At 58.9% G+C, this 57671-nt stretch carries 51 protein-coding genes (2 of these 51 cut by a window edge); 20 read left to right on the plus strand and 31 right to left on the minus strand.

Annotation, left to right across the window (positions count from 1 at the left end):
• Positions 1-6, minus strand: the 5' portion of a protein-coding gene (locus ACZ5FP_RS21885) for an anti-sigma factor family protein (RefSeq protein WP_464664204.1). The gene continues 798 nt to the left of window position 1, outside the view; 6 of the gene's 804 nt are visible here — the first part of the coding sequence; the start codon lies at positions 4-6; its stop codon lies off the left edge, out of view.
• On the minus strand, positions 3-689 hold the full coding sequence (locus ACZ5FP_RS21890; RefSeq protein WP_464664468.1) for a sigma-70 family RNA polymerase sigma factor: 687 nt from the start codon (positions 687-689) through the stop codon (positions 3-5). Before ACZ5FP_RS21890 ends, ACZ5FP_RS21885 begins: the two co-directional genes overlap by 4 nt.
• A gap of 415 nt (positions 690-1104) precedes the next feature.
• Here ACZ5FP_RS21890 and ACZ5FP_RS21895 point away from each other — a divergent pair, with 415 nt between their 5' ends.
• The 3 genes from ACZ5FP_RS21895 to ACZ5FP_RS21905 all read left to right on the plus strand — a co-directional run bounded on the left by ACZ5FP_RS21895 (position 1105) and on the right by ACZ5FP_RS21905 (position 3046).
• A complete protein-coding gene (locus ACZ5FP_RS21895) occupies positions 1105-2079 on the plus strand; it encodes an MBL fold metallo-hydrolase (RefSeq protein WP_464664206.1) in 975 nt (324 codons plus the stop codon).
• A 75-nt stretch (positions 2080-2154) separates the two neighbouring features.
• Positions 2155-2565 (plus strand): tetratricopeptide repeat protein, encoded by a 411-nt coding sequence (locus tag ACZ5FP_RS21900; protein WP_425350487.1) that lies wholly within the window; start codon positions 2155-2157, stop codon positions 2563-2565.
• A 67-nt stretch (positions 2566-2632) separates the two neighbouring features.
• Positions 2633-3046 (plus strand): DoxX family protein, encoded by a 414-nt coding sequence (locus tag ACZ5FP_RS21905; protein ID WP_464664469.1) that lies wholly within the window; start codon positions 2633-2635, stop codon positions 3044-3046.
• A 121-nt stretch (positions 3047-3167) separates the two neighbouring features.
• Here the strand turns inward: ACZ5FP_RS21905 and ACZ5FP_RS21910 are convergent, their stop codons facing one another.
• From ACZ5FP_RS21910 to ACZ5FP_RS21925, 4 genes are all read right to left on the minus strand, one after another.
• Entirely contained in the window at positions 3168-4235 is a 1068-nt protein-coding gene (locus ACZ5FP_RS21910; protein ID WP_464664208.1) for an alcohol dehydrogenase family protein, read from the minus strand.
• Between the two features lie 32 nt (positions 4236-4267).
• A complete protein-coding gene (locus ACZ5FP_RS21915; RefSeq protein WP_464664210.1) occupies positions 4268-5647 on the minus strand; it encodes an aminotransferase in 1380 nt (459 codons plus the stop codon).
• A gap of 24 nt (positions 5648-5671) precedes the next feature.
• A complete protein-coding gene (locus tag ACZ5FP_RS21920) occupies positions 5672-7165 on the minus strand; it encodes an NAD-dependent succinate-semialdehyde dehydrogenase (protein WP_464664211.1) in 1494 nt (497 codons plus the stop codon).
• A gap of 126 nt (positions 7166-7291) precedes the next feature.
• A complete protein-coding gene (locus tag ACZ5FP_RS21925) occupies positions 7292-7783 on the minus strand; it encodes an Lrp/AsnC family transcriptional regulator (protein ID WP_464664212.1) in 492 nt (163 codons plus the stop codon).
• Between the two features lie 85 nt (positions 7784-7868).
• On the opposite strand from ACZ5FP_RS21925, the gene ehuR reads away from it, so the two are divergent.
• The 10 genes from ehuR (at position 7869) to doeB (ending at position 17488) form a co-directional block, all read left to right on the plus strand.
• The gene (gene ehuR, locus ACZ5FP_RS21930) at positions 7869-9254 is read left to right on the plus strand and encodes a MocR-like ectoine utilization transcription factor EhuR (protein WP_464664214.1); all 1386 of its coding nucleotides are present in this window, start codon (positions 7869-7871) and stop codon (positions 9252-9254) included.
• 123 nt (positions 9255-9377) lie between these two features.
• Positions 9378-10199, plus strand: a complete 822-nt coding sequence (ehuA, locus tag ACZ5FP_RS21935) for an ectoine/hydroxyectoine ABC transporter ATP-binding protein EhuA (RefSeq protein WP_464664216.1) — start codon at positions 9378-9380, stop codon at positions 10197-10199.
• Positions 10200-10251: 52 nt separating this feature from the next.
• Positions 10252-11097: an ectoine/hydroxyectoine ABC transporter substrate-binding protein EhuB gene (gene ehuB, locus ACZ5FP_RS21940; protein WP_374042741.1), complete on the plus strand. Its 846-nt coding sequence runs from the start codon at positions 10252-10254 to the stop codon at positions 11095-11097.
• Between the two features lie 80 nt (positions 11098-11177).
• Positions 11178-11837, plus strand: coding sequence for an ectoine/hydroxyectoine ABC transporter permease subunit EhuC (ehuC, locus tag ACZ5FP_RS21945; protein WP_464664218.1), 660 nt, complete (start codon positions 11178-11180; stop codon positions 11835-11837).
• A gap of 1 nt (position 11838) precedes the next feature.
• Complete coding sequence (gene ehuD, locus ACZ5FP_RS21950) at positions 11839-12501, plus strand: ectoine/hydroxyectoine ABC transporter permease subunit EhuD (protein WP_464664220.1); 663 nt, start codon at positions 11839-11841, stop codon at positions 12499-12501.
• Between the two features lies 1 nt (position 12502).
• A complete protein-coding gene (gene eutA, locus ACZ5FP_RS21955) occupies positions 12503-13282 on the plus strand; it encodes an ectoine utilization protein EutA (RefSeq protein ID WP_464664222.1) in 780 nt (259 codons plus the stop codon).
• Positions 13283-13288: 6 nt separating this feature from the next.
• Positions 13289-14290, plus strand: coding sequence for a hydroxyectoine utilization dehydratase EutB (gene eutB / locus ACZ5FP_RS21960; RefSeq protein ID WP_464664223.1), 1002 nt, complete (start codon positions 13289-13291; stop codon positions 14288-14290).
• Entirely contained in the window at positions 14278-15270 is a 993-nt protein-coding gene (gene eutC / locus ACZ5FP_RS21965) for an ectoine utilization protein EutC (RefSeq protein ID WP_464664225.1), read from the plus strand. The genes eutB and eutC overlap by 13 nt, the downstream gene beginning before the upstream one ends.
• A 23-nt stretch (positions 15271-15293) precedes the next feature.
• Entirely contained in the window at positions 15294-16475 is a 1182-nt protein-coding gene (gene doeA / locus ACZ5FP_RS21970; RefSeq protein ID WP_464664226.1) for an ectoine hydrolase DoeA, read from the plus strand.
• Positions 16476-16480: 5 nt separating this feature from the next.
• Positions 16481-17488, plus strand: coding sequence for a N(2)-acetyl-L-2,4-diaminobutanoate deacetylase DoeB (doeB, locus tag ACZ5FP_RS21975; protein ID WP_464664228.1), 1008 nt, complete (start codon positions 16481-16483; stop codon positions 17486-17488).
• 81 nt (positions 17489-17569) lie between these two features.
• On the opposite strand, the gene ACZ5FP_RS21980 is transcribed toward doeB, so the two are convergent.
• The 4 genes from ACZ5FP_RS21980 to ACZ5FP_RS21995 all read right to left on the minus strand — a co-directional run bounded on the left by ACZ5FP_RS21980 (position 17570) and on the right by ACZ5FP_RS21995 (position 22190).
• Positions 17570-18340 (minus strand): pyrroline-5-carboxylate reductase, encoded by a 771-nt coding sequence (locus tag ACZ5FP_RS21980; RefSeq protein WP_464664230.1) that lies wholly within the window; start codon positions 18338-18340, stop codon positions 17570-17572.
• 272 nt (positions 18341-18612) lie between these two features.
• Positions 18613-19911: an MFS transporter gene (locus ACZ5FP_RS21985; RefSeq protein WP_464664232.1), complete on the minus strand. Its 1299-nt coding sequence runs from the start codon at positions 19909-19911 to the stop codon at positions 18613-18615.
• Positions 19912-19953: 42 nt separating this feature from the next.
• Complete coding sequence (locus tag ACZ5FP_RS21990; protein ID WP_464664234.1) at positions 19954-20889, minus strand: dihydrodipicolinate synthase family protein; 936 nt, start codon at positions 20887-20889, stop codon at positions 19954-19956.
• Positions 20886-22190: an MFS transporter gene (locus tag ACZ5FP_RS21995; protein WP_464664236.1), complete on the minus strand. Its 1305-nt coding sequence runs from the start codon at positions 22188-22190 to the stop codon at positions 20886-20888. Before ACZ5FP_RS21995 ends, ACZ5FP_RS21990 begins: the two co-directional genes overlap by 4 nt.
• A gap of 152 nt (positions 22191-22342) precedes the next feature.
• Between ACZ5FP_RS21995 and ACZ5FP_RS22000 the strand changes: the two genes are divergently transcribed.
• On the plus strand, positions 22343-23029 hold the full coding sequence (locus tag ACZ5FP_RS22000) for a FadR/GntR family transcriptional regulator (protein ID WP_464664238.1): 687 nt from the start codon (positions 22343-22345) through the stop codon (positions 23027-23029).
• 13 nt (positions 23030-23042) lie between these two features.
• On the opposite strand, the gene ACZ5FP_RS22005 is transcribed toward ACZ5FP_RS22000, so the two are convergent.
• From ACZ5FP_RS22005 to ACZ5FP_RS22030, 6 genes are all read right to left on the minus strand, one after another.
• Positions 23043-24755 carry an IlvD/Edd family dehydratase gene (locus ACZ5FP_RS22005; RefSeq protein ID WP_464664240.1) on the minus strand — a complete coding sequence of 571 codons (1713 nt, stop codon included), beginning with the start codon at positions 24753-24755 and terminating at the stop codon, positions 23043-23045.
• Between the two features lie 19 nt (positions 24756-24774).
• Positions 24775-25557 (minus strand): SDR family oxidoreductase, encoded by a 783-nt coding sequence (locus ACZ5FP_RS22010; RefSeq protein WP_464664242.1) that lies wholly within the window; start codon positions 25555-25557, stop codon positions 24775-24777.
• Positions 25554-26468, minus strand: coding sequence for an aldose 1-epimerase (locus ACZ5FP_RS22015; protein ID WP_464664244.1), 915 nt, complete (start codon positions 26466-26468; stop codon positions 25554-25556). The genes ACZ5FP_RS22010 and ACZ5FP_RS22015 overlap by 4 nt, the downstream gene beginning before the upstream one ends.
• Position 26469: 1 nt before the next feature.
• Positions 26470-27420: an L-arabinose ABC transporter permease AraH gene (gene araH, locus ACZ5FP_RS22020; RefSeq protein ID WP_346305398.1), complete on the minus strand. Its 951-nt coding sequence runs from the start codon at positions 27418-27420 to the stop codon at positions 26470-26472.
• Positions 27421-27430: 10 nt separating this feature from the next.
• Positions 27431-28942 carry an L-arabinose ABC transporter ATP-binding protein AraG gene (gene araG, locus ACZ5FP_RS22025; RefSeq protein WP_464664246.1) on the minus strand — a complete coding sequence of 504 codons (1512 nt, stop codon included), beginning with the start codon at positions 28940-28942 and terminating at the stop codon, positions 27431-27433.
• 65 nt (positions 28943-29007) lie between these two features.
• Entirely contained in the window at positions 29008-30000 is a 993-nt protein-coding gene (locus ACZ5FP_RS22030; RefSeq protein ID WP_105735011.1) for an arabinose ABC transporter substrate-binding protein, read from the minus strand.
• 175 nt (positions 30001-30175) lie between these two features.
• On the opposite strand from ACZ5FP_RS22030, the gene ACZ5FP_RS22035 reads away from it, so the two are divergent.
• The 3 genes from ACZ5FP_RS22035 to ACZ5FP_RS22045 all read left to right on the plus strand — a co-directional run bounded on the left by ACZ5FP_RS22035 (position 30176) and on the right by ACZ5FP_RS22045 (position 32749).
• Complete coding sequence (locus tag ACZ5FP_RS22035; protein WP_464664248.1) at positions 30176-30937, plus strand: FadR/GntR family transcriptional regulator; 762 nt, start codon at positions 30176-30178, stop codon at positions 30935-30937.
• A 14-nt stretch (positions 30938-30951) separates the two neighbouring features.
• Positions 30952-32100 carry a galactonate dehydratase gene (gene dgoD / locus ACZ5FP_RS22040; RefSeq protein WP_288194018.1) on the plus strand — a complete coding sequence of 383 codons (1149 nt, stop codon included), beginning with the start codon at positions 30952-30954 and terminating at the stop codon, positions 32098-32100.
• 343 nt (positions 32101-32443) lie between these two features.
• Positions 32444-32749 (plus strand): hypothetical protein, encoded by a 306-nt coding sequence (locus tag ACZ5FP_RS22045; protein WP_464664250.1) that lies wholly within the window; start codon positions 32444-32446, stop codon positions 32747-32749.
• A 490-nt stretch (positions 32750-33239) separates the two neighbouring features.
• Here the strand turns inward: ACZ5FP_RS22045 and repC are convergent, their stop codons facing one another.
• From repC to ACZ5FP_RS22120, 15 genes are all read right to left on the minus strand, one after another.
• Positions 33240-34616: a plasmid replication protein RepC gene (repC, locus tag ACZ5FP_RS22050; RefSeq protein WP_464664252.1), complete on the minus strand. Its 1377-nt coding sequence runs from the start codon at positions 34614-34616 to the stop codon at positions 33240-33242.
• Positions 34617-34774: 158 nt separating this feature from the next.
• On the minus strand, positions 34775-35740 hold the full coding sequence (gene repB / locus ACZ5FP_RS22055) for a plasmid partitioning protein RepB (protein WP_464664254.1): 966 nt from the start codon (positions 35738-35740) through the stop codon (positions 34775-34777).
• An 82-nt stretch (positions 35741-35822) separates the two neighbouring features.
• Positions 35823-37022 carry a plasmid partitioning protein RepA gene (gene repA / locus ACZ5FP_RS22060; RefSeq protein WP_105735049.1) on the minus strand — a complete coding sequence of 400 codons (1200 nt, stop codon included), beginning with the start codon at positions 37020-37022 and terminating at the stop codon, positions 35823-35825.
• A 361-nt stretch (positions 37023-37383) separates the two neighbouring features.
• On the minus strand, positions 37384-39078 hold the full coding sequence (locus tag ACZ5FP_RS22065) for a GGDEF domain-containing protein (RefSeq protein WP_464664256.1): 1695 nt from the start codon (positions 39076-39078) through the stop codon (positions 37384-37386).
• Positions 39079-39544: 466 nt separating this feature from the next.
• The gene (cydX, locus tag ACZ5FP_RS22070; RefSeq protein WP_105735051.1) at positions 39545-39664 is read right to left on the minus strand and encodes a cytochrome bd-I oxidase subunit CydX; all 120 of its coding nucleotides are present in this window, start codon (positions 39662-39664) and stop codon (positions 39545-39547) included.
• 20 nt (positions 39665-39684) lie between these two features.
• On the minus strand, positions 39685-40839 hold the full coding sequence (gene cydB, locus ACZ5FP_RS22075; protein WP_464664258.1) for a cytochrome d ubiquinol oxidase subunit II: 1155 nt from the start codon (positions 40837-40839) through the stop codon (positions 39685-39687).
• Between the two features lie 6 nt (positions 40840-40845).
• Positions 40846-42423, minus strand: coding sequence for a cytochrome ubiquinol oxidase subunit I (locus tag ACZ5FP_RS22080; protein WP_464664260.1), 1578 nt, complete (start codon positions 42421-42423; stop codon positions 40846-40848).
• An 80-nt stretch (positions 42424-42503) separates the two neighbouring features.
• Positions 42504-44195, minus strand: coding sequence for an amino acid ABC transporter ATP-binding/permease protein (locus tag ACZ5FP_RS22085; RefSeq protein ID WP_464664262.1), 1692 nt, complete (start codon positions 44193-44195; stop codon positions 42504-42506).
• Positions 44192-45964: a thiol reductant ABC exporter subunit CydD gene (cydD, locus tag ACZ5FP_RS22090; RefSeq protein ID WP_464664264.1), complete on the minus strand. Its 1773-nt coding sequence runs from the start codon at positions 45962-45964 to the stop codon at positions 44192-44194. The genes ACZ5FP_RS22085 and cydD overlap by 4 nt, the downstream gene beginning before the upstream one ends.
• A 5-nt stretch (positions 45965-45969) precedes the next feature.
• Positions 45970-46542 carry a GbsR/MarR family transcriptional regulator gene (locus ACZ5FP_RS22095; protein ID WP_223615878.1) on the minus strand — a complete coding sequence of 191 codons (573 nt, stop codon included), beginning with the start codon at positions 46540-46542 and terminating at the stop codon, positions 45970-45972.
• A gap of 206 nt (positions 46543-46748) precedes the next feature.
• A complete protein-coding gene (gene efeO, locus ACZ5FP_RS22100) occupies positions 46749-47576 on the minus strand; it encodes an iron uptake system protein EfeO (RefSeq protein ID WP_464664265.1) in 828 nt (275 codons plus the stop codon).
• Positions 47577-47587: 11 nt separating this feature from the next.
• The gene (efeB, locus tag ACZ5FP_RS22105; protein ID WP_464664267.1) at positions 47588-48901 is read right to left on the minus strand and encodes an iron uptake transporter deferrochelatase/peroxidase subunit; all 1314 of its coding nucleotides are present in this window, start codon (positions 48899-48901) and stop codon (positions 47588-47590) included.
• A 16-nt stretch (positions 48902-48917) separates the two neighbouring features.
• On the minus strand, positions 48918-50108 hold the full coding sequence (gene efeO / locus ACZ5FP_RS22110) for an iron uptake system protein EfeO (protein ID WP_464664269.1): 1191 nt from the start codon (positions 50106-50108) through the stop codon (positions 48918-48920).
• A gap of 9 nt (positions 50109-50117) precedes the next feature.
• Positions 50118-50957 carry an iron uptake transporter permease EfeU gene (gene efeU, locus ACZ5FP_RS22115; RefSeq protein ID WP_464664271.1) on the minus strand — a complete coding sequence of 280 codons (840 nt, stop codon included), beginning with the start codon at positions 50955-50957 and terminating at the stop codon, positions 50118-50120.
• Positions 50958-51231: 274 nt separating this feature from the next.
• Positions 51232-54849: a hydantoinase B/oxoprolinase family protein gene (locus ACZ5FP_RS22120; RefSeq protein ID WP_464664273.1), complete on the minus strand. Its 3618-nt coding sequence runs from the start codon at positions 54847-54849 to the stop codon at positions 51232-51234.
• Between the two features lie 120 nt (positions 54850-54969).
• On the opposite strand from ACZ5FP_RS22120, the gene ACZ5FP_RS22125 reads away from it, so the two are divergent.
• The 3 genes in view from ACZ5FP_RS22125 to ACZ5FP_RS22135 are tightly spaced (at most 36 nt apart) and all read left to right on the plus strand, a layout consistent with a single transcriptional unit that may run on beyond the window.
• On the plus strand, positions 54970-55557 hold the full coding sequence (locus ACZ5FP_RS22125; protein WP_105735062.1) for a winged helix DNA-binding protein: 588 nt from the start codon (positions 54970-54972) through the stop codon (positions 55555-55557).
• A gap of 10 nt (positions 55558-55567) precedes the next feature.
• Positions 55568-57400 carry an ABC transporter ATP-binding protein gene (locus ACZ5FP_RS22130; RefSeq protein ID WP_464664275.1) on the plus strand — a complete coding sequence of 611 codons (1833 nt, stop codon included), beginning with the start codon at positions 55568-55570 and terminating at the stop codon, positions 57398-57400.
• Between the two features lie 36 nt (positions 57401-57436).
• Positions 57437-57671, plus strand: partial view of an ABC transporter substrate-binding protein gene (locus ACZ5FP_RS22135; RefSeq protein ID WP_464664277.1) — the 5' portion only. It continues 1301 nt past the right edge of the window; only the first 235 of its 1536 coding nucleotides appear in the window; it begins with the start codon at positions 57437-57439; the stop codon falls past the right edge of the window.

A 57671-nucleotide genomic window follows, 5' to 3' on the forward strand; every position in this document is an offset into this window, starting at 1 on the left:
GCTCATGATGCTGCCGCCTCGTTGCTGGCTTCACCGTGCCAAGCCTTGGCGAATTCCTGCCGGGCACGGGCGAGCCGTGACATGACCGTCCCGATGGGCAGTTCTGTGATGTCAGCAATCTGCTGATACGAAAGCTGTTCGAGTTCGCGCAACACCAATATTTCACGCAACGCATCGGGGAGCGAATATATGACCACACGGACATGTTCGGATTCCGTCTTGCGGATCAAAGCGGTCTCGGGCGTATCCTCTTCGGAGGCGATGTTCTCGCCGATAGAGGGTGACGCGCCGTCACTATTGTCCGTCAGAGTCATTTCAAAGCGAGACTTGCGGCGATTTTCCTGCAGCCAGACATGGTAGCAGTTCCTGACAATGGCAAAGACCCAGGATCGCGCGTCACCGCCGCGATACCCGTCAAAGCTGCGATAGGCGCGCAGGAAGGCATCCTGAACAATATCCTGCGCGGCGTCTCCGTCACGGCTCAGAAAACGGGCAAAATTGTAAGCGGCGTCCAAATGCGGAATGATCAGCCGGTTAAATCGCGCTGCAGTATCGGCCGCGGGGCGCACCCTTTCCGAGGCGACGCCATGACCCGCCAGCCCTGCCATATGCACAATGAGGCCCGGCAATCCGCCGCCTTGTCCGCCTGGGGTGCGCCGCGACAGCACATTTGCCAGAAATGCGCGCATACCCGCCACCCGCAACCGCCAGGCAAGCGCCGCATGGGTGGAATTTGGAACAAGCATGGATATGGTTGCCGGGTGCATTTGTGTCATGGTGTTCCCAAGCGGCACGGTCGCCGCGCTTGAATCCTCTCCGAAATTCCACAAGCCGTTTGTTACCTAGATCGAACGCAACGTCAGAATATTCCCGAAACCCGCACATTATTTCGCCGCTGGCGCAGAATGCTCATCTTACACCGTTTTACGGTGCCTTGCGCAGCTCCTGTTCGTCAGAATTGCTCCAACATTTTCAATGCCTTACATAAAAACCTACGGCCAATGCGAATAAACCCCTGCTGATCTCAATCTATTTCATCAGCGGAGGTACTGATCGAACCATGTTCTCCGTTTGGCTAGAGCTTTCCATTGAAGGAGAATTCCAATGTTCGACATTACACGTCGCGCCGTTCTCGGGTCCGCGGCCGCTGCGGCGGCCTTCGGGCTTTCCAGGCAACTCGAATTTATCCCGCCGGCATGGGCTGAAACGCCAATCGAACCGTCCGTGGGCTTCTACAAATACAAGGTCGGATCTGTCGAGATCACGGCCGTCTATGACGGCATCTGGCGCAAACCCCATGACCCGGCATTCATCAAAAATGCTTCTGTCGACGAGACCAAGCAGGCCTTGGCAAAGGCGGGCCTGACCACTGAATTCATGCCCATTCCGCTGACTGTCGTCGTGCTGAAAATCGGTGACCGGCTGGTGATGATGGATGCGGGCTCCGGCGTTGGCCAATGGCAGGCGAATGCCACCCATCTGCCGGCAAACATGCAGGCGGCCGGAATAGATCATACAAAGATCGATACCGTCATCATCTCGCACTTCCACCCCGATCATGTGTGGGGGCTGATGGAGAAGGAGACGAATGCCCCGGTATTTCCAAATGCCGAACTGGTCGTGAACGAGACCGAATACAATTGGTGGACCGAACCGGGACGCGTTGACAAGCTGGCGGAGGGCCGCAAACCGGCCGGCAAGCGTATTGCCCAGGTTTTCCCGACATGGAAGAACTGGCATCTGGTCAAGGATGGCGCGGAAGTCGCCCCCGGCATACACCTGATTGCGGCACCCGGTCATACACCCGGACACTCCGCTTTCCTTGTCGCCTCCGGCAGTGAGCAATTGCTTGTCTCGGCCGACACGATGTACGTGCCCGCCCTGCTTGCGCCCCACCCGGAATGGCAAGGCAGCTACGATCAGGATGGCCCGACCGCCATTACCACCCGCCGCAAGCTCATCGATCGTGTGATCGCCGACAAGATACAGATCTGCGGTTCACACTTTCCGTTCCCCGGCTCGGGCACCTTCATCAAGGACGGCAACGCTTATGGCTTCACGGCCACCGTTCAAGCTTAGAAACACAAAGGAGATAGGATCATGATCAAGACTGCATTCATCGGCTTTGTGAGCCTTGTCACGGCTGCAACCCTTATGCCCGGCACCGTTGTCGCCCCGGCCTACGCCGTCGATAATATGGAGACGGCAGGCGCTCCGGATCTGACATCCGCGCGCGCAAAAATTGCAGCAAAGAACTATGCCGGGGCGCTGGAGGAGCTGCGTGGGCTGGCCGAAGACAGCCCACAGGCCGACGTCTACAACCTTCTCGGCTACACACTGCGCAAGACAGGTGATTTCGAGACATCCCTGACCTATTATACAAAAGCCTTGGAACTCCAGCCTGATCACAAGGCCGCCCGTGAATATTTGGGCGAGCTCTATGTCGAGACCGGCAAAATGGACAAGGCAAACGAGCAGGTGGCATCGCTGACACGGCTCTGTCCGAATGGCTGTGAAGAGCTTGAAGACCTGCAAAAATTCATTGCCTCAAACGGCACCAAATAACGCTAAGGCAGGCGGCTCACCGCCGCCTGCCTTTTTCGCCAGCCCAAAGGGAGAAAACGTCGTGAACATGATGGAAAAAGGCACGCATCTCGCCGATATTTTGATGCTGTCCAGCCGGCTGTTGCTGGCCTGGATATTTCTGCACGAGGGTTTTACGCTGGCCGCAAACCTGGATGGGACAATTGCAGTCATGGCAAAGCTCGGCGTGAACGCACCGCTTGCCCTGGCCACCATCGCCCTTCAGATCTGCGCTGGCATCTCCATCGCTTTTGGCTGTTACGCCCGCCTTGGCGCTTTGGCACTGGGGATATTCTGCCTGCTGACCGCGCTGCTATTCCACACCAATTTCGCCAACCAGAACGAGCTGCTGCATTTCGAAAAGGACCTCGCCATTGCGGGCGGCATGTTTGCCCTTGTCGTTGGCGGCGCCGGGAATCTGTCGCTTGACAAACTAATGCGGCCGCACCCGATGAAGCCCTGACGGTGTCTTGGATCGGTCATCGAGTTCAGTGCACCGTGACGCGCCTGCCGGCAAAGATCGAGCGCGCAGCAGCCATGGCAAACCAGCCGAGTAACGCTGGGCGACGCCATTTTACCCTTACTCAAGCCAGCTCGTATTTCGCATCGGGTACGACGACGAGTTTACCGACAAATGCCTTCGCCATGAAATCACTCTGTGCGCGGTGGAATTCGGAGAGCGGGTATACACCACCGACAAGCGGTTTGATCTTGCCTTCCTCGATATAGCGGACGATGCGGCGGAAATCGCCGCGTGTGCCTTGGGACGATCCGTGTAATTGCAGCTGTTTCAGATACATGGTCCGAAGGTCGAGTTGTACCACAGGTCCGCCGATGGCACCGGCCGTCGTATAGCGGCCTTCAGGCCGCAGGATGCGCAGAAGATCATTGAACAGGGGGCCACCGACAAGATCGGCAACCACATCGATGGGCTTGCCGTTGAGAACGCGGCCCACGGCAGTGACAAGATCACTGTCGCCGCGAGTGATCACTGCCTCGGCGCCGATATCGAGCAGCGCCTGCTCCTTGCCGGCGCCAACCACGGCATAGGGAATGGCACCGCGCGCCCGCGCCAATTGAACGATGCCCGAGCCAACACCGCCCGAAGCACCCGTGACAAGAACCCGTTCACCGGATTTCAATCCGGCTCGTTCAAGCATCTGTTCGCCGGTCAGATAAGCACAGCAGAAGGTCGCCAGTTCGATATCGCTCAGATCGGTGTTGACCACATGGGCATTTTCATCGGGCACCGCGACATATTCCGCGTAGCCGCCATCGCGGCCATGACCGATATAATCAATATCGGCAAGGCTGTCGTCTTCACGGTTATAGATGGAAAAATCCACCATGACGCGCTCGCCGATACGACTATCGGCAACACCTGCGCCTACGGCTACGACATGGCCGACAATATCCGTGCCCTGGATGCGCGGAAAGGTGAGTGTCGGGTCCTGCCGCCGCCAGCTGGAAACCGCGCTCGCATCATTCTCCATACCATAAGCGCCCTGGCGCACCCACACATCTGTGTTGTTCATGCCGCAGGCGGAGATTTCGATCAGAACCTCGCCTGCCGCCGGTTGCACCACCGGCACATCGGTCCGGTACACCAGCTTGTCGAGATCGCCGTGCCCGGTCAGCAACACGGCTGACATTGTTCGTGAAACCGTATCCATCATCCTGGACCTCAGAGCGCTTTTGCAACGGCATCGACAGCCGCAACGGCCGCTTTGACGACAATATCCGCCTCGTCCCGCGTCAGACACAATGGAGGGGCAAATCCGAGGATATCGCCCTGCGGCATGGCCCGCCCGATCACACCGCGTTCCGCCAGTGCTGCAGCAATTTGCGGGCCGACCTTCTGCGATGCGTCAAAGAACACCCTGTCGTCCCGGTCTTTGACGAATTCAACCGCAGCCAGCATGCCGTCACCACGCACCTCACCGACGATGGGATGATGTCCCAGTGCTTCGGCAAGTGCGTTGCGGAAATAGGCTCCTGTCTCTCCTGCATTGGTCACGAGATCCAGCGTGTCGATCAATTCCAGATTGGCAACGCCGGCAGCAGCACAGATCGGATGAGCCGAATAGGTCCATCCATGACCGAGTGATCCGAGTTTGTCCGAGCCCTGCACCAGAACCTGCCAGACCTTGTCTCCGACGATGACGCCGGAGAGCGGCGCATAGGCCGAGGTCAGGCCCTTGGCAATCGTGATCAGATCAGGCTTGATGCCATAATGATCGGAACCGAACATGGTGCCCAGACGGCCAAAGCCCGTCACAACCTCATCGGCGACCAGAAGCACATCATATGTGTTGAGAACGGCCTGTATTTTCTTCCAATACCCGGCAGGCGGCGGCACGATGCCGCCGGTGCCAAGGATCGGTTCGCCGATGAATGCCGCCACGGTCTCGGGCCCTTCCGCAAGGATCATTTCCTCCAGTTTGTCGGCACAATGCTGGGAGAACTGCTCTTCGCTCATCGAGCGGTCTTCCCGGCGGAAATAATACGGCGCTTCCGTGTGCAGGATCGGTGCCCGGGGCAGGTCGAAGGCATTGTGGAAGAGGTCGAGACCCGTCAGGCTTCCCGTCATGACGCCTGAGCCGTGATAACCGCGCCAGCGGGAAATGATCTTCTTCTTGTCCGGCCGTCCAAGCACATTGTTGTAGTACCAGATCAGCTTGATGTTGGTTTCGTTGGCATCGGACCCGGAAAGACCGAAATAAACCCGGCTCATCCCTTCCGGCGCCCGGTCGATGATCATCTTGGCCAGCTTGATAGAGACTTCGGTGCCATGGCCGACATAGGCATGATAGTAGGCGAGCTCTTTGGCCTGCTGCGCAATCGCGTCGGCTATTTCCTGCCGCCCGTACCCGACATTGACGCAGTAGAGCCCAGCAAAGGCATCAAGGCTTTTCCTGCCGTTCACGTCAAAAATATGTACGCCTTCGCCGCCCTTTATCACCCGCGTCGAGCTTTCGCCGCGGGCATGGGTGCCCATATGGGTGGAGGGATGGAAAAAGTGGTCGCGGTCCCAGGCGTTCAGCTCGTTCGAACGGTCCAACATGTCTATTGCTCCTGCTTTTTTGCCTCAGCTTGCTTCGAGGCAGAGATATTTGAGTTCGGTGAAGGCTTCGATGCCGTGGCGCGATCCTTCCCGTCCGAGACCGGATTGCTTCACGCCGCCAAAGGGGATGGGTGCACCGGTGATTTTCACCCGGTTGATCGCAACCATGCCGTATTCGAGCGCCCGGCCCAGACGCAGCATGCGCTGGCCGTCGCGGGTAACGACATAGGCCACAAGACCATATTCCGTATCATTGGCACGGCGGATGACCTCATCCTCATCATCAAACACGGTCACAGCGGCCACTGGTCCGAATGTTTCCTCGCGCATGATCAGCGCGGTGTCGGGAACATTGGTCAGCAGCGTTGGCTGAAAAAACAGAGGTCCCGCTGCGTGACGCTTGCCGCCGGCAAGGCACTTGGCACCGCGACCAAGCGCGTCCTGCACCTGTTCTTCGACCTTCTGCACGGCCTTTTCATGCATCAACGGGCCGATTTCCGCACCTTGCGTCAGACCGGATGCCACTTTCAACGCCTCAATTTTCCGGGCAAAGGCAGCAACAAAAACGTCATGCACCGACCGCTCCACATAAATGCGATTGGCCGCCAGACAGTCCTGGCCGGAAGTGGCAAACTTTGCGCCGATCGCAATTTCCACGGCGCGATCAATATCGCTATCGGCAAAGATAATCAGGGGCGCGTGTCCACCCAGTTCCATGACGAGATTCTTCATTGTCGGTGCGCACTGCGCTGCAATCAGACGTCCGACCTCGGTCGAGCCCGTGAAACTCAAGGCTCGCACACGCGGATCGGCACAAAGCGCCTCGACGATAGGTGCTGCCTTACCGGTGATGATATTGAAAACACCGGCTGGCACCCCGGCCCGCTCCGCCAGTTCCGCCAGGGCAAGGGCTGACAACGGCGTCTCGGATGAGGGATGCGCCACAACGGTGCAACCGGCCGCAAGAGCAGCAGCTGCCTTGCGGGTCAGCATGGCAGACGGGAAATTCCACGGGGTAACGATGCCGACAACGCCAATCGCTTCACGGCTGACCATCATCTGCGCACCGAGCAGGTGGCTGGTCACGCCTTCCGCGTTCAGCCGCTTCCCCTCTTCTGCGTAGAACTCGATGAAGGATGCGGCGTATTCGATCTCTCCGCGCGACTCATCCAGCGGCTTGCCTTGCTCGAGCGTCATGATCAGCGCGAGATCTTCCTTTGCCGCCAGAACAAGATTGCACCATTTACGCAAAACGGCAGCACGCTGTTGCGGCAGCAACGAGCGCCATGAACGGAACGCGCGTGACGCCGCATCGATGGCAAGAGACGTTTCCTGCGGACCGAGAGCGGCGACCCATGCCACCGGCATTCCCGATGCCGGGTCACGCACCTCGAATGTCTGCCCGCCTTTGGCTGAGCTCCAATGGCCATCAATATAGGCAAGATCGCGCAACGTCCTGCGGTCCTGCAGGCGGTCAAGTCCATCGTGGCGTTCGGGTCGTGCGAAATGGGCAGACATCGGGCTCTCCCTGAGAATATCCAGTGATGCTCGCCCATCCCGTCAGGAGAGAGTGACTGTAATGCGCCGCCCGCAGAGAGAGATTGTCTGATTAAGCCCCCTGATTTGGAGAGATGGACCGGAGTGTCAGCCTTCCAGCTGGATCAGGTCATGCACAGGCAAAGCCGTTTCCTCTTTCACCGTCTTGGTGATGATATAGGAAAAATACCGGTCGATACCGAGCTCCCGCTGTAACAGATCATCAATCAGCCGCTGATAGGCATCGATGTCCCGGGCGACAATTTTCAGAATGTAATCGACGCCGCCGCCAACCGACCAGCACGAGGTCACCTCAGGCAAAAGCTTGATCGCCCGCTCAAACCGCTCGAAATCCGTCTGCCTGTGCGATGCAAGAGTGACTTCCACCAGAATGCTGGCAACCGGCACAACCAGACGAAGAGACAGGCGCGCATGGTAGCCTGTGATAATCCCCGCCTTTTCCAGCCGGCGAAGCCTTGTCCAGCACGGCGTCGGAGAGATACCAGCACGTTCGGCAAGGGCGAGTTTGGTGATCCGTCCGTCCCTTTGGATAGCGTCGAGAATACGGATGTCGATTGCGTCAAGCCTTGGTGCGCCCATCACTGTTCCAGTTCAAAGAGTGGATTGATCATGGCCTTGTGTTTTTCTCATTGTCAATTGACCTGATTTCAATCAATCTAAAATCATGACATTATGGCGACCCGATATCAGTTCACTCACCCGCCCCGCCTACCTCTCCTTGGCGGACCAGATTGCGCGCGCCATCGGTGACGGCACGCTGGAAGCAGGCGCACGCCTGCCGACCCACCGGAAGATGGCAGAGGATCTGCACCTGTCCGTGCAGACGGTCAGCCGCGCCTATGAGGAACTCATTCGCCGCGGCATGCTTTCTGGCGAAACAGGGCGCGGCAGTTTCGTCAAGGCGCAGCGCCGCGAAATCGATCAACCCTATCTGCCGGAACGGCTCGGCGAAGTGATTGACCTTTCGATTCTCAAGCCTGTCTGCGAGAAAATGCATCATGAGCGTTTGAAGAAGGCGCTGGGCTGGTTGTCCGAAACCCTGCCGGCAAGTTCGGCCCTGTCGTTCCGCCCGAACGTGGTTTTTCCGCGCCACCGCACCACTGCAGTCAAATGGCTGCGCGCGTGCGGCCTTGATGTCCCTGCCTCGAATATCAGCATTACCAACGGCGCGACCGCTGCGATGACAGTCGCGATCATGAGCGTTGCGCCTGTCGGTTCAACGATTGCGACCGAGGCCACCGGGCACCACACACTGGTGCCACTCGCCTCCTATCTGGGTCTCACGCTCAAAGGCATCGCCATTGACGATCAAGGCATCATCCCCGAGGCGTTGGACGCCGCGTGCAAGGAATCCAGCATTCGCGCGCTATTTGTACAGCCGGCAGCGATCAATCCGTATGCGACGGTGATGGGATCGGTTCGCCGCGCCCAGATTGTCGAGGTTGCACGCAAGCGCGATATTGCCATCGTCGAAAGCGACATACTCGGCCCCTTGGTTGAGGATCGCCCGCCGCCGATTGCCGCACTGGCTCCCGAGCGGACCCTCTATTTCACCAGCTTTACCAAGACTGTCGTCCCCGGTTTGCGCATCGGCTATCTCGCGGCACCCGACCGTTACGTCGCCGCCGTCACCAACCGTCACCTCGTTTCCAACTGGATGGCAACGCCAATGGTCGCAGAGATCGCCACACGCTGGGTTGAGGACGGCACGGCCATGGAACTGGTCGAATGGCAGCGCGAAGCTCTGCGGCGCAGACATGAAATTGCATCTCAGGTGCTTTCGGGCACATTTTTTCGCTCGCATCCGCAAAGCCTTCACATCTGGCTGCCACTGACTGACGGGCGAACGGAAGAGACCTTCGTCGCTCAGGCGCGTCTGCAGAATGTGGCCATTGCACCCGGTGCATCATTCCGCATTTCGCAGGAAGACTGGATGCCGGCCGTGCGCATATCCCTCGGCTCCACCACGGAAGAAGAATTGCTGCGCGGCCTCACGGTCGTCGGAAGTCTGCTGCAGGGTGATCCCGAACACCTGCTGCTCGCCATTTAGTCAAAGCGCGCAATTTCATGGCAATAAAACTTATATTGTCATGATTTAATTTTTATAATTGACATGATTTGATAAGTCTCTCATCGTTTAGGCATAGCCGGTCTCAACCAGAGGGAGAGACGCATGCCGCCAATCAACGACACAAGAACAGCGACCACGGCTCAGCCGCCGATCATCGAGATCGACGGCATCAGCAAGAGCTTCGGCGCGTTCAAGGTTCTTGATCAGTTGTCATTCAATGTCGCGCCGGGTGAGAAGCTGGCACTTATAGGACCGTCCGGTTCCGGCAAGACCACGATCCTGCGTATTCTCATGACACTGGAAGGCATCGACAGCGGCGATATTCGCGTTGCAGGCGAAAATCTCTACCGGATGCAGAAGAATGGCGGCCTGCAACCGGCTGACGAAAATCATTTGCACAAAATGCGCGCCCAGATTGGCATGGTGTTCCAGCTCTTCAATCTGTTCCCCCACAAATGCGTTCTCGATAACGTGACGCTGGCACCGATGCTGACGAAAAACACGCCGCGCAGGCAGGCCGAAGAGCAGGCCATGCAATTGCTTGAGATGGTCGGGCTTGCCGACAAGGCCAAATCCATGCCTTCGCAGCTGTCGGGCGGGCAGAAACAGCGCGTTGCCATTGCCCGTGCCTTGGCGCTGCAACCCAAGATCATGCTTTTTGACGAAGTGACATCAGCACTGGATCCTGAACTGGTCGAGGAAGTGCTCAACGTCCTGTGGCGTCTGTCCGAGGAAACGGACATGACCATGCTGCTCGTCACCCACGAAATGGGGTTTGCTCACGAATTTGCCGATCGGGTCCTGTTCTTTGACCGGGGCAAGATCATTGAGGATGGCGAACCCGACGAAATTTTCCGCCATCCCAAACAGGAACGCACGCAGGCATTCCTGAAAAAGATCATCGCCGCCGGTCACAGGGTTTGACCGGAGCGACACCTGCACACCTTAAAACAAAGAAAACTGAGGAGTTGGGAACATGTTGAACTTGAAAACAATGAGTGCGTCGATCGGAGCGATCGCACTGTCCGCCATGGCACTTTCCATGCCTGCAAAAGCGGATGAAGCGCTCGATAAACTGAAAGCGCAGGGCTTTGCCCGCATTGCCATTGCCAATGAACCACCTTTCACTGCGGTCAAGCCGGATGGCACCGTGTCCGGCGCGGGCCCTGATGTCGCCCGGGCCGTCTTCAAGAAGCTCGGCGTCGCCGACGTGGTCGCATCCATTTCCGAGTACGGCGCCATGATCCCGGGCCTTCAGGCAGGACGTCATGATGTGGTGACAGCCGGCTTGTTCATGAAACCGGAGCGGTGCAAGGCCGTTGCCTATTCCGAGCCGATCCTGTGCGATGCCGAAGCTTTTCTGGTCAAGAAGGGTAACCCCAAGGGCTTCAAGAGCTACAAGGATATCGCCGTGGATGCGAAAGCGACGATCGGCGCACCCGGTGGCGGCACGGAAGAGCGGCTGGCGCTGGAAGCCGGTGTGCCGCGCGACCGCGTGATCGTTGTCCCCGATGGCCAGAGCGGCATCAAGATGCTGCAGGACGGGCGTATCGATGTGTACTCGCTGCCGGTTCTTTCGATCAACGATCTGGTCAAGAAGGCCAATGATCCGAATGTCGAAGTCTTCGCTCCCGTCGTCAATGCGCCGGTCTATTGCGATGGCGCTGCCTTCCGCAAAGACCAGACCACCCTGCGTGACGAGTTCGACAAGGTCCTCGCCGAGATGAAGACATCGGGTGAGTTTGCAAGAATTGTCGAACCCTACGGCTTCTCCGCCAAGGCTGCCATGTCAACCACGCGCGACAAGCTTTGCGCCGGCTGACACACACCCTGTCACGATCACTCCGGTGTTGAAACCGGAGTGATCACCCGCAATTTCCGTCACGAATGAGAGCATGACCGATGGGCCAGTGGGCCGGATACTTACAGCTGATTCTTGAGGGGGCGCTGATTACGATCAAGCTGACCCTGATGGGGTCCGTGCTTGCGCTGATCATGGCCTTTATCGCCGGGCTCGGCCGGATATCGCGCTTCAGGGCTGTGCGCGCACTGGCCACCACCTACATCGAATTCTTTCGCGGCACATCCATCTTTGTTCAGCTTTTCTGGGCCTATTTCGTGCTACCGCTGCTCGGCTTCTCGCTCACACCGCTGCAGGCAGGTGTTCTGGCGCTGGGTCTCAACGTGGGAGCCTATGGCGCCGAAGTCGTGCGCGGCGCGATCAAATCCATCGGCCGGGAACAGTACGAGGCGTGCATTGCGCTGAACTTCAGCCGCTGGCAGAGCTTGCGCCATATCATTCTGCCGCAGGCCTTCGTGCTGATGCTGCCAACTTTTGGCAACAATGCGATCGAGCTTTTGAAGGCCTCCGCTGTGGTGTCACTGATTTCACTTTCGGACATGACGTTCCAGGCGCAGGTCGTGCGCGCGCAGACAGGCAGCACATTGATGCCATTCCTGACCATTCTCGTTCTCTACTTCCTTATGTCGTCGGTCATCTCCGCCTCGATCCGCGGACTGGAGCGTTATCTGACCCGCGGCCTTGACGGTGTGAGGTCCTGAGATGGAGTGGGATTGGGCCTTTGTTGTCGAAATTCTTCCGACCATGATCGAGGGCGTGAAGATCACCATTCTGGCAACCCTTCTGGGATCGGCGCTTGCTGCCATTATCGGCCTAGGCTTGGCTATCCTGCGCCGCTCGAAGAATGTCTTTGTCTCGAAACCGGTTGGCTTTGTCGCCGACTTCATCCGCGGTACGCCGTTGCTCGTGCAGTTGTACTTCATCTTCTACGTGCTGCCCGATGCGGGCATTACCCTTTCACCGCTGGTCGCCGGCGTCATCGGTCTTGGCCTGCATTACGGCACCTATACGGCGGAGGTCTATCGCGGTGGCATTGACAATGTGGCGCGCGGCCAGTGGGAAGCTGCCCGCGCCTGCAATCTCTCGGCGTTCCAGACCTGGACCCGGATCATTCTGCCGCAAGCCCTGCCGCCGATGATCCCCGCACTCGCCAACTACTTCATCGCCATGTTCAAGGAAACGCCGCTGCTTTCCGCCATCACCGTGCTTGAGCTGATGAACCAGGCGCGCAGCATCGCCAATTACAACTATCGCTACATTGAGCCGATCACGCTGGTAGGCGCGTTCTTCCTGGTGATCAGTCTTGTGTCCGTCATTGCCCTGCGCTGGCTCGAACACCGCTATGGGCAGATCGAGGAGAGATAATATGGGTATTCCGATCAAGGTCACCCAGACGATGACGCCGCTTGGCTTCGATGACCGCCCCATTGCCAAGCGCATCGGTCTCGTGATCCTGGCCACGGATCACACGACGGAACCGGACTTTCAGCGCATAGTCGCCAGCGACACGATCGGGCTCTATACGGCGCGCATCCCCTATGCCAATCCGACGACACCGGAGAATCTGCGTCGCATGCAGCCCGGACTGACGGTTGGCGCCGGATTGATCCTGCCCGACGAGGATCTCGACGCGATCTGCTATTCCTGCACCTCCGCATCGGTGGTTATCGGCGACGATGCGGTCGAGGCCGCGATCAAGGCCGCCAAGCCGGGCGTGCCGGTCATTACTCCGCCGCTCGCCGCCGTTCAGGGTCTCAATGCCTTCGGCGCCCGCCGGATCAGTGTGCTTACGCCCTATACAGTCGAGACAAGTACCCCGATGCTGGCTTATTTCCAGACCAAGGGTTTCGATATTGCCCGCTTCACCTGTTTTGGTCTTGAAGACGACCGGGAAATGGCACGCATTAAGCCCGCATCGCTCGTAGCCGCAGCAACTGAAGCCACGGCGCCGGATTGCGATGCCCTGTTCATATCCTGCACCGCATTGCGCGCCGCCATCGCCGCCCCGCAGATCGAAGCAGTGATCGGCAAACCCGTGGTCACAAGTAACCTCGCCACGGCATGGGCAACAGTGCGTCTGTGCGGCGAAAATCAGCCACGACCGGAACTGGGACAGTTGATGACCCGTCCCATGGCTGCCTGGTAAATCAGCATGACCCGAACATTCGTCACCCTGACCGAGATCAAGGCAGCCCGCGCCGTGATTGCACCGCACATCCTGCGTACCCCCACGGTTCCCTCGGCAAGCCTGACCGAACGAATGGGACCGCCCGTCCATCTCAAACTGGAACACCGGCAGATCACCGGAGCATTCAAGCTGCGGGGCGCCCTCAACGCCTTGAACAGCCTGTCACCGGATGAACGACAGCGCGGTGTCGTCACCGCGTCAACCGGCAATCACGGCCACGCCCTCGCCTATGCTTCAGGGCTCCAAAGCATTCGCTCCGTTATCTGCATGTCGAACCTTGTGCCTCGCAACAAGGTGGATGAGATCCGCAAGCTCGGCGCGGAAATCCGGATTGTCGGCACGTCGCAGGATGAGGCCCAGGAAGAGGTCGAGAAGATCGTCGCAAGGGACGGCCTCGTCATGGTTCCGCCCTTTGACGACCCCGCTATCGTTGCCGGTCAGGGAACGATTGGACTTGAGATCGTCGAGGACGTGCCGGACGTGGAAACCGTTCTCGTCCCGCTTTCCGGCGGCGGGCTCATCGCCGGGATTGCTGCGGCAATCAAAGGCTTGAAGCCAAAAACCAGGATCATCGGCATTTCCATGCAGAACGGCGCGGCAATGGCGGCCAGCCTGAAAGCCGGTCATCCCGTCAGCGTTGTGGAACAGCAAAGCCTGGCGGATTCCCTCGGCGGCGGCATCGGCCTCAGCAATAGCGTAACCTTCGGGATGGTGCGCGCGCTCGTCGATGAGGTCGTGCTGCTTTCTGAAGAAGAAATAGCGGCGGGCATCGTCCACGCCTACGCGCAGGAGCGGGAAATCATCGAAGGCGCGGCTGCCGTCGGTATCGGAGCGCTTCTTGCGGGCAAGATCCGGTTGCAGGGACCGGTGATCGCCCTGCTGTCCGGCCGCAATATCGACATGAACCAGCACCGCCGCATTGTCGCCGGATATCACGCCGGGGAGGCCGTGCCATGTCCCGCATGACCATTCTCACCGAAGCCGAACTGCGCCGCATCGTTTCTCTCGATCTGGATGCGGTTGCATGCGTCGAAGCTGCCTTTGCAGCCCTTGCTACGAAGGCTGTTGCCATGCCGCCGATCCTGCGGCTCGACATCCCCGAACATCGCGGCGAAGTGGATGTCAAAACCGCCTATGTGCCTGGTATCGATGCCTTTGCGATCAAGATCAGCCCCGGCTTTTTCAACAATCCCCAGATCGGCCTTCCCAGCGTCAACGGCATGATGGTGCTGTTCTCCAGCAAGACGGGACTGGTCGAAGCCTTGCTGCTCGACAACGGCTATCTGACGGATGTCCGCACAGCGGCTGCCGGAGCAGTGGCAGCGAAATATCTCGCCCGCAAGGACGCAAGCATTGCAACGATCTTCGGTGCGGGTGTGCAGGCACAACTGCAGCTCAAGGCACTGACACTGGTTCGGCCCATTGGCGAAGCGCGCCTGTGGGCGCGTGATCCGCAAAAAGCCGAAGCGACCGCAGCCAATATACGGGCAGAGCTTGGCATCCGGATCTTCGTTGAAAGCGATCCGTCGAAAGCCGTCGCAGGGAGTCATATCATCGTCACGACAACGCCATCCGAGAAGCCATTGCTTCGGGCGGAGTGGCTGGAACCCGGTCAGCATGTGACCGCAATGGGGTCCGATGCCGAGCACAAGAACGAAATTGATCCGGCCATTATCCGGTTTGCCGATCTCTATGTGGCCGACAGTCTGAAACAGACGCGGCGGCTGGGCGAGCTCCATCACGCCATAGCCGCAGGCCTTATTCCCGAGAACCAGGCATTTCCGGAACTCGGTGCCATCATTGCCGGCACCAGCGCCGGCCGGCAATCGGACCATGCGATCACCATTGCGGATCTGACCGGTACCGGCGTCCAAGACACCGCCATTGCCACGCTTGCCCGTGACCGTGCCCAAAGGGCCGGTGCCGGTACGGCGTTTGAAAGTTGATATTCGAAAGTGAGGAAACCAGAATGATCGAGCCCAATCTGAAGTTCAGCCGCGACGAGTTTGCGCAGAGGCTGGCAAAAACCCGCAAGTCCATGGAGAAAAAGGGCATCGACGTACTGATCTGCAGCGATCCCTCCAACATGGCATGGCTGACGGGTTATGATGGCTGGTCCTTTTACGTGCATCAGGCAGTGATCATCCCGCCGGAAGGCGAACCTATCTGGTACGGCCGCGGGCAGGATGCGAATGGCGCGAAGCGCACCGCCTATCTCAAGCCCGACAATATCGTCGGCTATCCCGATCACTACGTTCAATCCACAGAGCGTCATCCGATGGATTTTCTGTCAAAACTTCTGGACGAGCGCGGATGGAGCAAGAAGACCATCGGCGTCGAGATGGACAATTACTGGTTCACGGCAGCAGCCTTCGCCTCGCTGCAAAAACATTTGCCCAATGCCCGGTTTGTTGATGGAACCGCACTCGTCAACTGGCAGCGCGCCGTGAAAAGCAAGACAGAGCTCGACTATATGCGCAAGGCCGCACGCATTGTCGAACTCATGCACCAGCGGATCGTCGACAAAATCGAAGTCGGCATGCGCAAATGCGATCTCGTTGCCGAAATCTACGATGCCGGCATTCGCGGCACCAATGCATTCGGCGGCGACTATCCGGCCATCGTGCCGCTGCTTCCATCCGGAGCGGATGCATCTGCCCCCCATCTGACCTGGGATGACCAGCCCATGAAGAGCGGCGAAGGCACGTTCTTCGAAATCGCCGGTTGCTTCAACCGCTATCACGTACCGCTGTCCCGAACGGTTTTCCTGGGCAAACCAACCCAGGCATTTCTGGATGCGGAAAAGGCGACGCTTGAGGGGATGGAAACAGGGCTTGCCGCCGCCAAACCCGGCAATACCTGCGAAGACATTGCCAACGCCTTTTTCGGCGTGCTCAGGAAATACGGCATCGTCAAGGACAACCGCACCGGTTACCCCATCGGGATTTCCTATCCGCCGGATTGGGGCGAACGCACCATGAGCCTGCGCCCCGGGGACAAAACCGTGCTGGAACCGGGTATGACATTCCATTTCATGACCGGTCTCTGGCTCGAAACCATGGGTCTCGAGATCACCGAAAGCATCCTGATCACGGACACCGGTGTCGAATGTCTTGCCAACGTGCCCCGGCAGCTTTTTGTGAAGAATTGATACCCATGACATCAGCTAATATTCTAGCGCCATCCCCCATCACGCCGACCGTCGATTTTGACAGGGACGGCGTACAGCATGGCTTCCTGCGTCTGCCTTACAGCAGGGATGATTCCGCTTGGGGGTCGGTCATGATTCCCATTGCGGTCATCCGCAATGGCAAGGGTCCGACAGCGCTTTTGACCGGCGGGAACCACGGCGACGAATACGAAGGACCAATCGCTCTCTCGGATCTGGCGCGCACGCTCGATCCGAAAGAGGTCGACGGCACTGTGATCATCGTCCCCGCCATGAACTATCCGGCCTTCCGCGCCGGGACGCGCACTTCACCGATTGACAAGGGCAACATGAACCGCAGTTTCCCGGGGCGGCCCGACGGGACCGTCACGCAGAGGATCGCCGACTATTTCACGCGGGAACTGTTGCCCCGCGCTGATGTGGTTCTGGATTTTCATTCGGGCGGCAAGACACTCGATTTCCTGCCGTTCGCCGCTGCTCATGTCCTGCCTGACAAGGCCCAGGAAGCGCGTGGTTTCGATGCGGTCAAGGCGTTCTCGGCGCCCTGGTCCATGCGGATGCTGGAGATCGATGCGGTCGGTATGTACGACACCACGGTCGAAGAACTGGGCAAGACCTTCGTTACAACCGAACTTGGCGGGGGCGGCACCGCCAGCGCCGAAACAATCCGCATTGCCAAGCGCGGCGTCAGCAATTTTCTCCGGCATACCGGTATTTTGAGCGGTGATGTCGAGCTGCATGAAACACGGTGGATCGACATGCCCTCGGCAGACTGTTTCTCGTTCGCCGAAGATACCGGCATGATCGAAACGATGGCCGATCTGGGCGATCCGGTCGCGGCGGGTCAGATCATCGCCCGTATCTATCCCATCGGCCGAACCGGAGCAGCACCAGCGGAGATCAAGGCCCAACTTTCGGGGGTTCTTGCCGCCCGGCATTTTCCCGGATTGGTCAATGCCGGAGACTGTGCCGCAGTGATTGCCGTCACCGAATAGGTGACCTGCCATCGTGGTACATCGTGCGGTGATTCCGTACGCTGCAACGCCACTTTGCCTATGGCAGCTGTTCTGCACACATTATCGCTGCTCTATGCGTTTGAGTACGGATTCAAGAGCCAGCGTCAGAGCCTTTGTGCCGCCGTTCTCGGTAAACTCCGTGAAGACCTGCTCATTCAGACCGCCCTTTGTCGAAAAATCGGACGCCATCGCCTCGAACGATCGCTCCTCCGATGCGCCCGTTGCGTGGGACAGGCCCCCAAACAGCTGCCTTAAATAGGTGCTCGCTTGGTCATAGGACATTCCTTCCGCTTCAAGCCAGCGGGCGCTTGTTTCCAACAGGCCGAAATATGTACCCATCAACGCACTCGCTGCGCCAAAAAGATCGTACTGCTTGAGATCTTTTGCCTGGACTGCGGTTCCCAACGACGAAAACAGACCAGCTATCTGGTCATGAGGTGGATATATGGCTGTGGCTCCCTGTAGATCAGCCACGAAAGGAAGAGGAATTGCCCGGGTAATCGTGACGGGCGCGTCAATCCACCTGGCAAGCGCTTCGATTTGGACGGCGGCAATAAAGCTCACCACATGTTGATGGCCGCGAAATCTGAGTTCCCCGATCACTTCCTCGGCAATTTGCGGTCTTACCGCAAGAAACACGATGTCGGTGCTGTCAACCACATCCTGGTTGTCTTTTCCGACGCGCACGATCGGAAACATCCCGTCAAGTCGGGAAGCGACGCTTGAACTGCGAGGCGAGACAACAAGGGTTTCGACATCGGATCTTGATTTCATTAGGCCAGTCACGACCGCCTCAGTTATCGCACCGGATCCGATGAATCCCAGTCTCATGAGCTTCCCTCTCATTCGCATTGCGTTATCGCGTCCACAGTGGTCAATCAAATGGAACCCGCTATGGCGAGCATTGACAGACTAATGGTCTCTCGGAGGTGGGTCCAGCCACATCCATCCGCGACAACAGCACATTGCCTCCAAGCAGAGCAGGAATTGTTGGTTTGTCCGTGCTGCGGCTGCCTGAAGTTGATGTGTTGACGCCGTCGACTGAACCTTTCTCCAATCTTCGATGACCAACCGGGGGAGTCCAACCAGGGTCTGAACCCGCTTCATGAAATTTTCCCGCTTTCTTGTGACTGCTCTTCACCCCGAGAAATCAGCCGCTCGACGATGAATACAAGGCATCCCGCCACCGTCAAACATGCCGCGAGAAAGAACATCGGTGCAATCGTGCTGCCCGTCGCATCCTTTATCCATGGCACGACGTTTTGGGCAATGAACCCGCCCAGATTGCCCACCGAATTGATTGCGGCCAACCCCGCTGCCGCGCCGGCGCCTCTGAGAAATCGCGAGGGCATGCTCCAGAACACGGGTTGCCCGGCGAATATTCCGCCGGCGGCAAGGCAAAGAAACGCAAACTGCAGCGTCTGATTGGAAATCACGGCAGATAAAACCAGGCAGATCGCGCCAAAAAAGGCTGGTATGACGATGTAAGGCGTCTGCCAGCGTGCCCGCGCCGCCATATGCGGCACCACATAAAGCGCTGCTGACACCACCACCCAGGGAATGATGTTCAGAAAACCGTTGGCAACATTGCCGATGCCGAAGCTTTTCAGAACGGTTGGCAACCAATAGCTCAAACCATAGGCCGAGAGCGGAAAGCCGATGAAACATACCGACATGAGCAGGACACGCGGGTCAAGGAGCGCCTTGAATGCATGGCCGCCTTCCGCCCCGAGATTTGAATTCTCGTCGTCGATGCGCTTTTTCAGCCAATCCTTTTCCTCTGCTGTCAGGAATGTTGCCTTTTCCGGCCGGTCGTCCAGATAGAACCACGTCACGATCCCGGCAATCACCGCAGGAATGCCGGTAACAAGAAATACCCATTCCCAGCCTTTGAGGCCAAGAAGGCCATCCATGGCCAACAACGATCCGCCAAGCGGCGCTCCGATCGCATTGGCCACGGCGCTGAATATCATGAAGAGACCGACCATTGCGCCGCGATAACGCGCTGGATACCACAGCGTCATGAGATAAAGCACGCCGGGGAAAAAGCCGGCCTCACACACACCCAGCAGAAAACGAAGGACGTAAAACATGCCGGCGCTCTGCGTGAATGCCAGCGCTATGGTCACCAGGCCCCACGAGACGAGAATTCGGGCGAACCATCGGCTCGCACCGAATTTTTCCAGAAACAGGTTGCTTGGGACTTCAAAGATGAAATAGCCGATAAAAAACAGCGACGCTCCAAGCCCATAGGCATATTCGCTCATGCCGAGAGCATCGACCATCTGCAGTTTGGCAAAGCTGACATTCTGCCGATCGATATAGGCGATCAGATAGAGGATGCCGAGGAACGGCATCAAGCGCCACGATATCTTGCTTATCAACTGTTTTTCTACGACCATGATATTCTCCAAGAGGTATTGTGGGTGAAGCAGCCGAATCCATCAGGCCGGCTGTTGCTGGGCGTCTGTTGCTGGCGTTTGTCCGAACCGGCCGAGGCGCCGGGCGTGAAGCTGCACCAGCCGCTCACCGAAGGCGGTGGGACGCATCGCCGGAGCTCGATCGAAAACCTCGATGCCAGCCCGTGCGGCGAAGAGGCGTTTGCCGTAACACATCAGATGTTCGATTCCCTGCATGACAAACGCCACGGCGGGCAGCATCTGCGCATAGGTATCTTCCGCCGATGCCAGATCGCCGGACCTGTAATCCTTATAGGCCCGTACGGCATAATCGATGATGTCCGGCGCAAGGATATAGCCGGCGCAGCCTCCATTGAGCCCATCGATCAGTTCAAGTCCGCCGCGGCCATTGAACACCGGAACGCTGCTGCCTATCGCCTGAATGAGGGTTTCGACATCCACAGCCGATGCCTCGGCTTTCAGCAGGCGGATATTGGGGTGACGGGTGGTAAGAGCCGTCATATCCGCTGCCCCGAGGCCGCGGCCCAGAAATGCCGGCGCATTCTGTATGGCGACGGGCAATGATGTGGCATCGGCCACCCTTCCGAAAAAGGCGATGTATTCCTGTGCATAGAAGCTTCCGGCAATGGGCGGCTGGAGGATAACCCAGTTCGCCCCCACCCGTTCGGCATGGCGCACCTGCGCGATCTGTTCGGCAACAGACGTGCCGAAGATCGTAAAGGCCAGCGGCAGGCGTCCGGCATTGTCCTCGGCCAGCCAATCCATGACAGTCCGCCTCTCATGTTCGGTCAATTTGGCGACTTCCGTCGCGAGCCCAAGCGCAGCGATACCCTGCACGCCGGTCGAAATGGCAATCTCGGTCTGCTTGCGCATGGCTTGGCGATCGAGTTTTTCGTCCCGGTTGAAGAAGGCATACAAAATGGCGTGGATGCCGGAAAAATCATTGGATGTAGCGTTCAAAATTGTTTCCCCAGAATAGGCAATAGCAGATTGGAACGAGCGCGGCGTGCAAGGGCAATGCCCAATATTCCACCGATGACAAGCGCAGCAGCAACAAGGCCCAAGGCCACATTATAGTTGCCTGTTGCCTGCCGGATGCTGCCTATAACCGGTGGCAGTGCAAGACCGGCGACATTCGCAAGAGCGTTGATCAACGCGATGGAGACAGCAGCGGCAACGCCGGATACATATTCCGTGGTGACAGCCCAGAATATCGGAATGACCGCCCAGTTCAGTCCAACGGAAAGAACGAGCAAGGCGTAGCGGACATAGATGTCACCGGAAAAGACTGCCGCGATGATCGCAACGCCTGACGCGACAAGGGGAAGGCCGAGATGCAGAGCTCTTTCGCCAGTCGCATCGGAATGCCGGCCATTGAGAAACATGAAAATGCAGGCTGCAACAAATGGCACTGCTGAAAGCAGACTGACGATCAGATTGTTACTGCCCGACAGATCTTTGACGATCAAAGGCATGAAAAGTGTCAACCCGATTGTGCCGAAGGCCTGCAGCAGCCAGAACACCGCCAGCAACCAGATGTGCATGTCAGCAAACGCTGCAACCCACGAGGTCTTGTGCGATACAACCGCCGCCTGTTCGCTCTGGATCGCCTGTTCCAGACCGCTCTGCTGCTCCGGCGTCAGCCAGCGTGCATCGGCGGGCCGGTCCGGCAGGAACCTGAGGACCAGGAAACCCAACAGGATGGCCGGTACGCCTTCGATGAGGAAAACCCACCGCCAGCCCGAAACGCCCAGTACACCGTGGGCATTCAACAGCAATCCTGAAAGAGGCAAGCCGATAACGGAAGCAAGAGCAGCGCCGATATAGAAGAACGACATGGCATGGGCGCGATCCCTCGATGGATACCATCTGGCAAGGTAGTAGATGATCCCCGGTGTAAATCCGGCTTCCGCTGCGCCCAGCAGAAGACGCATGCCGTAAAGCTGGTAAGCGCTCGTTACCAGAGCCATGCCTGCGGCGATGATTCCCCATGTCACCATGATGCGGGCGATCCACCGGCGTGCGCCAAATCGCGTCAGCGCGATATTGCTGGGAATTTCGAAGACGATGTAGGTGGCAAAGAACAGACCAGCCGCAATCCCGTACATGCGCTCTGTCAGTTGCAACTCCGCGTTCATCCCCAATGCCGCTACGGAGATGTTCGACCGGTCGATATAGGCGACCAGATAAAGCAGCATCACAAAGGGCAAAATGCGTCGGTTGACGCGCCTGATCGCGTCGGACGTGTTGTAAGCAGTCATTTATTCCTCCCCAGAGCCGCTCTCCCAAGCGGCCTATCAAACATCATACGTTTAACATATGATGTTTGATAGGCAAGAAACTTTTTTGGAGTTCCACCCCGATTGTGTATGGGTGATGAAGCACGCAACAATTGGTCGATGAGGTAAAAGCCATGAGAATCCGGAAGCCGAACCGAACCCGGATTGTAGTGGCGGCGCTCGGGGCCCGCATCGCAAGCGGCGAGTTTGCGCCCGGGGCACTCCTGCCCTCGGAAACGGTGCTTGAGCAAGAATACGAGGTCAGCCGTACCGTCATTCGCGAAGCCACCAAGATCCTGTCGGCCAAAGGCCTCGTGACCGTGCGCCAGCGACATGGAACCCATGTCAACCCGCGTGAGCAGTGGATGTGGATGGATGGCGAGCTCATCAGCTGGCTGGCAAACGGCAAAGCCGCCAAGAGCGATCTTCTGGCATTCGCCGAGGCACGGCAGATCATCGAGCCCGGCGCTGCAGCTCTTGCCGCTTTGCGGGCAACGCAGAAACAGCGTGCGGAGATCGTCGCGGCCTATGAACGGATGAAGACAGGCCACGCATCACCGCAGGAGGCTATACTCGCGGATAAGCAGTTCCATCTTGCCATTCTGGACGCAACGCACAACCCTGTTCTGCAGAGCCTGCGCCAGACGATCGAATCCATTCTGGACGCCATTTTCCCCCATACGGTTGGCACATTCACCCACAACCTCGACAATCACGGCGAGGTTGCCGATGCGATAGCGCGCGGCGATCCCGGAGCCGCACGCTCCAATATGGAGAAGGTCCTGCAGCATACCACGGGGTTTCTGCAGTCCGTCGGTTGAAGCGAGCAAAGCTTCAATGGCTCTCACGCGGTATCCCGGCACCGCGACAGCCCACCAGAAAATCAAGGTCAGCCCCGCGGTCAGCCTGCAGAACACGCTCTGTATAAAGGTGCTGGTACCCACCTTCCATTGCCGGGACAGGAGCCTGCCAGGACTGACGGCGCAATTCCAGCTCAGCGCCAGACACGTCCAGATGAAGTTTGCGCGCTTCGACGTCGAGTTCGATGAAGTCGCCGTTGCGCACCAGGGCCAGCGGACCGCCGACGGCAGCTTCCGGTGCGACGTGGAGGACAACCGTCCCGAATGCCGTCCCTGACATACGGGCATCGGAGATACGCACCATGTCGCGCACGCCCTTCTGCAGCAGCTTCTGCGGCAGAGCCATATTGCCGACCTCGGCCATTCCGGGATACCCCTTGGGACCGCAATTCTTCAGCACCATGATGCAGGTTTCGTCAATATCCAGCGCCGGATCGTCAATGACGGCCTTGTAATGGTCGATGTCTTCAAAAACCACGGCACGCCCGCGATGGCGCATGAGTTCAGGCGATGCAGCGGAGGGCTTTATGATCGCGCCCGAGGGCGCAAGATTGCCGCGCAACACAGCTATACCGCCTTGCGCCGTCAAAGCTTTTTCCGTCGGACGGATAACTTCCGGATCGAAATTCTCCGCCTGCGCAATGTTTTCGCCCACGGTTTTGCCGGTGACGGTCATTGCATCAAGCTCGATCAGGGCAGCTATCTCTTTCATGACGGCCGGAAGACCGCCAGCGTAACAGAAATCCTCCATCAGGAAACGCCCCGATGGCATGAGATCAAGGATGGTGGGAATGTCGCGCCCGAACCTGTCCCAATCGTCGAGCGATAATTCGCAACCGATCCGTCCGGCAATGGCCAGCAGATGAACGACGGCATTGGTCGAGCCCCCGATAGCCCCGTTTATCCGGATGGCATTGGCAAAGGCTTCGCGCTTCAAGATCGCCGAAAGCCGCAGATCTTCATGCACCATCTCAACGATGCGGCGCCCGGTCATGCGGGCAAGGCGTGCGCGATGCGCATCGACCGCCGGATAGGCGGCATTTCCCGGCAGGGCAATTCCCAATGCCTCAACCATCGATGCCATTGTCGACGCGGTGCCCATGGTCATGCAATGGCCTGGCGACCGGGACATGGCACTTTCAGCATTGGCAAACTCCTGTTCGCTCATGACGCCTGCCCGGACATCCTCCGAGAATTTCCACACATCCGTTCCCGAGCCGATCTGCTTTCCCTTGAAGCGGCCGTTCAGCATGGGGCCGCCCGATATCACGATGGACGGCAGGTCGCAGGATGCGGCGCCCATGACCAGGGATGGCGTGGTCTTGTCGCAGCCTGCCATGAGGACCACGCCGTCCATGGGATTGCCCCGGATTGATTCCTCGACGTCCATCGACGCCAGATTGCGAAACAGCATCGCCGTTGGCCGCAGATTGGATTCGCCGCAGGAGAAGACGGGGAATTCCAGCGGCAACCCGCCCGCCTCCAGCACGCCCGCCTTGATATGTTCGACGAGACCGCGGAAATGCGCATTGCACGGCGTAAATTCAGAAAATGTATTGCAGATGCCGATCACCGGACGGCCATCAAAGGCATCATCCGGCAGCCCACCATTTTTCATCCAGCTGCGATGGATGAATGCATCCTTGCCGTTGCCGCCAAACCAATGCTGGGATCGTCTCTTCGTCATGATAAATGCTCTGTCTTTGCTAATTGTTCGGGTGTTGCTGCTGGCTGAGACCGCCGTCCACGACAAGGCAGGCGGCGTTCATGAACGGGCACTCATCGGAAATCATGAACACAGCCGCCCGCGCGATCTCCTGCGGGGAGGCGATGCGCCCGCCCGGATGAAGGGCGAGTGTCCTGGCGCGCGCTGCAGCCGGGTCTTCAAAGCTGTTCCAGTAGTCGAGCACCTTCTGCGTTTCCACATAGCCGGGTGCCAGCGCGTTCACCCGCACCCCTTTGCCCGCATATTCGAGTGCAAGCGATTTGGTCAGGCCAAGCAGGGCATGTTTGGCGACCGGATAGGGAAAGGTCTGCGGTATGATCGTAAAGCTGTGTGTCGAGGCGATGTTGAGGATGACGCCGCTACCCTGCTCCAGCATCGATGGCAGTACAGCCTTGCTGCAGTTCCACGCGCCTTTGACATTGACATCAAAGTTGCGATTCCACTGCTCTTCCGTGGTTTCGAGAGGGGTGGAGAACACATTGATGCCGGCATTGTTGATCAGTGCGTTGATCGCGCCGATTTCCGTATTCGCCTGATTGACGGCGGCAAGAACAGCCGCAGCATCGCTGATATCAGCTATGGCAAATCCAACGGAAATTGACCTTGCCCGCAATTCATCCACCGCGCTTTCCAGCAATGCACGGTCCCGATCGATGAGAAAAAGCCGGGCACCTTCCGCCAGGCACGCCTCGGTGATTGCCAGACCAATCCCCTGCGCGGCGCCTGTGATGACTATCCTTTTTCCGGCAAGTCGGTTCGTCATGGCACTTCACTCCCGTCAAGAATTGTCAGTGATAGTCTGCCGCTTATTTCCTCCCCCGGAGCCAGCAATGCGAGCCCCATGGGATCGGTTTCGACAGAGGCCAGCGCATTTGGCGTATGACTCATCGGCTCGAAGCAGAAGAAACTGCGGTCAGTGTCTGGCGCAAAGAGCATGAACCGCGCGAAGACTTCCGTGGCTTCCACGCTGAGAGAAAGATTGTGCTCCGGCCATGCAATGGTGGCCTTGCCGTCCCAACCCTCGAATGCATTGTTGATCCAGCGATCCGGTAGCGGTGTCGAACATGCAAAAACCATATCCTCAGGCGGCGCTTCAAGGGTATGTGGAAGATGCGATGGCGCCTCCGTCCACCAACGGACTGCCGATGCCTTCAAGGTCGTTTTGGGCGTTCGCGGAAAAAAGGGATGAAATCCAATACCGAACGGTAGCGTCTCATCGCCGCTATTGGTTATGGAAAGCTGCATGTCAAGCGTGGTGCCCGTGAGCCGGATTGTTTGCATTGCCCTGTAAGCATAAGGGGAATTTTCATCCGCCTTCCTGCTGAATTCCATTGTCACCGCTTCAACCGATGCCTCCAGCACATTCCAGTCGCCAAGCCAACAGTCGCCATGGAGATAAAGGCTTTCCTGCGTATTCGGAACGAATGATCGACGCTTGCCGCCAAAGTGGAAACCGTTGCCGGCGACCCGGTTGCCGATTGGAGCAAGTGGAAAACATGCCGCCCGTTGCACCGTGAATTCCTGTTCCGTCCCGGTGTAGGGGCGCAGAAAGAAACGGCCATCCGACGTCTTGCCATCCACCACCGCACCGCCCTTAGAGGCGACGCGGACAGTCATATGCGCATTGTGCAGGACCAGAAAATCCGCTGGAACTGACTGTTTCCCGGATGGCATTTTATCGCCTGATGAATGCGCTGGACCGCAGATTGTCGAGCATCACCGCCAACAGCAGGATGAGGCCGCGCACGATATACTGATAGAAGGCGGGAATGTTCATGAGGTTCATGACGTTCTCCGCAATGCCCATAATCATCACGCCCACAATGACACCCGCCATCGTGGCTCGTCCGCCCGCAAGCGATACGCCGCCGAGAACACAGGCGGATATGACTGAAAGTTCAAGGCCGACGGCGGCATTGGGTTGACCCGATGTAATACGGGACGCGAGCAGTATCCCCGCCACGGCACAGACCACCCCTTGCAAGGCAAAAATCCAGATTCTGGTCTTGTCGACATTGACGCCGGCAAGGCGCGACGCCTCTGGATTGCCGCCAATGGCCAGGGTATTCTTGCCGAAGACCGTGCGGTTCAAGACAAAGCCAAAGACCACGAAGAGGCCAGCAAGTATCCAGACCGGCGTCGGGATGCCGAACAATTTCGAGAGCGCCAACTGATAGAAACCCGGATCATTGATGCCTATGGCGCGCCCATCCGACGATATCAGGGCAAGGCCACGCACAATTTGCATGGTCGCCAGTGTGGTGATGAGCGCGTTGATCCTGAACTTTGCAATGACGAAGCCGTTGACGAACCCGACGAACGCACCGCACAGAAGTGCTGCACCGATCCCTACCAGTATTGATCCGGTGGTGTTCGACGCCATGACAGCCACCATCCCGGTGAAAGCGGCCGTCGAGCCGACTGACAGATCGAAGTCCCGCGCTGCGAGACAAAACATCATGGTGCAGGCGACAATCCCCACCGTAACCACCGACTGCAGCAGGCCAAGCATATTGCGTTCGGTCAGGAAATTGGGAACCAGCAATGCCACGATCGTGAAGGCCACGATGAAGATCAGGACGATGCCCTGGTCCCCCAGCAAAATCTTCTTCAACTGATTGGTCATGCCTGTGTCCTCAATACGCAATTTCTGTTGGCTGCTTCACATCCGGAAGCGCCGCTGCCAGGATCGCATTTTCTTCAAACTGGTCACGGTTCAACCCGGCCGCGATTTTCCCGGCACACATGACCAGGATACGGTCACAGATACCCATCACCTCGGGCAGTTCACTCGAAACCACGACGATGCCCATCCCGCTTTCGGCAAGCTCGTAGAGAATCTCGTAGATTTCGGACTTGGCGCCGACGTCGATGCCACGCGTCGGTTCATCGACGATCAAGATCTTCACACCCTGCTCCGCCAGCCAGCGGCCCAATATGACTTTCTGCTGATTGCCGCCGGAGAGATTGACGATGTCCTGCTTGCGCGACGGGGTGCGTACCTTCAGGCGCTTGATGAAGGTTTCCGCAACCTCCACCTCCCTCTTCCGGTCGAGCAATCCGTACGAACTGTAATGGCGGCGCGAGGAAACATTGATGTTTTCTTCGATCGAGCGCCCCTGGAGAATACCGTCATGCTTGCGGTCCTCCGAGCACAGAACAATGCCCGACCGGATCGCCTGACGCGGACTCCCGGCTTTCACCTGTGCACCGTCGATTGAGGTTGCACCGGAAAACTGCGGATCGGCTCCGAAGACCAGTCGCATCAGTTCGGAACGGCCCGCACCGATAAGGCCAAAGAAGCCGACAATCTCGCCGGCGCGCACATCAAAGCTCGCAGGCTCCGGCAGGCGTTCTCCGGAAACATTCTCCACCTTCAGACGCACGGCGCCCGCTTTGCGGCCGCGCCAGCCCCAGATATCGTTGATTTCCCGCCCGACCATTTCGGCTACGATCTGATCACGCGTTACACCTTGCAACGTCTCATGGTGTGCTGCGAGCTTGCCGTCGCGCAAAACCGTCAAACTGTCGCAAAGCCTGAAAACCTCATCCAGCCGATGCGAAACATAGAGGATAACCTTGCCTTCGGCCCGCAAGCGGTCAATCAGCGTGAAAAGAATTTCACTTTCGCGGGAAGAAAGCGAAGAGGTCGGCTCATCAAGGGCAATCACCCGTGCATCGAGCATCACTGCCTTGGCGATTTCCACCATCTGCCGTTCACCGATGGACAGCGTCTTTACCTTCTGGCGCGGATCGATATCGATTCCTGCATTCTTCAATTTTTCGGTGACATCGGCGAACATTTTCGCGGAGGCAACTACACCCGCCTTTGCCGGGAACCGGCCGAGATACAGGTTTTCCGCCACGGTCAACTCGGGCACGAGCTGCAGCTCCTGGTGGATAACGATCACACCATGTTCGAACGCATCTCTTGAAGAGCCATACGCCTGAACGTCGCCGTCAATGCGTATTTCGCCCTCGTTCGCATGCTGGTCTCCGGACAGAATTCGGATGAGGGTTGATTTACCGGCTCCGTTCTCACCCATCAATCCATGCACGGCACCCTTGCGTACATCGAAACTGATGCCGGACAGCGCTTTCACGCCGGGATAGGTTTTCGTAAGATTTGAGAACTGTAAAAACGACACGTGGCTTCCCCTCCAGCTTGGCGGCGGAACAAACCGCCGCCAGGGATTTCAATATACGGCGAGGATTACTCGATACCGAGTTCCTTGCGCACCTGCTGGAAAGTATCCCGCTTGGCGAGAGCGCCCGATGTCAGGGTAAGCTTTTCCGGCTGCTTGCCGTTCGCCACCCACTCATACATGTTGGTGGCGGTCTCATAGCCATGACGCTTGGGGGAAATGATAACAGTCCCGACAAAACCGGTAGCAGTCGGCTTCTTGAACTCGTTGATCGCCGAGTCCGCGCCGCCTATGCCGACGCCGATCACACCGTCTGCCGGAATGCCCACACTCTCCGTCGCGCGCACAGCACCGAGCACCGCCTCGTCATTGAGGCCGAAAGCGACCCACTTCTTGATACCGGCATGCGCATTCAACACCACGGTTGCAGCATTCAGAGCAGCTTCGGTATCCGTCTTTGCCTGTGGGGCCGGAAAGATATTCTCAGCCTTGAAGCCGTTTGCCTTCAGCACCGAAATGGCACCCTCGACACGGTCAACGGCCGTCGGCAGCTGATCGTAGGAAACGCGAATGGCCCCCACTTCCTCCGGCTTCCAGCCGCGCGCCTTCATCTCGTCAACGATGCCCTGCCCGACGGCTTCACCGATCTTGGTGGCTGAGATGCCCATATGCGGCACATCCTCAAGCGGTTTGCCGGCGGCATCGACCAAACGGTCGTCGACGGTCATCATCTTGAGATTGTTCGCAGCCGCCTTGGCCACAATGCCCGGTCCGAGCTTCACGTCGGGCGTGCAGACGACAAAGCCCTGAGCGCCTTGCGCGCCAAGATTGTCGATTGCCGACATCAGCTTCTCGCCATCCTCAGCGCCGATCTTGACGAGAGTAAATCCCTTCTCCTTGGCTGCCTGGTCGGCAAATTTCCACTCATCCTGGAACCAGGGCTCCTCCGGCTGTTTCACGATGAATCCGATTTTGGCATCCTGCGCACTGGCAGGAACCATGGACACGACAGACATCGTTGCGAGTGCGCCGGCGAGAATCGCCGTCTTGATTAAATTCATTGTCATTCCTCCCAAAAGCACGATCCCGTTTTCCGATCGTGATGGTACAATTAATCATTTTTATCATACTCGTCAATTGCTCTGGTATGATAAATAGTCTATTGCTCAAGGGATTGGAATTCTCGATACGATGATCGATAAGGCTGTGACGCCGTCGCGTCACAGAGGGGAAGAAATGATGAGCCAAGCCACTGATCCGTCGACTGCAGGCGCGCAGAAAATACGCCGCCCCCGCGTGATGCCGGATGTGGTGCGCGCGCTTGCACGTGACATATTTGCCGGCCGTTATCCAAGCGGCAGCCTTTTGCCGCGGGAAAGCGACCTCGGCGACGCCTATGGCGTTAGCCGGACGGTTATCCGGGAGGCGCTGAAGGTTTTGGCCGCCAAGGGGCTGGTCAGCAGCCGTCCGCGCATCGGAACAACCGTATGTGATCCGGATAACTGGAACATCATCGACCCCCAGGTTCTGGAATGGCACGCGCCGCACCTCCTGGACGACCGCCTGTTTGACGCCATCCTTGAAACACGCCGCGCCATAGAACCGCTGGTTGCGGAACTTGCAGCGAACAGGGCCACGCTGCAGGAAATCGCCGATCTCGAACTTGCCTGGCAGGGCATGGCCGACGCTGCGAACGACGTGGAACAGTTCTCGCGTTCAGACATAGCGTTCCACCAGATTCTGTATGCGGCGAGCCACAACCCGGTGTTCCGTCAGATTGGCGGACTGATCGACGCGGCACTGAAATTCGTTCTCGAAACGACCGCCACCACTTCCAACGATCAGAGAAGCGAAGCGATCAAGGCGCACCGCGCCATGGTCGAAGCATTGCGGATGCGCGAGGCTGCCGCTGCACGCAAGGCCGCCAGTGACATCCTGGACCTCGCCGCACGCGATCTTGCCGCGGCAAAATCCCTCAATGCAGGCAAAACCGTTTAAAGGTCAGACAGACGATGAAAATCACCGCACTCAAGACATTCATTGTTCCCCCGCGCTGGCTCTTTCTGAAAATTGAAACCGACGAGGGTGTCAGCGGCTGGGGCGAACCCGTTGTCGAAGGCCGGGCACACACGGTTGAAACCGCGATCACGGAACTTGCCGATTATCTGATCGGCAAGGACCCGCGTCTGATCGAGGATCACTGGACGGTGATGTATCGCGGCGCCTTCTATCGCGGCGGCCCCATCCTGATGAGTGCGATCGCCGGTGTCGATCAGGCGCTTTGGGACATCAAGGGCAAAGCACTGGGCGTGCCTGTCCATGCGCTTCTCGGCGGCAAACTCCGCGACCGGATCAAGGTATATTCCTGGATCGGCGGTGACCGGCCAGCTGACATCGCCGCCGGCGCCCTTGACGTCACCAGCCGCGGCTTCACCGCACTCAAGATGAACGGCACGGAAGAATTGCAGATCGTCGACAGCCACGACAAGATCGATGCCGTCATCGAACGCGTCGCGACTGTTCGCCAGGCAGTCGGACCGAACATCGGCATTGCAGTCGATTTTCACGGCCGTGTCCACCGGCCGATGGCGCGGGCCCTGGTCAAGGAACTCGATCCCTATCGCCTGATGTTCATCGAAGAACCGGTGCTGAGCGAGAATCGTGAGGCGCTCAAGGAAATTGCCGCTTTTTCATCAGCGCCGATTGCACTCGGCGAGCGCCTTTATAGCCGCTGGGATTTCAAGAGCGTTCTTGAGCAAGGGGCCGTTGATATCATCCAGCCCGACCTGTCTCACGCGGGCGGCATTACGGAATGCCGCAAGATCGCGGCCATGGCCGAAGCCTACGACGTGGCGCTGGCACCCCATTGCCCGCTTGGCCCGATCGCACTGGCAGCTTGCCTGCAGCTTGATGCTGTCAGTTACAACGCCTTCATCCAGGAACAAAGCCTCGGCATCCACTACAACAGTACCAATGATTTGCTCGACTACGCCAAGGACAAATCCGTCTTTCACTACGAGGATGGTTATGTGGCAATTCCGGAAGGTCCCGGCCTCGGCATTGAAATCAATGAGGAATACGTCATCGAACGCGCCAAGGAAGGACACCGCTGGCGCAACCCGATCTGGCGGCACAAGGACGGCTCTTTCGCCGAATGGTGATGTTCAAGGGCCGTCATTTTGATCGATCATTCTGCGATCCATCGCCGGACAATTCTGGTCAGTCCTAAATTGCATGAACGGTTCAATCGCAGGACGCGCATTCTTACCTCAACTGGAATTTCGACGAGACATATCCCATGTAAAGACCCTCGGTTTTGGTGTGGTCGCGGCGGAAACAAACGTCTCGTATATTTGCTCGGCATTCTCACATCGGTCGTCGCGCACTTGTTATCAAACGGTGGCTTGCAGTGGAATGCGCACGTTCGCTGTCAAATAATTTGAGTTGACCGTTTTCGATGACGAGGCAACACTTGCAATCCACCGCAAGGCAGGAGGAAAAACGATGAATGAGCCTGACCGCTGGCGCAACATGGCAGCCGCGCCAAGAGACGGACGGCGGATTCTCGTCACGATTCGCCCATCCGAACAGGGGCCGGCGGAAGTCGACCTTGCCTATTGGTCGAAGGGTGATCAGTTCGGCACAGAAGGCTGGCGTGCTTCCGATTCCTCGCCTGGCCGCCTCGTCGAATATGCCGAGCCGGAATTGAAATGCTGGATGCCGATGCCCACTGCTAATCTTGATGGCAGTTCCATGCCGTCACCATGGGAAGGCGACGACGCGCGAGAGCTCGACGGGACAGGGATTTAGCAACTCGCGCCGATATGTTGCGAGGACTCAATATGGACTCTCAAAATCCTGCTGAGGCACCAGCTTTTGTATTCGCGGCAGTCTACTATTCATTGTTTTTGTTATATTAATTATCCTATTCCGTATCTAATACGAAGATAGCTTCGGCAGTATGGACTGATAATCTTCTCTTAACCATGATGCCGAATGCGATATGCGCCTGATGGGCTGCGTTATAAGGCTCATTTCGCTCTGCGGCCGTCCATCGTCTCACTATACGCCATTTTCCTGCATTTGCTTCGCTGTACAGCATTGCTTTTAATGGGTTTTCTGGTGTCCCCTGCCCTATCCACCTTGTCTCGCCGCTCCTCCGCTCACCGGTGTTTTCGTCTTATCGGCATATACAACTGTTCGTTTTCTCGCGTCTTGCGTGTTTGTACACATTGGATTTGCTGGGGTTTTCCGGGTGGTTTCGCCCGCGAAACGGTGTGGTTGGCGCGCCGCATTGGTGTCATTCCAGCTGCCCCTTGACCAGCCTGACATGGGTGCCATTGGCCCTGAGCTGGGCGAGCAGCATCGGCCAGACGGAGAATTCGCCCTTGGCCGCCTTGTCGGTGAGGGAGCGGAGGTAACCGCCCGCCGAATTGATCTGATCGGCCCTTTGCAGGATGCAGGCCATGGCAATGGCGGCGTTTTCCTGGCCGAGCACCGCACAGGCCTCCTCATAGGCGGATGGGCTGACGCCGAGCATGGAGCGCACGACAATGGCCGCGCCCATCAGTTCGGACCAGCTGGCAAGGCCGTTCCTGGCATAGGCCGCTATATCCGGACAGGCCTGGCGCACCAGTCCGAGCGGAACCGCTTTGGCCTCGAAGGCTTCCGCGCCCAGCCCGGAAAGATCGACGCTGCGGCCGGACATATCTGCCGGCAGCCCGGCGGCCTCCGGCATCCTTCGGTCCGGGCCCGGGTTTTCCGCTGCCTGGTTTTCCCCCTGCTCTTGCTGCGGTTCGCTCGGCAGATCCCCGTTGTGGTTGTGCGCGTCGGCTTGGCCTTGGTTTTTTCTAAAGCCAGGTTCAAAATCAGAAGTGGATTGGGTATTTGAATTTTGTTTGTGGCGCTCAGAATGAGACTCTTTGGCGCTTGTTTGTGTCGAATTCAGCTTATCCTGCAACAACTTGGAGATCTCCAGCTGGATGCATTCCAGGCCATCGACAACCGGCTCCAGATCGCGGATCGTCGCCTGGCGCGGAATGTCATCGATCACACCGCGAAACGCCGTGTGGTGGCCGTTCCAGTCGATGTCAGGCATTTCCTCAAAGCCGAGCTCAATCAGCTTGACGATGTCGCGGCGCAACAGCGTCACCTTCTCCTTCATCAGCTTCAGCTGCAGCCGCTCGGCCCGCACCGTCTGCGCCATGGTGTCGAACTCCTGCGCCCGCACCACCAATGGCGCCAGCGAGAAGCCAAAGGCCTCGCCGCCCTCCCCTGCCCCCGCTGCCCGGGTTTTGCGCGCATAGCGCTTGCCGTTGGGGCTGTCCTTGCGGAAAATCAGGCCGGTTTCCACCAGCGCGCTCAAATGCCGGCGCAGGGTTGCCGGCGCCATGCCGTGCGCGCGCAGCGACAATTGCACATTGGACGGAAACACCACCAGCCCGCCCGCCTCGCTGAGCGCGTTCTGCGGATAGAACGTCAGCAGCGCGTTCAAAACCACCAGCGCCCGGTCGGAAATCCCGATCAGCGCCCGCGCCTCGCACAAGGAGCGAAACAGCTTCCATTTGTCGACTGAAGCCTCTGGATCGACGTCGCTCGCCTGCGCCTGCGTTGCCAGCATGCCAAGCGACAGCGATCGCCGCCCGAACGGCGTCGTGAATGCATTCCCCGACTGCATCGTCTTCTACCTTTCCATAGGCAAAAGAAATCCATCCGCCCAAACGACGCCAAAATGTCTTGACACTGATTCCCGGAAATGCGATTCTCGATCCTGCTAGAGATATGAGAGAAGCCTTCCAAGACAGAGATGTTTAGGTGGGCTTTTTTCTTGTGCGGTTAATCTCCTGTTTTTCCTACTGTTTCCGATTCCCTGAAGGCTCGATAGAGTTCGTCAAGGTTATCGGCAATATATGCACCGAAACGAGAAGCATTTCTGGCCTTCAACGCCAGTGTAAAGCTCTTTCCCGTATCTTTGATCTCTGCGTTAAGCGATTTATCCTTGGCCGCCCAGGTCTTCGTCCTGGAAGCGCTAGCTTTCGGTGCCGGCCGCTTCGCATTGTTCAGGCTATCGAACAGGCGCGCAAACCGATCATCGCTGTTCACGGCAGCAAAATCCGCAGAGTGAATGAACTCGGCCGCCTTCGCCTGATTTCCCGGCTGTTCCAGAAATTTGGAAAGCTGCCACCAGCGATCCCGCCCCGTTGCCTTGGCCGAGCCGATGGCAAGAACGATAGTCTCTGGTATGTGCGACGAAACCGACTGCATCTTGGAAAACGTCGTCGGATCAAGTGCCAGCGCCGATTTGATGACGGCATGATCATAGCCAAGATCGCCCAGCCGCTTTGCAAACAGCGTCCGCTCGATAAAGGAGAGGTTTTGCCGCGCCGCGTTTTCCTGCCCCTGCGCAATGACGTGATCCTGATCCGCCATCGGCTTGACCACGGCGCGTACGAGCTTGCCGAGATGCCGTGCGACCTTAACCCGGCGATGACCGAAAACGATCTGGTAGCGACCGGATACGGAAGGGTGCGGGCGAACGAGAATGGGCGAATCCTGCCCCCTCTCCGCAATGGCAGCCCGCAGCTCCTGAAAAGCCTGATCGTCGTCATCGATGCGATCGGTGACAAACGAACCGTCGATCAGTTCCGGATCTAGTTCAACGACACTGCCCTTGGCCAGTTCTTCGAACGAGCTCTTGATGGAGCGCGATGCGCCAGTCACCACATAGGACAAAGCGTCGTTGCGTTCCGTCTGCGCGGGCGCCGGGTTCATCACGCTGCTGAAAATATCCTTCCGGGCCATCTAGATGCATCCATTCCCAGTCATGCGGTTGATTTTTCTTGCTAAAATCAATGTTTTTACGGCAGTAAATCGTAGGTTCATGTCATCGGCCCCACGCACGATGCACGAGCGAGGCGATCTCGGCATTGACAGCGTCAAGTGACTCGATCGCCCGCTCATAGGTTGAGCGTGTGAAACTGTTCTTCTCCACTTCGTAGAGTGTCTGCTTGGTCAGGCCGGCATCCGATACCGCCGTGGATTTCAGCATGGCATTGGCCAATATCTCTTCAGCCAGCATGGACTGCATGAAGCCCACCATCTGGGCCTGCGGAATATCCGTCGGTTCATAGCGGGTAATCAGGTAGCGGAACCAATCGAGTTCCACTTTCGCTCCCGCCTGTTTCACGGTCTTCAGGATACCGCCCAGCATGAGCAGGAACTGGGACATGGACATCAGATCCAGCATCTGCGGGTGCACGGTGATCAAAACCGCCGTGGCGGCCGACATTGCCGTCAGCGTGAGATAGCCGAGTTGCGGCGGGCAATCGACGACAACCACGTCATAACGGTCATCGACACTCTCCAGCGCGCTGGCGATACGGGTAAAGAACTGCCGGCCTTCGCGCGATGCCTTGTCCTGCATCGCCAGCGGGGTATCGTACTCATACTCCTGCAGTTCGAGATTGGCCGGAATGATATCGAGCCCGGGGAAATTGGTCGGCAGGATCACATCGGCAATCGGCTTGCGCTGATCGTCATAGCGGATGGATTCATACAGTGACAGATTCCGGTCCAGTTCAGGCTGGAAACCGTGCAGGGCGGAAAGGGACGCCTGCGGATCAAGATCGATCGCCAGAACCCGGTGGCCCGTCAGCGCCAGATACTGCGCGAGATGCGCCGATGTCGTGGTCTTGCCGGAGCCGCCCTTGAAATTGACGACAGCGATCACCTGCAGCTTGTCGCCGGGCTTGCGGTGCGGCACATATTTTTTAACCTCGGTCCGGCCGTTGCGGTCGAGATAATGGCGCAGCTCCAGCATCTGCTCCGCCGTATAGGAACGCCGCCCGGATGCAGCCTGCGCCGGCACGGGCCCCTTGCCTTCCAGGTGCAGCCGCTTGAGATTATTCTGCGTCACACCAAGATAGTGCGCCACTTCCGCCATGGAGAACTGCCGCAATGTCTTCTTGGCATTCGGCGGAAACTTTTCCATCCGAAGCTGATTCAAGCGGCGTGAAATCTCTGCACCCTGGTCGAGGATCTTGTCATCAAACTCAAACTTGGGCAGAGGTAGAGCGAAATTCATCGGAGACAAAACCTCTAATAGCGCTTTTTCAAAGCAAATCTTCTAAGAAGCGCCATTAAGCTCCGATTCGAACAAACCATCAAGAAATTTTAGGTTAACAGAAACTTAACAACAGTTTTGTCATGCAATACATGCGGAGCTTTGAATCCCGATGCATATCCCGCGGCGCTGGCGCACTCTGCGTCACAACGTGAGTAACCCGCTGTTTTACCTACAAAAACACGGAGAATTTACTGCAGTAAATACGCCTCTGAACCGGACACCCGACGCAATCGGGGCAATCCATCTTTCAGCCTGGCGCCGCTTCACCATTGGAGCCCACGCGACTTATCCGATGATTTATCAGCAAGCACGCCCGGAATCATGCGTTTTCAGCGTCTGTCTGGTCATCGGCGGCGAATCGAACGCGATTCCTGCCCTCCGACTTGGCGCGGTAGAGCGCGACGTCCGCGGCCTTGATGAGTTTCGGCCATCCGGCAGAGCCCAAGACGCCGCTGGCGACGCCGAAACTTGCGGTCATATTCAAACAAACACCGTCTGGCAGCCGAATCTCGTGTCGCTGCAGGGCGAGCCGGATGCGGCGAGCGCGCATGACGACGTCCGCAAGCTGGTCACCCGTCGAGAGAACGGCAAACTCCTCGCCGCCGAACCGGGCGATGACATCCGCCGACCGGACCATCGAGCGCAGCAGGGCCGATACGTCCTTGAGCACATGGTCTCCGGCCTGATGGCCATAGGTATCGTTGACGAGCTTGAAGTAATCGATGTCCAGAAGAATAAGACAGGCCGTCTCCGGCTGCTCATCCTTGTTTGCTGCGCTCTGGCCGATCAGGTCGAGCGTGCGTCGATTGAAGAGACCGGTCAAGCCGTCGGTTTCCGCCTGCTCCTTCAATTTGTCGGTCAAGATAGCCCGCTCATGCAGCTTACCGCGCAAAACCTGCAGCGCATCGAAAAGCCGGCGCATTTCCCCGGCATAATGCTGCCTGTCGCCAAGTTTGACCGGCACGTCGTGGGCCAGGCCGATAACCTCTTCGCGCGCCTGCAGGAGCGGTGACAGGACGGACCGGTGCACCATATGAACAAGGCTCGCAAGAATGGCCAGTATCGCCGATGTTATGGCGACAACCATGATCAAGGTGCTTAAGGCATGATCACGCGTGTGCATGAGTTCGTCGATCTTGACGTTCAGAAACTCGCTGCGCAGGCTCTCCAGCGGTTGAAGCGTTTTTACAAAGCGGTCTGTGAACTGCTCCGCCGTCATGGAATATTGCCCGGAGACCCGGCCTTCCGCGACAAGAGCATCGACCATGCCCAGACCCTCGCCGAAAAACACACGCTCGATTTCCTCGCGCTTGCCTGCAAGACGGGCATCGCTGCGGAAGAGGGCGTCCTGCACGCCAATCAGGCGCCAGAGCTCATTGAGCCGCCCGCGCGTCCGGCTGCTGTCAATCAGGTGCTTGCGCTCCAGAGGATGATGCGTCGCTATAGGCGCCATGATCTGGGACGCGATGCGACCGCCGTACTCCCGGAGATCGCTCAGCATGTGGCCGGTCATCACCGATGCGGCAATGGCGTCATCGGACCCGACAAGCTCATTGACATTCCAGGCCACGATTGCTTGGAAATCGTCGACAACCGCAAACATGCCTTCAATCGCCTGTTGGACGTCGTCTGTAGTGCGCTGGTCAAATGGCATCGCAGCGACCCGATCGACATCCATTCTGGCGCGTTTGAGATCAACACCCGTCTGCTCAAGCAGCCGGAGAGGGATGGGGTGGTTTAGGGTTCCGGGCTCAGGTGTTTGAGGGGCTGCCGCTGCGGCAAGAGCCGCATCACTTGCCGCACGAAACTGGATAAGCCGCTGGGTTACATCAGGTGTCAGAGGATCGGCGCTCCCCATGACCGTGTTCGACGGGCCGCGTTCCGCCGACAGGCGATTGGCGGCGTCCAGAACCAGACGAAAGCGTTCCACCCGATCAAGATTAAGCCGTGCGAGCCGGTAATCCCCATAGGAAGGCAATATGATACTCGCCGCGAGAATAGTGGTACAGGCCACGGCCATGCCTATCCCGGTCCAAAGCTTCCGATACAGGCTGGCGCCTGCATTGTTTCGCGGTGCATTTCGGGGTGGTTCAGTGGGGCTGGACTCTGGCAGGGCGGGACGTCTCCCAAAACGGGCCGGACGAAAAGAAGTCAATCAATATTATCCTATCGCAATAGTTCCCACCAGTGGCTGAGGCGCCACCTGCAAGACTGTCCTTCGTCCCTTCTGAAGTCCGCGTTTTCTGACAAACGCTTGGTCTTGTCGCTCAATCGTATGGCTGGTTTAAGGGAAGATATCAATAGGCAAGCACACGCATAGGTTGATATTGATGCGCACTTTTTAGTTGTATTCTTTCAAGAGACACCGGGAAAGCCCTGGCCTGCAGTCAAATACTGGGCGGCAAATGAGACACATTTGCCGCCCAGCACGCCGGCGATAAAACCCTCCGGCAATCAATTCCAAAAATGGATATCCGTTGCTATTTCTTGCCGCCCGCCTTGCGGCTGGCATCGTCCTCGACCAGTTCATACCACATGGCATTGAGAACGGCGAAAGCAGCAGCAAACGGCAATCCGAGCAGCCAGGCAAAATACCACATTCTTCTACTCCTTCTTCGTCCTAGTAAGCGTGACCGCTCTTGTTGGTGATTGTCTTGTCATCCACCTTCCCCCACAGCACGTGATAAACCCAGCTTGTGTAGAGAACGATCAGCGGCACGAAAATGACCGTCACCACGAGCATGATGAACAGGGTCAGGTGGCTTGACGACGCATCCCAGACTGTCAGGCTCGATCGCGGATCAAGCGACGATGGCAGAATGAAGGGAAACATCGACAGGCCCACGGTCGAGATAATGCCGAAAATCGACAGTGCACTTGCCAGAATGGTGGTGATTTCCCGCTTGAAACGGAAACCCAGCATGGCGACAAGAGCGCCCACGAAGCCGAGGAGGGGGGCAACCAGCATCCATGCATGTGTGTTGAAATTGGCAAACCAGGCGTTCTTGTCCGACACCACAGTCTTCAGCAGCGGATTGGATGGCCCCGTTGGATCGACGACGCTGGAAATGCGATACCCGTCCAAACCGGTCCAAAGGATAAGTCCCGCGACGGCAAACAGAAGCACGGTGACCGGCGCCGCGATCCCGCCAAATCTGCGGGCGCGCTCGGCGATGATCCCCGTCGTCTTCAATTGCAGCCACGCACTGCCGTGCATGACCAGCATGGCGACCGAAAGAAGCCCGCAGAGAAGCGCGAACGGGTTCAGCAGCCCAAAGAACGACCCTTCATAGAAAATGCGCAGATCGCCGTCAAAACGGAAGGGAACACCCTGCAGCACGTTGCCGAGCGCCACGCCGAAGATAAGTGACGGCACGAAGCCGCCGACAAACAGGGCCCAGTCCCAGGCAGCCCGCCAGGTGGCGCTCTCGCGCTTCGACCGATATTTGAACGCAACAGGCCGGATGATCAGCGCCGCCAGGATAACGAACATGGCGAGATAAAAACCGGAGAAGGAGACCGCATAGAGTGGCGGCCAGGCGGCAAATATCGCGCCGCCGCCAACAATGAGCCAGACCTGATTGCCTTCCCAGATCGGACCGATCGTGTTGATGGCGATACGGCGCTCCATGTCGGTGCGGGCCACAAAGGGCAACAACGTACCGATGCCGAGATCAAAGCCGTCGGTGACGGCAAATCCGATCAGCAACACGCCGAGCAGCACCCACCAGATCAACCTTAAAGTGTCGTAGTCGAGAAATTGATGCAGGATCATGATTGTTTACTCCGCAGGCACGATATGGGGGGAAATCAGGACGGCTTCTGGCTCGTTGTCCAGTTCCGGCCCCTTGCGAATGGCACGAAGCATCAGGCCCATCTCGATTACGAACAGGATTGTGTAGATCGTCACGAACCCGGCAATCGTGATCAGCAGGGACATCACGCCCAGATTGGAAACGGCTGCCGCCGTTGGCAGGACGCCCTCGATGATCCAGGGCTGGCGGCCGAATTCCGCGACGATCCATCCCATCTCCGCTGCAACCCAGGGGAGGGGGATCGCCAGGACTGCAATGCGCAACAGCCATGGGTATGTATCGAGTTGCCGCCGGACCGACAGCACGAAGAACGTCCCGGTCAACAGGATGAAGAACATGCCGAGACCGACCATGATGCGGAACGACCAGAAGAGTGTTGGAACGTGCGGGACCGTATCCAGCGCGGCCTTTTCGATCTGGGCATCGGTTGCCTGGCGCGGATCGTCGACATAGCGCTTGAGAAGCAGGGCGTAACCGAGATCGGCCCCGTTGTCTTCAAACTTGGCCCGTACGTCCGGTGCGATCGCATTGGTGCTGCCGGCAGCGCGAATCTGTTGCAGCGCGTCATAAGCCAGGAGCCCCTGTTTGATCCGCACCTCCGCATGCTTGACCAGATCCTCGATTCCGGGAATTTCCGTGGTCAGCGACCGCGTTCCGATGAGCCCCATCACCCAGGGAATACGAACCGCGTAATGGGTTTCGCGGCTCTGCTGATCGGGAAAGCCGAATGCCGTGAAGGCAGCCGGAGCAGGCTCGGTCTCCCACATCGCCTCAATCGAGGCGAGTTTCATTTTCTGGTGTTCGGTGGAGAGATAGCCGCTCTCATCGCCAAGCACGACGACAGAAAGGGCCGCGGCCAGTCCGAAGGATGCCGCCACCGTCATCGACCGCTTGGCCAGCGCCGTGTGACGCCCCTTCAGGACATACCAGGCGGAAACACCCAGGACAAAGATGGAAGCCGTTACGTAACCGGCGGAAACCGTGTGAACGAATTTCGCCTGGGCGACCGGATTGAACAAAACTGCAAAGAAATCAGTGACTTCCATGCGCATCGTCTGGGGATTGAACGCTGACCCCACCGGATTTTGCATCCAGCCATTGGCGATCAATATCCACAAGGCGGAGAAGTTCGAGCCGATTGCGACCAGCCAGGTTGCCGTGAGGTGTCCCACTTTGGACAGCTTATCCCAGCCGAAGAAGAACAACCCGACAAAGGTCGCTTCCAGAAAGAATGCCATGAGGCCTTCAATGGCCAGTGGCGCGCCGAAGATATCGCCGACATACTGGCTGTAGTAACTCCAGTTCATGCCGAACTGGAATTCCATGACAATGCCGGTGGCGACACCGAGCGCAAAATTGATACCGAACAATGTGCCCCAGAACTTGGTCATCTGGCGCCATATGACGCGGCCGGTCATGACGTAGACTGTCTCCATGATTGCAAGCAATACGGAGAGGCCAAGCGTCAATGGTACGAAGAGAAAGTGATAAAGCGCGGTTATCGCAAATTGCAGGCGCGAAAGCGCTACGATGTCGAGTTCCATCTGCTCATGCCGGGCTTACGCCCGACCCCCTGTTGATCAGCGCCGCGAAGGGCGGACGCCGAGTGATTGAGACTGCGTCCTCAGTCCGGCCGCAGTGCTGCAAGTGCGGCGTCGAATTCTGGTTCGCCGCGGTGTAAAGAGGCAACGATCTGCCCCTGTTTCATGATGAGGAGACGGTCGGCCATTTCAGCCTCCCGCCGTATATGTGTGGCGACAAGGACCGCGTGACCGGTCATCTCGTGCCTCAGCCGCTGCAGGACATCCCGCGCTGTCTCGCCGTCCAGCCCTTCGGTCGGTTCGTCCAGCAGCCAGAGCGTCGCGTTGCGCAGAAGCAGCCGTGCTAATGCAAGACGGCGCAACTGTCCGCCCGAAAGCCCCAACCCGCCTTCGCCAAGCCGGGTATCGAGCCGGGCCGGTAATTTTTCCACATGGCTTGCCAGCCCGGCTACCACAAGCACCTGCCAAAGGCGGTCATCCCCGGCGTCTGGGTCCGCAAGCCTAAGATTCTCGCGCAGACTATCCTGAAAGAGTTCCGTCCGTTGTGTCAGGCGTGCCGAAGGGACATAGGCGGCATGGCCATTCACAGGCTGCAATTCACCGGCAATCAGGGCCAGCAATGTCGATTTTCCCGCACCGCTGGCGCCAACCAGCGCAATGCGCTCGCCCTTCGCCAATGACAGCGAGACATCCGTGAGTGCGGGATGAGCTGCGCCCTGATGAACGGCCGTGGCTTTCTCAAGCGCTACCGCCAGACCTACGGGAGGAGGGGAGGGGAGGGCAGGCGAGGGGACAGCGGCAAGATTGCCGCCGATGCGCCGCGCCGCAAGAATGGTGCGGCCAAGTTCAACTGCGCCGCGCCGCAGCCCGGCAAAGGGTTCAAGCGCTGCCAGGGCCATGAGAATGGCCAGGGCCGCAACCGGCGCCCCGATCAGACCCGACTGTGCCAGAATGGCAACGGCCAACAGCGTACCGGCGAGAAGCACGGCGGAGGCGATGCCGAAACCTGCGGTGACCGCCATTTCAACCCGGTTGAGCTTGTCATCCGCATTCACCAGACGATCATCGGCGGCTTGGATGGCAGCGCATTGCGCCGCCACCCGGCTGGCCATGATAAGGTCCGTCTGCCCCGCGACAAGATCGATCACACGCGAGCGAAGCGCTTCCATCGCATGGGCCCGGCGGCGCGCCGCATCCAGCGAAAAGCGCCCCGCCAGAAAGGGTATCGCCAGCCCTGTTGCGAGAAGCCAGGCAGCCACGCCCAGGCCAAACAGCGGATGCATCAGCCCGAAGACCACGCTCACAGCCAGCGCGGAACACAGCGCGACGGCGCCCGGCACCACAATCCGCAGATAGAGCGAATCCAGGGCGTCAATGTCGGCCGTCAGCCGGAACAGCAGCTTTGACGGCCGGCGGAGCAGCAGATGGGCCGCCTCGGGTCTGGCCCATCCGCGAAACAAGGTCTCGCGCAGACCGGCGAGAACACCGAGCGTGGCGTCATGGGTGGTCAACCGCTCGCCGTAGCGCGCAGCGGTACGGGCAAGGGCCAGAAAACGGATACCTGCCGACGGGGCGAAGACATCGAACGTGAAAGCCGTTGCCGACGACAATCCGGCAATGGCCGTGGCGGTAATGAACCAGCCCGACAAGCCAAGCAGGGCAATACCGGCAAGCACTGTCGCCGCCGCCAAAAGCGTACCCGCCAGCAGCATGAACCGCCGCTCTGCCAGGAAAAGCCGCAGCACAGGCCGGAAATCGCGTCGGAATGACATCACGCATCACTCCTTGTGAAAGCGGTCCGAAGATCGATGATGCGATCTGCCCGTGCGGCGAGAGCCGGATCATGCGTTGCAATGACCAATGTCTTGCCCTGCGCCAACGCAAACAATCTGTCGGCAATATCATTTGCCGTCTCATCATCGAGGTGTGCAGTTGGCTCATCCGCAAGAATCAGGTGCGCATGGGAATTTGCGGCAGCGCGCGCCAGGGCGAGACGCAGCGCTTCACCGCCGGAAAGACCCGAACCGCCTTCGCCGATGGACGATTTTCCACGGGCATTGGCGACCGTGTCCAGGGCGGCATTGTGCAGCGCCGCTGCTACCGCATCCGCATCGACCTCCGGCCGGCCCAGCGAGACATTCGCGCCGACAGTCCCGGCAAAGATATGCGGTTTCTGGCCGACCCAGGCGATGCACCGCCGCTGTGCCGCAGCATTTGCAGCCATGGATTTGCCGGCAACCAATATGTCGCCGCCATCAAGCGGTGCCAGGCCTGCAATCAGGGCCAGCAAGGTCGATTTTCCCGATCCGCTCGGTCCAAGCAGGGCCACGCTTTCACCCGGAGCGATATCGAGGCTGAACCGCTCGAAAACCGGCCGCCCGTCTCCGGCATAACGGAACGTGGCATCACGGATATGAACGGAGGGTGTTCCGATCTGCGCAGGGAATGCAGTCCGGTCATCATGGGGCTTGTCGCGGTCATGCGGCAGGTCCACGCCCTTGACGGCAAGTTTCCGCAGCGCCTCCAGCGAAGCTTCGCCTGCAGCACGGTCATGCCAGACCGCCGAAAGCTCGCGCAACGGCTCAAAGAAAGCGGGAGCGAGCAGCAGGATGAACAGCCCTTCGCTCAAGGAGAGCCTGCCGCTCCAGGTTCCGAAGTCGAGTTGCCCGAGGAGATGAAACCCGACATAGACGGCCACCATCGCAACGCCAAGCGCGGCAAAAAGCTCGAGGACAGCCGACGACAAAAAGGCGATGCGCAGGACTGCCATCGTGCGGGACCGCAACGACTCCGCATCGGCCCTGAGGCGCTTTGCCGTCACATCCACCGCATCGAGCACGCGAATCGTCGCCAGTCCGCGCAGGCGGTCGAGCAGAAACGCATTCATTCCGCCAACTTCGACCAATTGCGCCTCGCTCGCCGCCTTGGCGCGCCAGCCGATCAGCGCCATGAACACGGGAATGAGCGGTGCGGCAACGAGCAGAACGATGGCAACAGCCCAGGACAGGGAAAGGACGCAGACGAGGATTGCAAGCGGGACCAGCGTTGCCTTGAACCGGGCCGGACGAAACCGCGCGAGGTAAGGCACCACGGCTTCGGCTTGCTCGGCCAGGATACTTGCAGCCTCCCCGGAGGCAATCCGGCCGGGATCAAGCGGCGAGCGATGGGCAAGGGCGAGAACGGCGTCCCGGCGCAGTCCGGTAAGCGTGGAGCGCGCACCATGGAAAGCGAGCCGGTTACCCGCGGCGTCGATGAATGCGCGCACGACGCCGATTGCAAGAACGCCAGCGGCAAGCCAGACGACACCCGATAAACCGTTGCCCGCAGCGATCCGGCCGACGGCGATGCTGAGCAGGGCCGCCTGCGGCAGCCACAGGAGCGCGGCAACAGCCTGCACAAGGGCTGCGGACCGTCCTCCGGGCAAACGGCCTGATGTTTCCGTCCCGATATTATCCGGCTCAGTGGTTTTTGCGCGCACCTGGCCGTTTGCGGCCGAATCTCCTGCCCGCAAAGCTACCGGGGAACTGAGTGCATCGACTGACATGACATCTATGCCTTGTCCGGACTGCGTTTGGTGCGGCCGAGCGAGACGATCTTGTCTTTCGCCTCGAGCAATCGCGTTACCTTGGCGCCAAGCGTCAACAGAGTTGCAAGGCGGTCAGTTTCGAGCTTCTTCACATCATCGTACCAAGTTGTGAGGCGCTCGATAAGCCCATGCATTTCCGCCATGCGTTCCTGTGCATGCCGCTCGGCATCGCTCGCCGGCTGCTGCATGAGTATTTCGCGCAAGACGGAGAGTGTCGGATCGACTTCGCGCTTCTTTCGTTCCTCCGCCAGCGTGCGCAAAATCTGCCAGACATCGTCCGGAGTTGTGAAGAAGTCCCGCCGGTCATCCGGCAGGTGTTTCAGCAGGACAAGATTCCAAGCCTGCAGCTCGCGCAAGCTCATCGACACATTGGATCTGGAAATGCCCAGCGATTCGACAATCTGATCGGCATTCAATGGCTCGGGCGTGACATAGAGCAGGGCATAGATCTGCCCCACGGTGCGATTGATGCCCCACCGGCTGCCCATTTCGCCGAAATGCAACACGAAGGACTGAACGAGAGGAGGAAGGTTCATCAGAGATTCCCGACACAACAGTTATTTCAGTAATTACTGAAATTACGATATTCGATAAATCAATGAGATGCAAGTGACCTCGGAACTCAACCTAGCATTGCAACGATGACGGAAAGAATACGCTGTCTGTTCAGGGGCTTGGCCAACAAAAAACCCGGCCGTTGCCAGCCGGGTTTTCCAATTTCCATCTGAACGCCGTGACGCGGTCAGTTCAGTCCGAGCTTGCCGCGCAGGGTCGAAAGGTCTTCAGCCAGCGTGTTCACAGCAGCTGCAAGCACCGCGCGATCGTCGTCGGTCAGCTTGTCATAGAGCTCGTAGCCTTCCGCCGTCTTGTACTTCGACAGGGTTTTGCTGACCGTATCGAAATTACCCGCAACCTTGGTGACGAACGCGCCATCACCCTTTTCGATCAGCGGACGTGCCAGCTCGAAAATCTTGCGCGAACCATCGAAGTTTGCCTTGAAATCCCACAGGTCCGTATGGCTGTAGCGGTCTTCTTCGCCGGAAATCTTGGTCGCCGCCACCTCTTCCATCAAGGTGGCCGCGCCGCCGAAGACCTTCTCGGGCGGGAAGGTCAGATCGGTGATGCGCTTGTGCAGTTCGATCACATCGGCCTGGAGTTTGTCGGCAAACTCCGCCAGGCCTTCCGTGCTGTTCTGGCTGAACAGGCCATACTCAAGACGATGGAAACCGGTGAATGCGGGATCTTTTTCCTTCAGTTCGTGATTGTCGGCACGCGAATCGATGGAGCCATCGAGATCGCTGAAAAGTTCGGCCACCGGCTCCACGATTTCGTAGTTCATGCGGGTCGGGGCATAGAGCTTCTTGGCCTTTTCAAGATCGCCGGCCTTAACAGCATCGGTAAAGGCCTTGGTCTCGCTGACCAGCTTTTCCAGGTTTTCACCGATGAAAATCTTGTACTCGGCAATGGGCCCGACGAGATCGAGAGGCGAGACCTCCGCATTGGCGACGCGCGGCGCCACGGCGGCCATGATCGCGAATACGCTCGCTGTGAGATAGGCTCTGAATTTCATGGGTAGCTCCTTCAGGATTTGGTGTTTGTTGGCGTGTGGCCGGCTGCTTCCAAGAGGGTTCGGCCAAGAAAATCGTCGGCGCCGGTGACGCCCGGCAGAGTAAAGAAGAAACCGCCACCAATGGGCTTGATGTATTCTTCCAGCGGCTCGCCATTCAGCTTGTTCTGAACGGCAATGAATCCCTTCTCCAGATCCGCCTGGTAACAAATGAACAGCAGCCCCTGTTCGAGCTGGCCGGATTTGCTCACGCCGTTGGAATAATTGAACGGGCGGCGCAGGATGAGATGCGCGTCGGCGGCCTTGCTGCGGTCATTCGCCAGCCGGATATGCGCATCGAGCGGCGTGACGGCACCGTCCGGGTCTTTTGCATAATCGGGCACTTCCGTTTCGGTGCGGCCGCCAAAAGGAGCGCCGCTGGGCTTGAGCCGCCCGATAATGCGCTCCTGCTCGCCAAGCGGCGTGCGATCCCACCGCTCGACGAAATTACGGATGATCCGGACCGCCTGATAGCTGCCATTGCGCGCCCAGGCCGGTTCGTCGCCACTGTCCTGAACCCAGACAATCCGCTGCATCAGGCCGGCATCGCCGGCATCGGGATTGGCCGATCCGTCACGAAAGCCGAGAAAGTTGCGCGCACTCTGGTGCGTCCCGTCGGGACTGCGCGGCAGGACGGGAACCGACCCCTCCTGCTTCCAGCGCAGGACCATCAGATCCGGCAGGTTTTTCAGGATATCGCGCAGGGCGTGAATATTGGTATCCGGTGTATTCGACGATATCTGCAACGACAGGTCGCCATGACACAGCGACTGGTCCAGCGCGTCATTCTTGAACGCCTTCATGCGCGACAGGCGTGCAGGCTTGTGGGGTGAAAGCCACTCCCGCTGCTCGAAGAACGATGCGCCAAGCGAAACGGTGATTGTCAGATTGTCGGGCAGGACCACCGGGCCGAGGATGCCGCTATCCGCTGGCGGCAGCTTGTCGTCGAGGGCAGGGGGCGTGCCGCCCTTCATCAGGAACGCAATCCGCTCGGTGAGGCTTCTGAACAGCCGCTCCACCTCTTCCGGCTTGCTCGCCAGCACCCGGAACGACGCCACCATGCCGGCGGCCGGACGCGGTGTCACGATGCCGGACTGATATTGCCCGTGGAAGGGCTGCTGTTCCAGCATCTTGTCGCTCACGGGAGCGTCGGTCACCTGTTCGCCGTGGCTGTTCGCAGCCTGAGACGTCGTGATACCAGCCGCGAGCACACTGCCAGCTGCGCCTGCTCCGAGAAGGAGGCCGCGGCGGCTGGTCATGAAGGGCTTATTGTCTCTGTCCTTTGTCATGATTGCTCCCCCGGGCCTATTCAAGCCCGACAGCGGCATTCAATTTGCCGATGGCATCGGCAAGTGCCTGCATCTGTGCGGCCAGCGCCGTTCTTTTGTCCGCGCTTACGCTGTCATAGGCCGGGAAACCGTCCGCGCCGCGCAGCGATTTCAGCGTGCCGTCCACGGCAGCGAAGCGCGCTTCGATATCCGCGACAACCGCAGGAGAGCCTTGTGCAACCACGGGCTTCATCAGCGCGATCATGCGCGATACACCGGCAAGATTGGCTTCAAAATCGGCAAGGTCGGTTCGCGCGTAGTGATTTTCGCCAGCGGCGATCCTCGTGCCTGCAATGGTACCGATCAGGCGGGTGGCGCTGGCGGCAATCTGATCAGGCGGGATGCGCAGTGACCGTACCCGATCCTTGAGCGCCGAAACGTCAGCCAGCAGTTTTGCCGAGACAGGCGCAAGGCCATCGAGGCTCTTGACCGAATAAAGCCCGTACTCGATGCGGTGAAAACCGGTAAAGCCGGTGTCCGCCTCGCGCTTTTCCAGATAGTCGGCGACAGGATCGATGGCATTGTGCAGATCGGCAAAGCGGTCGGCCATGGGCTCGATCTGCATGTAGGGCTGGCGGGCCTTCTGGTAGAGCTCCCGCGCCTTGTCGATATCACCGGCCTTGATGGCCTCGTCAAGCGCCTGCACACCCTTCACAAGCGCACTCGTCTGCGTGGCAAGAAAGACCTGGTATTCGGCCAGCGGACCAACGAACGCCACCAGCGCCGGGCGCGCTGCCGCCGCATCGGCCTCCGCCGAAGGCGTTACGGTCAGGGTCCCGCGCGGATTGTTGAGCAGTCCGCAGGTGATTTGATACGTGCCTGGATTGAGCTTGGCGGTGAATGTCTGGGTAAAGCCCGGAACGATATTCTCCCGTTCTTCCAGCACCATGACGCCGTCGAGTATTTCCCATTCAAGGGCCCGATCCGACTTGTTGACAATATTGAATGTAGTCCGCCCGGCCGGAACGGTCAGGGCATTCGGATCGCATTTTCCCTCACTGATCGTCACCGTGATCGCACCAGCCGAGGCGCCGGTCTTGACCTTCGTCGAGGCATAATAGAAGGCGGCGCCGCCAGCAACAACAAGCAAGCCGGCACCCATGACGGCAAGCTTCATCAGCGTTTGCGAGGGTGGGCGGGGAGCAGACGGGTTCGTATTCTGGACCATGGGATGCTTTCAGTGGGTTGGCCGGGATGCCGCGGCAGCGGTTTGACGCTGCGCTGGCCGCAGAAAGAAGAACAGGCTGACGGCGAGAAACACGACATAGGCGATGATCTCACCGAGCGTCGGCATATCCTGATAGCCGAACATGCCTGACAGCAGCGTACCGAAGGCGCTGCTGACCGGCAGCACGTTGCTCAAATCGAACACCACCGTCTGCAGGCTGTTCCAGACGCCCGCTTCATGCAGGTGCCGCAGCGAACCGGCAAGGATGCCTGCGGCCACCACGAGGATGAACAGGCCTGTCCAGTAGAAGAACCGCTTCAGGTTGAGGCGGACACCGCCGGCATAGATGCCGTAGCCGAGACCGATGGAAACCAGGATGCCCAGAAGCGCGCCGAGCGGCGCGTCGGAGTTGGCGCTCTGCTGAAAAATGGCCAGGAGGAAGAAGACGGATTCAAGCCCCTCGCGGGCCACTGCAAAAAAGACCATGGCAACCAACGCTGCCCCTTGCCCGGAAGTGTGGCCGAGCGCGTCGTCGATGGAGGTATGCAGTTCCGATTTGATGGAGCGGGCAGCCTTGCGCATCCAGAAGACCATGGATGAAAGCACGATCACCGCGATGAAGCCGACAAGGGCTTCGAAAAATTCCTGGGCTTTCTGGGGAAACTGCGCACTGACCATCTGCAAGCCCGCGCCCACGAACAGGGACAGGGCAACAGCAAGCAGAATGCCCACCCACACGGCAGGCATCCAGGCACCGCGACCGGTCTGCTTCAAATAACTCGCAACAATGCCGACAATCAGCGCGGCCTCAATGCCCTCGCGCAGCATAATCAAAAATGGAACAAGCATTAAAACCAATCCTCGGCGCGGCCAGCCCGATGTTGCGCAGCGCTGGGCAAGTCATAAACCGGGACGAAAAACGAAGCAATAACAATATATTAGAAGAATTCTAAGAAGATGCGGCGGCGAATTTCTGTAATCTTTTCCGTATGTTGAGTGGTTTTGTCCACTATTTTGCGACACGAAAATGCGCCCTTTGCAGCGCTTGCAAATACCACTGGTTGCAGAACATGAGGTCTTCAGGCAGGTTTTACCAAGGGGAAAGGCGCACCTGCCGGAAAATTCATGCCTCTGGCTTGCCGTAGCCGCCGCCCGTCGGCGTGACGATGATGAAGGCTTCACCCGCTTCCAGCACGGTGTGCGCACAGCCCTGCAGCGCTTCGACGGCGCCATTCCTGCGGCGCACCGCATTGGAGCCGGTCTGCCCCGGCTCTCCGCCCTGCAGGCCGAACGGTGCCACACGGCGATGACCGGAAAGAATAGCGAAGTCGAGCTTTTCCTGTGCACGGATCGTCCGCTGCGTTCCGTTCCCGGCGGACCACTTTCCCTTGCCGCCGGAACCGGCGCGGATGTGGAAGTCTTCCAGCACCACCGGGAAGCGCGTTTCGAGAATCTCCGGATCGGTCAGCCGGGAGTTGGTCATATGGGTGTGGATGGCATCGGCACCGTTGTAACCGGGGCCAGCCGGAGCGCCGGAGCAGATCGTCTCGTAATACTGGTACTGGTCATTGCCGAAGGTGAGATTGTTCATCGTTCCCTGCGCGGCAGCCTGCGCACCCACGGCACCGAACAGGCAGTTGGTGACGGCCTGGCTGACCTCGACATTCCCGGCGACAACCGCAGCGGGATATTCCGGCGAAAGCATGGTGCCATCGGGAACAATGATATGGATCGGGCGCAGACATCCGGCATTCATCGGAATGTCGCTCTGCACCAGTGTCCGGAAGACATAGAGCACGGCAGCACGCGTCACCGGGCGCGGCGCGTTGAAATTGTCAGACCGCTGTTCCGACGTGCCGGTGAAATCGACGGTCACCTCGCGCGCAACCTTGTCGACCGAGATTTTGACGACGATGCTGCACCCCTGATCCATCTCATAGGTGAAGCTGCCGTCCTGCAGCTGGTCGAGGACGCGGCGCACGCTCTCGGCGGCATTGTCCTGCACATGGCCCATGTAGGCCTCGACGACATCCTCGCCGAAATGGCTGATCATCTTGCGCAGCTCCGCCACGCCTTTTTCATTGGCGGCAACCTGCGCCTTCAGGTCATTGACGTTCTGCAACAGCGTGCGCACGGGGTAGCGGGCACCGGTCAGCAATGCCGCCAGTTCGTCCTCGCAGAAACGGCCGCGATCCAGCAGCTTGAAATTGTCGATGTAGACGCCTTCTTCTTCGATGTTCGTTGCCAGCGGCGACATGGAGCCCGGCGCGATACCGCCGATATCCGCATGGTGGCCACGGCTCGCCACCCAGAAACGGATCGTCGTACCGGCATCGTCGAACACCGGCGTGCAGACCGTCAGGTCGGGCAGGTGCGTGCCGCCATTATAGGGCGCATTGATGAGGAAGACATCGCCGGGATGAATGACCGGATTTTCCCGGATTGCGGCGGCAACCGACGCGTCCATGGAGCCAAGGTGCACCGGCATATGCGGTGCATTGGCGACAAGATTGCCCTCCGCATCGAAAACAGCGCAGGAGAAATCCAGCCGCTCCTTGATGTTGACGGAATAGGCGGTGTTCTGCAGCGTCACGCCCATCTGCTCGGCGATCGACATGAAGAGATTGTTGAAAATCTCCAGCATCACCGGATCGGCCTTGGTACCGATGGCCGAACGGTCCGGCAGCGCCTTGATGCGCTTGAGAACGATATGGTTCTTGGCCGTCAGTTCCGCCTGCCAGCCGTCCTCGATGACGATGGTCTGGTTCGGCTCGATGATAATGGCCGGGCCGGTGAGGCGCTGGCCGGGCTGCATCGCATCGCGCAGCACCACGGCCGCGTCATGCGCTGCCCCTTGCGAATAGAAGCGGTTGTGCCGCACCGCATCCGGCTCGCCGGTCGCAGCCGCATCGACAGCCGCCTCGGCTTGACCGGCACCGCCGCCGACGGTCTCCACTTCCACCGCGTCGATAACGAGCGCCTTGTTTTCGGCGACAAATCCAAAGCGGCGCTTGTGCAGGATTTCGAACTCGCGCCGCAAACGGCCGATGTCATCATGCGCCGGAAAGGTCGCCTCGACGGCCAGCACGGTATCCGTACCGGCATAGCGGATATGGGCGCGCACGATGGTGGTGATCTCACTTTCGGCGATACCCTGCGCATTGAGCTCGGACAGGCATTCCTGCTGAAGCTCCGCAGCCAGACCGGCAAGCGGGGCAGGGGCGGCCGGATCGAGCGGCACACCCAGCGCCTTCTGCCGGGTTGCCCGGATATCGGCAAGGCCCATGCCATAGGCGGACAGCAGACCCGACATCGGATGTACGAGAATGCTCTTCATGCCCAGTGCATCGGCAACCAGGCAGGCGTGCTGGCCACCGGCACCGCCGAAGCAGCTCAGCGCATAGCGCGTCACGTCATAACCGCGCTGCACGGATATCTTCTTGATCGCCTCGACCATATTGGCAACGGCGATGCGGATAAAACCGTCAGCCACATCTTCAGGGCTGCGGCCATCGCCGATCCGGCCTGCCAGTTCGGCAAAGCGCGAACGCACGGCATCGACATCCAGCGGCTGGTTCTGGTCCGGTCCGAAGATCGGCGGGAAGAATTCGGGCAGGAGCTTGCCGACCATGACATTGGCGTCGGTCACGGCCAGCGGGCCGCCATTGCGGTAGCAGGCGGGACCGGGATTGGCACCGGCGGAATCCGGGCCGACACGGAAACGTCCGGCATCGAAATGCAGGATCGACCCGCCACCGGCGGCAACCGTGTGGATGAGCATCATCGGCGCGCGTACCCGCACCCCTGCCACTTCCGTCTCGAAAGCGCGCTCATACTCGCCGTCGAAATGCGCGACATCCGTTGATGTGCCGCCCATGTCGAAGCCGATGACATTGGGAAAACCGGCTTCTTCGCCGGTGCGGGCCAGGCCGACGACACCGCCGGCCGGGCCGGACAGGATGGCGTCCTTGCCCTGGAACATATCAGCAGCGGTCAGACCGCCCGAGGACATCATGAACATGACGCGCGCGCCGGTGCGAACAATGTCCAGCTCTGCCGACACCTGTGCCACATAGCGGCGCAGGACCGGCGAGAGATAGGCGTCGATGACGGTTGTATCGCCGCGCCCGACCAGCTTGATCAGCGGCGAAACCTCGTGGCTGACGGATACCTGGGCAAAACCAATCTCCCGGGCGATGGCGGCCATGGCAGCCTCGTGCGCCGGAAATTTGTAGGCATGCATGAACACGATGGCGAGCGCGTCATAGCCTTCATCCTTCAACGCCTTCAGGGCTGCGTGCGCCTGCACGTCGTCAAAGGCGATCTCAACCGTGCCATCGGCGAGCACGCGCTCATTGATTTCAACAACCTGATCATAAAGTGCTTCGGCCTTGATGATCTCGGTGGCAAAGATGTTCTTGCGTTCCTGATAACCAATGCGCAGCGCGTCGCGAAAGCCCCTGGTCGTCACAAGGGCCAGCCGTTCGCCCTTGCGCTCCAACAGGGCATTGGTGGCAACGGTGGTGCCCATGCGCACTTCGCCGATGCGCCCGACCGGAATGGCTTCGCCCGGCTTCAGCCCGAGATGCAGGCGGATGCCCTGCACGGCGGCATCCTTGTAGGCCTCGGGATTTTCGGACAGCACCTTGCGGGCATGCAGCACGCCGTGCGGATCGCGCCCGATGACATCGGTAAACGTGCCGCCCCGGTCGACCCAGAAATCCCAGCTTCCGATGCTCATCCCGCACTCCTCTTGATCGACTGCCACATTTGTAAGCATGCCCAATTAATAGACTATAGCGTCATTGACAATATGTCGATAAAATGATGATATAAATTCGTCAAGGCGGAGGCAAGCAGAATGACGACTGGTCCGAAAGACCACACCACGGCGGATCTCGAACAATTTGCAACGGCACTGCCGAAGCATCTCAAACCCGTCTCCTCCATTGGTCCCATTGTTTCGTCAGCCCATCTTGCCGAGGGCGGTTCGCCCGGCCTTTCCGAAGTCGAATACGGCATGATCCTCGCCTCCCACGCCTTTTCCCGCTGGATGGTGCGCTGCATGGCTGCTGCGGGACTGCCGGGGCTTTCGGCCACGGAAATTCTCATTCTTCATTCCGTGCGGCATCGCGGCCGCGAAAAGAAGCTCGCCGACATCTGTCTGGTTCTCGATATCGAAGACACGCATGTCGCCACCTATGCCATCCGCAAGCTGGAAGCGGCCGGGCTCGTCACTACCGGCAAGGCCGCCAAGGAAAAGACGATCAAGATCACCAACAAGGGCGCCGATGCCTGCACGCGCTACGCCCAGATTCGCGAGCGGCTGTTCGTGGCATCGACGACCAATGCCCGGCCGGCCGAGGATACGCTGTCGGAAATCGCCGCCGTTCTGCGCTTTCTCTCCGGCGCCTACGATCAGGCGGCCCGCGCCGCCACCACACTTTAAGGATAGCTGCGTGACCGATACTGCTTCAGCCCCGCTCTTGGCCGTGGACAATCTTTCCGTCGCGTTCGGTCCGTCGCGTGTCGTGGAGAATCTGAGCTTTTCGGTGCGGGCAGGGCGCACGCTTGCCATTGTCGGCGAATCCGGGTCGGGCAAGTCCGTGACCTCGCTTTCCGTCATGCGGCTTGCCGATATGATGGGCGGCCAGTTCCCCACCGGCCAGGTGCTGTTCGAAAGCCGCCAGGGGCGGATCGACCTGACCACCGCCACGCAGAAAACCATGCGCGGCATTCGCGGCAAGGAGATCGCCATGATCTTCCAGGAGCCGATGACCTCGCTCAACCCGGTGTTCACCATCGGCGACCAGATCGCCGAAGTTCTGATCCTGCATGAGGGCATGTCCAAACAGGCAGCGCTGGCCGAGGCCAAACGGCTTCTGGACATGGTGCGCCTGCCCGACGCTGCCGATCTGCTTGGCCGCTACCCGCACCAGCTGTCCGGCGGCATGCGCCAGCGCGTCATGATCGCCATGGCGCTTGCCTGCCGCCCGAAACTGCTGATCGCCGATGAGCCGACAACCGCGCTCGATGTCACCATACAGGCACAGATTCTGACCATCATCCGCGAATTGCAGACCGAACTCGGCATGGCGGTGATCTTCATCACCCACGACATGGGCGTTGTCGCCGAAATGGCCGATGACGTGGTGGTGATGTGGAAAGGCCGCAAGGTCGAGGAAGGCCCGGTTGCCGATATTTTCGCCCGCCCGCAGCATCCCTATACCCAGACCCTGCTCGCCGCCGTACCAAAACTCGGCAGCATGACCGGAGAGGCCTATCCCAAGCGCCTGCCGCTGACGGTCATGGACGGTGACACACCCCGCCTTGTCGGCGGCGAGCATGTTCAGGATACAGCCCGCTACGGCCTGCCGCCCGTCCTTTCAGTGCGTGATCTCGTCACCCGCTTCAACATCAAGAAGGGCATTTTCGGCGGTATTACCCACCGGGTCCATGCGGTTGAGAAGGTTTCGTTCGACATCCATCCCGGCGAAACCCTTGCGCTTGTCGGCGAGTCCGGTTCGGGGAAATCCACGATCGGCCGGACGATCCAGCAACTGCAGAAGGAGACGTCGGGAACCATTCTGTTCGACGGGCGTCCCGTCTCATCGATGAATGGTACGGAACGGCAAAAGCTGCGGCAGGAAATCCAGTATATTTTCCAGGACCCGTTTGCCTCGCTCGATCCGCGCAAGACCGTCGGCTTCTCCATTGCCGAACCCATCCGCACCCACGCATTGATTGACGGCAGCAAGCCGATCCAGAAACGGGTCGATGAATTGCTGGAACGGGTCGGCCTGACCAGCGCCCATGCCAGCCGCTATCCGCACGAGTTTTCCGGCGGCCAGCGCCAGCGCGTCTGCATTGCCCGCGCGCTTGCTTCCAATCCCAAACTGATCATTGCCGACGAGGCGCTGTCGGCGCTCGACGTGTCCATTCAGGCGCAAATCCTCAACCTGTTCATGGAATTGCAGGAGCAGCAGGGCCTCTCCTATCTCTTCATCAGCCATGACATGGCTGTCGTTGAAAAGATGAGTCATCGCGTCGCCGTCCTTTATCTGGGCCAGGTCGTGGAAATCGGCACCCGCCAGCAGATTTTCGAGACACCGGCGCATCCCTATACCCAGCGCCTTTTGTCGGCAGTCCCCGTGGCTGATCCGGCACGTGCCCGCAACCGGGCCATGCTGGAAGGTGAAATACCAAGCCCCATTCGCCGCGTCGGCGACGAACCCGCCATTTTCAAGCGAACCGAAATTGCACCCGGCCACTTTGTGGCGAGTGCCGCCTGAACCACAACGTCTACATATAATGAGGAGAACACCACAATGATAAGAACACGACGGGGAATACATGCAGCGTTTCTGGCGCTGGGCCTGGCAGGCACAGCCTTGCTCGCGGCGCCCGCATGGGCGGCGGGTACGCTGACCATTTCGTCGCCGCAGGACCCGGGCAGCTGGGATCCGATCGATACGTTTCTCGTCAACTGGGCCTCGGTTGCCACCAATATCTATGATGGCCTGACCTATCGCGGTGCTGATCTGAAACTGGTGCCCGGCCTTG

This window comes from Phyllobacterium sp. T2-21 (assembly GCF_055378485.1).

Excerpts from the sequence above, each read along its gene's own strand:
- ACZ5FP_RS22005 (WP_464664240.1), bottom strand. The coding sequence starts at position 24,755 with ATGACGAAGAGACGATCCCAGCATTGGTTTGGCGGCAACGGCAAGGAT.
- repC (WP_464664252.1), bottom strand. The coding sequence starts at position 34,616 with ATGCAGTCGGGGAATGCATTCACGACGCCGTTCGGGCGGCGATCGCTG.
- ACZ5FP_RS21980 (WP_464664230.1), bottom strand. The coding sequence starts at position 18,340 with ATGAGACTGGGATTCATCGGATCCGGTGCGATAACTGAGGCGGTCGTG.
- ACZ5FP_RS21905 (WP_464664469.1), top strand. The coding sequence starts at position 2,633 with ATGATGGAAAAAGGCACGCATCTCGCCGATATTTTGATGCTGTCCAGC.
- efeO (WP_464664269.1), bottom strand. The coding sequence starts at position 50,108 with ATGGTCCAGAATACGAACCCGTCTGCTCCCCGCCCACCCTCGCAAACG.
- ACZ5FP_RS22000 (WP_464664238.1), top strand. The coding sequence starts at position 22,343 with ATGAGAATCCGGAAGCCGAACCGAACCCGGATTGTAGTGGCGGCGCTC.
- ACZ5FP_RS22045 (WP_464664250.1), top strand. The coding sequence starts at position 32,444 with ATGAATGAGCCTGACCGCTGGCGCAACATGGCAGCCGCGCCAAGAGAC.
- ehuD (WP_464664220.1), top strand. The coding sequence starts at position 11,839 with ATGGAGTGGGATTGGGCCTTTGTTGTCGAAATTCTTCCGACCATGATC.
- ACZ5FP_RS22095 (WP_223615878.1), bottom strand. The coding sequence starts at position 46,542 with ATGAACCTTCCTCCTCTCGTTCAGTCCTTCGTGTTGCATTTCGGCGAA.
- ACZ5FP_RS22035 (WP_464664248.1), top strand. The coding sequence starts at position 30,176 with ATGATGAGCCAAGCCACTGATCCGTCGACTGCAGGCGCGCAGAAAATA.
- ACZ5FP_RS21915 (WP_464664210.1), bottom strand. The coding sequence starts at position 5,647 with ATGTTGGACCGTTCGAACGAGCTGAACGCCTGGGACCGCGACCACTTT.
- doeA (WP_464664226.1), top strand. The coding sequence starts at position 15,294 with ATGATCGAGCCCAATCTGAAGTTCAGCCGCGACGAGTTTGCGCAGAGG.
- ACZ5FP_RS21890 (WP_464664468.1), bottom strand. The coding sequence starts at position 689 with ATGCGCGCATTTCTGGCAAATGTGCTGTCGCGGCGCACCCCAGGCGGA.
- ACZ5FP_RS21995 (WP_464664236.1), bottom strand. The coding sequence starts at position 22,190 with ATGACTGCTTACAACACGTCCGACGCGATCAGGCGCGTCAACCGACGC.
- doeB (WP_464664228.1), top strand. The coding sequence starts at position 16,481 with ATGACATCAGCTAATATTCTAGCGCCATCCCCCATCACGCCGACCGTC.
- ACZ5FP_RS21920 (WP_464664211.1), bottom strand. The coding sequence starts at position 7,165 with ATGTCTGCCCATTTCGCACGACCCGAACGCCACGATGGACTTGACCGC.
- eutC (WP_464664225.1), top strand. The coding sequence starts at position 14,278 with ATGTCCCGCATGACCATTCTCACCGAAGCCGAACTGCGCCGCATCGTT.
- ACZ5FP_RS22015 (WP_464664244.1), bottom strand. The coding sequence starts at position 26,468 with ATGCCATCCGGGAAACAGTCAGTTCCAGCGGATTTTCTGGTCCTGCAC.
- eutA (WP_464664222.1), top strand. The coding sequence starts at position 12,503 with ATGGGTATTCCGATCAAGGTCACCCAGACGATGACGCCGCTTGGCTTC.
- repA (WP_105735049.1), bottom strand. The coding sequence starts at position 37,022 with ATGAATTTCGCTCTACCTCTGCCCAAGTTTGAGTTTGATGACAAGATC.
- efeU (WP_464664271.1), bottom strand. The coding sequence starts at position 50,957 with ATGCTTGTTCCATTTTTGATTATGCTGCGCGAGGGCATTGAGGCCGCG.
- ACZ5FP_RS21925 (WP_464664212.1), bottom strand. The coding sequence starts at position 7,783 with ATGGGCGCACCAAGGCTTGACGCAATCGACATCCGTATTCTCGACGCT.
- ACZ5FP_RS21985 (WP_464664232.1), bottom strand. The coding sequence starts at position 19,911 with ATGGTCGTAGAAAAACAGTTGATAAGCAAGATATCGTGGCGCTTGATG.
- ACZ5FP_RS22125 (WP_105735062.1), top strand. The coding sequence starts at position 54,970 with ATGACGACTGGTCCGAAAGACCACACCACGGCGGATCTCGAACAATTT.
- cydD (WP_464664264.1), bottom strand. The coding sequence starts at position 45,964 with ATGTCAGTCGATGCACTCAGTTCCCCGGTAGCTTTGCGGGCAGGAGAT.
- eutB (WP_464664223.1), top strand. The coding sequence starts at position 13,289 with ATGACCCGAACATTCGTCACCCTGACCGAGATCAAGGCAGCCCGCGCC.
- ehuA (WP_464664216.1), top strand. The coding sequence starts at position 9,378 with ATGCCGCCAATCAACGACACAAGAACAGCGACCACGGCTCAGCCGCCG.
- ACZ5FP_RS22030 (WP_105735011.1), bottom strand. The coding sequence starts at position 30,000 with ATGAATTTAATCAAGACGGCGATTCTCGCCGGCGCACTCGCAACGATG.
- efeO (WP_464664265.1), bottom strand. The coding sequence starts at position 47,576 with ATGAAATTCAGAGCCTATCTCACAGCGAGCGTATTCGCGATCATGGCC.
- efeB (WP_464664267.1), bottom strand. The coding sequence starts at position 48,901 with ATGACAAAGGACAGAGACAATAAGCCCTTCATGACCAGCCGCCGCGGC.
- ehuR (WP_464664214.1), top strand. The coding sequence starts at position 7,869 with ATGACATTATGGCGACCCGATATCAGTTCACTCACCCGCCCCGCCTAC.
- ehuC (WP_464664218.1), top strand. The coding sequence starts at position 11,178 with ATGGGCCAGTGGGCCGGATACTTACAGCTGATTCTTGAGGGGGCGCTG.
- cydB (WP_464664258.1), bottom strand. The coding sequence starts at position 40,839 with ATGATCCTGCATCAATTTCTCGACTACGACACTTTAAGGTTGATCTGG.
- cydX (WP_105735051.1), bottom strand. The coding sequence starts at position 39,664 with ATGTGGTATTTTGCCTGGCTGCTCGGATTGCCGTTTGCTGCTGCTTTC.
- ACZ5FP_RS21900 (WP_425350487.1), top strand. The coding sequence starts at position 2,155 with ATGCCCGGCACCGTTGTCGCCCCGGCCTACGCCGTCGATAATATGGAG.
- ACZ5FP_RS22010 (WP_464664242.1), bottom strand. The coding sequence starts at position 25,557 with ATGACGAACCGACTTGCCGGAAAAAGGATAGTCATCACAGGCGCCGCG.
- araH (WP_346305398.1), bottom strand. The coding sequence starts at position 27,420 with ATGACCAATCAGTTGAAGAAGATTTTGCTGGGGGACCAGGGCATCGTC.
- ACZ5FP_RS22080 (WP_464664260.1), bottom strand. The coding sequence starts at position 42,423 with ATGGAACTCGACATCGTAGCGCTTTCGCGCCTGCAATTTGCGATAACC.
- ACZ5FP_RS22120 (WP_464664273.1), bottom strand. The coding sequence starts at position 54,849 with ATGAGCATCGGAAGCTGGGATTTCTGGGTCGACCGGGGCGGCACGTTT.
- ACZ5FP_RS21910 (WP_464664208.1), bottom strand. The coding sequence starts at position 4,235 with ATGTCAGCCGTGTTGCTGACCGGGCACGGCGATCTCGACAAGCTGGTG.
- repB (WP_464664254.1), bottom strand. The coding sequence starts at position 35,740 with ATGGCCCGGAAGGATATTTTCAGCAGCGTGATGAACCCGGCGCCCGCG.
- dgoD (WP_288194018.1), top strand. The coding sequence starts at position 30,952 with ATGAAAATCACCGCACTCAAGACATTCATTGTTCCCCCGCGCTGGCTC.
- ACZ5FP_RS21895 (WP_464664206.1), top strand. The coding sequence starts at position 1,105 with ATGTTCGACATTACACGTCGCGCCGTTCTCGGGTCCGCGGCCGCTGCG.
- ehuB (WP_374042741.1), top strand. The coding sequence starts at position 10,252 with ATGTTGAACTTGAAAACAATGAGTGCGTCGATCGGAGCGATCGCACTG.